The organism is Pluralibacter gergoviae ATCC 33028 = NBRC 105706, from assembly GCF_001598855.1.
Lineage (GTDB): Bacteria > Pseudomonadota > Gammaproteobacteria > Enterobacterales > Enterobacteriaceae > Pluralibacter > Pluralibacter gergoviae.
The window spans coordinates 1-54,979 of record NZ_BCZS01000022.1 but is presented as its reverse complement, the minus strand read 5'-3'; the positions used below and the strand labels follow the sequence as shown (position 1 = coordinate 54,979).

Here is a 54,979-nt window from a genome sequence, read left to right as displayed (position 1 = left end):
TTGACTGTGGTCCTGCGGACGAGCAGCGAAGGTTACGCCACCGGAACGCCAGATCGGGCTCTTGATAGAACCAGAACGCGCACGGCCGGTACCTTTCTGGCGCCACGGTTTTTTACCGGAACCAGTTACTTCAGCACGGGTCTTCTGAGCACGAGTACCCTGACGAGCACCTGCTGCATAAGCAACAACAACCTGGTGTACCAGCGCTTCGTTGAAATCACGACCGAAGGTAGTTTCGGAAACAGTCAGCGCGCTCTGCGCGTCTTTCAATACTAATTCCATTGCTATCCCCTTACGCCTTCACAGCTGGTTTAACGATCAGGTCGCTACCGGTTGCACCCGGGACCGCACCTTTAACCAGCAGCAGGTTGCGCTCAGCGTCAACACGTACTACGTCCAGGCTCTGAACGGTTACGCGTTCGTTACCCAGCTGACCTGCCATTTTCTTGCCTTTGAACACTTTGCCCGGAGTCTGGTTCTGACCGATAGAACCCGGAACGCGGTGAGACAAGGAGTTACCGTGAGTCGCGTCCTGGGTACGGAAGTTCCAGCGCTTAACGGTACCTGCGAAACCTTTACCTTTGGAGGTGCCAGTTACGTCAACTTTTTTAACTTCAGCAAACAGCTCAACGCTAATGTTCTGACCTACGGTGAACTCTTCGCCTTCTGCCAGGCGGAATTCCCACAGACCACGGCCAGCTTCTACGCCAGCTTTAGCGAAGTGACCCGCTTCCGGTTTGGTTACACGGTTAGCTTTTTTAGCACCGGTGGTAACCTGGATTGCGCGGTAGCCATCGTTAGCCAGATCTTTAACCTGAGTAACGCGGTTTGCTTCAACTTCGATTACGGTTACTGGGATTGAAACGCCTTCTTCAGTGAAGATGCGAGTCATGCCCACTTTTTTACCGACTAAACCAATCATTGTTTCAACCTCTCAATCGCTCGATGACCTGATTAACCCAGGCTGATCTGCACGTCTACACCGGCAGCCAGATCCAGACGCATCAGAGCATCAACGGTTTTTTCAGTTGGCTCAACGATGTCAACCAGACGCTTGTGAGTGCGGATTTCGTACTGGTCGCGCGCGTCTTTGTTAACGTGCGGAGAGATCAGAACGGTAAAGCGCTCTTTGCGGGTCGGCAGCGGGATCGGACCACGGACCTGCGCACCAGTGCGCTTGGCAGTCTCGACGATTTCCGCGGTTGATTGATCGATCAGGCGATGATCAAACGCTTTAAGACGGATACGGATTCTTTGGTTCTGCATGAGACCAGAGCTCCAATTATTTATAAACGAAATGATTACTCCTCAAACCCATTACGATTGATGGGAGAGTGTAACCGTTCTTACAGAGTTCCCCGATTGGGAACATTGTCGCAGCAAACTGCGCTGCCGGGTTCATATCGAACCGCTGTCAATTTTGACAAGCCCGCGCATTATACGCAAATCAGCCAGCGAAGCAAGTGATGTTTAGAAATGCAGCAGAATTGCGCGCCCGCTCGCAGCCTGTGGTGTAAAGCGGTAAGTCCGCCCTTTTGTCCGGGAAGCCGCTCGTAAACCGAACCTGTAGCCGGTTGTTCCGCCACGGCGCACGGCGCAAGCTGGGGTTTTACTGAACACGTCGAGCCGCATCATGACCTATATCGCCCTGCCCTTTGTTGCTCTGCACTGCCTGATGCTGGTTCTGCTCTGCCGGCAGGACCTTAAGCACGGCCTGCTACCCGACAGGCTGACCTGCCCGCTTCTGTGGTGTGGGCTGCTGTTTACTCTCTGCTGTATGCCGCACAGGCTCGCCAGCGCCGTCATCGGCGCTATCGCAGGGTACGCGGGGTTTGCCCTGCTGCTATGGCTCTACCGCTGGGTGCGCCGGCGCGAAGGACTTGGCTACGGAGATGTGAAGTTTCTGGCCGCGCTGGGCGCGTGGCACGGCTGGGAGCAGCTGCCGCTGCTGGTTGGCATGGCGAGCGGGCTTGCGCTCGCGTTCGTCGCGGCACAGCTGGTTGTCGAACGCAGCGGTAAGGCACTAAAAAACCCGCTGCCGTTTGGCCCGTTTCTGGCCGCAGCGGGTTTTATCATCGGCTGGCAGTCGTGGCTTACGCTTCTACCTTAATCTGCGACTGGAGATAGTTCTGTACGCCAATTTTGCCGATCAGTTCCAGTTCTGTTTCCAGCCAGTCAATATGGCCTTCTTCATCGGCCAGGATTTCGATCATCATATCGCGGCTGACGTAATCGTGAACGCTGTCAGCATAGGCTATCGCTTCGCGAAGGTCTTTGGCACCTTCCAGCTCAAGCCGCAGATCGGACTGCAGCATCTCTTCCACATCCTCGCCGATGCCGAGTTTGCCGAGATCCTGCAGGTTGGGAATGCCCTCAAGAAACAAAATCCGCTCGATATACTTATCGGCGTGCTTCATCTCATCGATGGACTCATGGTACTCAACGTCGTTGAGGCGCATCAGGCCCCAGTTTTTGAACATTCTCGCATGAAGAAAATACTGATTGATTGCGACAAGCTCATTTCCCAATAATTTATTGAGATAACTTATGATTTTGACATCACCTTTCATTATAGTCCCTCCGCTTCCACTCTTTAGAGAGTAGATCGGGCTATAAAGAAGTCAATGAAAAGAGTGGGCTTATGCGGTCTCTTTCAACTCCGGTATCAGAGTTAATTCATCCTGCATAATTTCGCGTGCGGCGCGGATACATTTACCGCATTGATTTCCAACGGGAATAAATTTGCGGAGCTGCTGAAAGGACTGTGGTTGAAATTGGCGAACAGCCTGACGAATTTTTTTATCGCTGACACCATTACACAAACACACGTACATAATCGCCCCCATTCAACCTGTATAAAAAGTGTAAATGAGAATGGTTATAATTACAATACCAGATATCAGGAGCAGCGCACAAAAGATGAAAAGAATTATCACTAAGCGTAAATGATAAAATACAAAAAGGGCGCCGAAGCGCCCTTTTTTAATTCCGGGGAATAAAATTAACCCAGAACTTTCGCTACAACGCCCGCGCCAACGGTACGGCCGCCTTCACGGATTGCGAAACGCAGACCGTCGTCCATCGCGATCGGGTGGATCAGGGTAACAACCATCTTGATGTTGTCGCCCGGCATTACCATCTCTACGCCTTCCGGCAGTTCGATGGTGCCAGTCACGTCAGTTGTACGGAAGTAGAACTGCGGACGGTAGCCTTTGAAGAACGGAGTGTGACGGCCGCCTTCGTCTTTGGACAGGATGTACACTTCAGATTCGAACTTGGTGTGCGGCTTGATGGAGCCCGGCTTAGCCAGTACCTGACCACGTTCGATTTCTTCACGCTTGATACCACGCAGCAGAACGCCGACGTTCTCACCAGCACGGCCTTCGTCCAGCAGTTTGCGGAACATTTCAACGCCAGTACAGGTGGTTTTCGCGGTGTCTTTGATACCAACGATTTCAACTTCTTCACCAACCTTGATGATACCGCGCTCTACACGACCGGTAACAACGGTACCACGACCGGAAATGGAGAATACGTCTTCGATCGGCAGCAGGAACGGCTTGTCAATCGCACGCTCTGGTTCCGGGATGTAGGTATCCAGGTGGCCAGCCAGTTCGATGATTTTCGCTTCCCACTCTGCGTCGCCTTCCAGCGCTTTCAGCGCAGAACCGCGAACGATCGGGGTGTCGTCGCCCGGGAAATCGTACTGAGACAGCAGTTCACGAACTTCCATCTCTACCAGTTCCAGCAGCTCTTCGTCATCAACCATGTCGCACTTGTTCAGGAACACGATGATGTACGGAACGCCTACCTGACGACCCAGCAGGATGTGCTCACGGGTCTGCGGCATCGGGCCGTCAGTCGCAGCAACAACCAGGATCGCGCCGTCCATCTGCGCAGCACCGGTGATCATGTTTTTAACATAGTCGGCGTGGCCCGGGCAGTCTACGTGCGCGTAGTGGCGAGTCGGGGTGTCATATTCAACGTGAGAAGTGTTGATGGTGATACCACGAGCTTTTTCTTCCGGCGCGTTATCGATCTGGTCGAATGCGCGGGCAGCACCGCCGTAGGTTTTAGCCAGTACGGTGGTGATGGCAGCGGTCAGGGTAGTTTTACCGTGGTCAACGTGGCCGATAGTACCAACGTTGACGTGCGGTTTTGTACGTTCAAATTTTTCTTTAGACACGGCTATATTCCTTACTATAGTGCTCTCCCCTTGAGGAGAGAGCACGGGACTTTGGTTTTAACCCTGTGGCTTATTTGCCGCGGGCTTCAATAACGGCCTGAGCAACGTTGTTCGGCGCATCATCATACTTCAGGAATTCCATGGTGTATGATGCACGACCTTTGGTCAGAGAACGCAGCTGAGTTGCATAACCGAACATTTCGGACAGCGGAACTTCAGCGTGGATCTTAACGCCAGTCACTTCAGATTCCTGACCGCGCAGCATACCGCGACGACGGCTCAGGTCACCGATAACGTCACCGGTATTCTCTTCCGGCGTTTCTACTTCAACCTTCATGATCGGCTCAAGCAGAACTGGTTTTGCTTTCTTAAAGCCATCTTTGAAGGCGATAGAAGCTGCCAGTTTAAACGCCAGTTCAGAGGAGTCAACGTCATGGTAAGAACCGAAGTGCAGACGCACACCCAGGTCAACTACCGGGTAACCCGCCAGCGGACCAGATTTCAGCTGCTCCTGGATGCCTTTATCAACGGCCGGGATGTATTCGCCAGGAATTACACCACCTTTAATGTCGTTGATGAACTCGTAACCTTTCGGGTTAGAGCCCGGCTCCAGCGGGTACATGTCGATAACAACATGACCGTACTGACCACGACCACCAGACTGCTTGGCGTGTTTACCTTCGATATCGGTAACTTTCGCGCGAATCGCTTCACGGTAAGCAACCTGAGGTTTACCGACGTTCGCTTCAACGTTGAATTCACGCTTCATGCGGTCAACGATGATGTCGAGGTGCAGCTCACCCATACCAGCGATGATGGTCTGGTTAGATTCTTCGTCAGTCCATACGCGGAATGACGGGTCTTCTTTCGCCAGACGGCCCAGAGCCAGACCCATTTTTTCCTGGTCAGCTTTGGTTTTCGGTTCTACGGCGATGGAGATTACCGGCTCAGGGAATTCCATACGCTCCAGAATGATCGGCGCATCCGGGTTACACAGGGTATCACCGGTGGTTACGTCTTTCAGACCGATTGCAGCCGCGATATCGCCCGCGCGAACTTCTTTGATCTCTTCACGTTTGTTAGCGTGCATCTGTACGATACGGCCAAAACGCTCACGCGCCGCTTTCACGGAGTTCAGTACGGTATCACCGGAGTTAACCACACCAGAGTACACGCGGAAGAAGGTCAGGTTACCTACGAACGGGTCGGTAGCGATTTTAAACGCCAGCGCCGCGAACGGCTCGTTGTCGTCAGCGTGACGCTCAGCCGGGGTATCTTTACCGTCGTCCAGGATGCCTTTGATCGCAGGTACGTCAGTCGGGGACGGCAGGTAATCAATTACCGCATCCAGCATCGCCTGAACACCCTTGTTCTTGAACGCAGAACCACAGGTTACCAGGATGATTTCGTTGTTCAGAACGCGCTGACGAAGAGCAGTTTTGATCTCTTCTTCAGTCAGTTCTTCACCACCCAGGTATTTCTCCATCAGCTCTTCTGAAGCTTCAGCAGCGGATTCGATCAGGTTCTGGTGCCATTCTTCAGCCAGGTCCTGCATGTCAGCCGGGATATCTTCGTATTCGAAGGTAACGCCCTGGTCTGCATCGTTCCAGTTGATGGCTTTCATTTTCACCAGGTCAACAACACCGGTGAAACCTTCTTCAGCACCAATTGCCAGCTGCAGCGGAACCGGGTTCGCGCCGAGACGGGTTTTGATCTGACCAACAACTTTCAGGAAGTTCGCGCCCATGCGGTCCATTTTGTTAACGAACGCAATACGCGGAACTTTGTATTTGTTTGCCTGACGCCATACGGTTTCAGACTGCGGCTGAACACCACCAACTGCGCAGTAAACCATTACCGCACCATCAAGCACACGCATGGAACGTTCTACTTCGATAGTGAAGTCAACGTGCCCCGGGGTGTCGATGATGTTTACGCGGTGCGGTTCATACTGTTTAGCCATACCTGACCAGAATGCAGTAGTCGCAGCGGAAGTGATGGTGATACCACGTTCCTGCTCCTGCTCCATCCAGTCCATGGTAGCGGCGCCGTCATGAACTTCACCGATCTTATGGTTTACACCGGTGTAGAACAGAATACGTTCGGTAGTAGTGGTTTTACCGGCGTCGATGTGCGCACTGATACCAATGTTACGGTAGCGTGCGATGGGTGTTGTACGAGCCATGTTATTCCTCGTTTGTTTCTTTAGACGTTCAGATTAAGTAACCCAGAGCGGGCGGCTTACCTGAAGCGCCCGCCTGGTGACTAACACACCGAAGGGATTACCAACGGTAGTGAGCGAACGCCTTGTTGGCTTCTGCCATGCGGTGAACGTCTTCACGTTTCTTCACTGCAGTACCTTTGTTGTCTGCAGCGTCAGTGAGTTCGTTCGCCAGACGCAGGGCCATAGATTTATCACCGCGTTTACGAGCAGCTTCAACGATCCAACGCATTGCCAGAGCATTACGACGAACCGGACGAACTTCAACTGGAACCTGGTAAGTAGAACCACCTACACGGCGGGACTTAACTTCCACGGTCGGACGGACGTTGTCCAGAGCGACTTCGAAAGCTTCCAGTTCAGTTTTACCAGAGCGCTGAGCCAGGGTCTCCAGCGCGCTGTATACGATTGCTTCAGCAGTAGATTTTTTACCATCTACCATCAGGATGTTCACAAATTTAGCCAGCAGTTCTGATCCGAACTTAGGATCCGGCAGGATTTTACGCTGACCAATGACGCGACGACGTGGCATGGAAATACTCCGTTGTTAATTCAGGATTGTCCAAAACTCTACGAGTTTAAAGTGACATTTAGTTAAAACAGTTTGGCCTTACTTAACGGAGAACCATTAAGCCTTAGGACGCTTCACGCCGTACTTGGAGCGAGCCTGCTTACGGTCTTTAACGCCGGAGCAGTCGAGCGCACCGCGAACGGTGTGGTAACGAACACCCGGGAGGTCTTTAACACGACCGCCACGGATCAGGATCACGGAGTGCTCCTGCAGGTTGTGACCTTCACCACCGATGTAGGAAGTCACTTCGAAACCGTTTGTCAGACGAACACGGCATACTTTACGCAGTGCGGAGTTCGGTTTTTTCGGGGTGGTAGTATATACACGAGTACATACGCCACGTTTTTGCGGGCATGCTTCCAGCGCCGGCACGTTGCTTTTAGCAACTTTGCGAGAGCGTGGTTTGCGTACCAGCTGGTTAACTGTTGCCATTAAATAGCTCCTGGTTTTTGCTTTTGCTTCGTAAACACGTAATAAATCGCCTCATATAATATGAGGACGCGAAATTTTAGGGCCACGCAGAAAGGGTGTCAAGAAATATACAACGATCCCGCATTTACCAGCTGTACTGAGCGTCGTGTTTCGCGGTGAGTCTGACGAAGTCAGTATAGCTAACCCTGACGACGCTGTCTGAAATTTGAGCAGCGAGCCCGCGGGCCTCGATATCCTCTGACAGCGCGTAGAGCATAATGGGGGCAGCGCGCAGAAGATCAAGGAACGGCCCACCCTGCAGCGCGGCGATCACGCCGTCCGACAGCAGCAGCAGATCGTCGCCGGGCTGGGCCAGGCGCAGCGGGGCACGAATGTCGCGGTGCCAGGGAGAGTAATTGAGGGTGTGCAGCATGAGGACCTCAGAAGCGCAGGATAACGTCGTAATCGTTGAGCTTCTGCCGCAGCGCCTCCGGCGGCAGGATCTCCGGCGCGATAACCATCGCCGCGCCTTCCAGCCCGCGCTCGCGCAGGGATGCGGCGCACAGCCAACAGTTCTCGATATCGTACAGGGCCATCAGCTTAAAGGCCGGGATATAGTCGCGGACCAGAATGCCCTGCGGCGCTTGCCCGGCGAGCAGCTGCATCACGCCGTCGCCGATGAAAAACACGCCGATCTCCTCGGTCAGGGCCGATGTCGCCAGCAGTGCGTCCAGCCCTTCCCGGCCTGCGGCGCTGCCGTGCGGCGCGGAGGTAAACAGATAGGCAATCCGCTTCATCAGAACTGCACCAGCCGGTCGCAGGTGAGAGAGGCCTCCGCCAGCGCGCCCAGGCCGCTCAGAGAAAAGCCGGGCTGCAGATTAAACCCGGGCAGGCCGAGCCTGGCGGCCTCGTTCTCATCGGTAATGCCGCGGCGCAGGGCCGCCGCCACGCAGATATGCAGAGCCACGCCGTGCTGCTGGTGCAGCCCCTGCCAGGCGCGCACCAGATCGAACTCGTCGCCGGCGGGCGCCGTCAGCTGATTGGCGTTATAGACGCCTTCACGATAGAAAAAGACGCTGATAAGCGTATGCCCTTCCGCCAGCAGCGCCTGCGCAAACTGCAGCGCGCTGCTGGCCTGCTGCGTACCGTAGGCCGGGCCGGTGACCAGCAGGGCGTAGCGCATTACTTATCCTGTCCCTGGAAATCGCCGTTTTTAAACTGGCGAATGTAGAGATAGACGGTGTGCTTGGAGATGTTCAGGCGCTCGGCCACCTGATTGATGGCGTCTTTAATATCGAAGATGCCCTTTTCATAGAGATTAAGCACGATCTGACGGTTCTTGGCGTTATTCGAAACGCCGCGATCGGCGTTCACCTCTTCGATAGTGAACTCCAGGGTCTGGGTAACCAGGTCCTCCACCGATGAGGCGAAGTTCACCTGCGAGTTCACCTCCGGGGTCTCCGGCGGGATGAAGGTGTTCATGATCTGCGAGAACGGCACGTCGAGATTCATGTTGATACACAGCAGGCCGATAACCCGCTGCTCGCGGTTGCGGATAGCGATGGTCACGGACTTCATCAGTACGCCGCTCTTGGCGCGGGTGAAGTAGCACTTCGACACGCTGCTGTCGGCGCCGGTCATATCGTGAAGCATACGCAGCGCCAGATCGGTGATCGGCGAACCGATTTTCCGCCCGGTGTGTTCACCGTTGGCAATGCGGATGGCCGAACACTTCAGATCCTGCAGGGAGTGCAGCACGATTTCGCAGTGGGAGCCTATGAGCATCGCTAACCCGTCCACAACCGCTTCGTAGGACTTCAGGATGTCGAAATCGGTCTGATCGAAGGGACGCTGATCCAGTAAATCAAGCTCACTGGTTTCGTTGGTTAAAAGCGACCTGGACATGAAGAAAGGCTCTCCTTTTCAGGAACCTGTCATTAGGTTGTAGGGGCAGGCTCATTATCATCATTAAAATTGAGGCATCTAAAGTAATACGCGCTTGCGACGCTTTCCAGTGTTAATTATATCGCGCCCATGAAAAAAGCCGCCGCCCTCTCGGGCGGCGGCTTTCTCAGCGCTTATTTTTTCGCGGCATCGGCGGCGGCTTTATCATCTGCCGCGGCGTCCGGCTTCGCCTCTTCTTTCGGCGCCGGCTTGATGTCCAGCAGCTCTACATCGAAGACCAGCGTGGAGTTAGCCGGGATACCCGGAACGCCGGTTTTACCGTAGGCCAGATCCGGCGGGATGACCAGCTTGATCTTGCCGCCTTTCTTGATGTTCTTCAGGCCTTCCGTCCAGCCCGGGATCACGCCGTCAAGGCGGAAGGAGAGCGGCTCACCGCGCTTGTAGGAGTTATCAAACTCTTTACCGTCGGTCAGGGTGCCTTTGTAGTTAACGACAACGGTATCGCTGTCTTTCGGCGCATCGCCGGTGCCCTCTTTCTCAACCTTGTACATCAGGCCGGTTTTCGAGGTCTTCACGCCCTTCTCTTTGGCGAAAGCATCGCGATAGGTTTTGCCTTTAGCTTCGTTTTCAGTAGCGTCTTTTTCCATTTTTTCCTGAGCCGCGGTCTTCACGCGGGTCTCGAACGCCTGCAGCGTCTGCTCGATCTCCTGATCGCTCAGCTTGCTCTTATCCGCAAATGCATCCTGAACGCCGGCAATCAGCTCGCTTTTATCCAGCTTAACGCCCAGCTTTTCCTGTTCTTTCAGAGAATTTTCCATGTAACGGCCCAGCGAAGCGCCCAGCGCATAGGCAGCTTTCTGGTCGTCGTTTTTGAATGCAGCTTTACTCTCTGCGGCAGCCGGAGCAGATTTTGCCGCAGCAGCGTCAGCAGCGAAGGTCAGCGGTGCATTCAGGGCAACGGCCATTGTTGTCGCCAGAAGCGTTACTTTAAACAGTGATTTCATCCATCTCTCCAGAGCCAGGGCATCTCGCCCCAGGGTTTTCGTAAATGAGTAGCGTACTATAAAACGTTGCAGAACAAATCTACATACGAATGCAGCCGAATGTTGAGTCTTTTCAGACTATTTTTGTGTAAATTAGTTTCGTTTTACCGCGCACCGGCTGCGTGATGAGCGAAAGTTGGATAGAATCCGCCGCGAAAAAGACAAAGAGGTGGGAAATGAGCGATACGGCATTAGAAACACGTCTTGCCGAGCTGGAAAGTCGGCTGGCGTTTCAGGAAATCACGATAGAAGACCTCAACCGCACGGTCACCGCCCACGAAATTGAAATGGCGAAGATGCGCGACAATATGCGCCTGATGGTCGAGAAGCTGAAGGCCTCCCAGCCGTCGCACATTGCAGCGCAGTCGGAAGAGACGCCGCCGCCCCACTACTGAGGCTACGGGATTCAGCAATAAAAAAAGCGTGCCAGGCACGCTTTTTTTGTCACCGCTGGCGGTGAGTTAGTGGCAACCGCAGCCGCCGTTGCCGCCGCAGCCGCCTTTACCGTGCTCGTGATCGTGGCCATGGCCGTGACCGCCGCAGCAGCCGTCGTGACCGTGGTCGTGATCGTGATGATGACCGTCAGCACCGTGAACGTGGCCGTGAGCCAGCTCTTCTTCGGTGGCTTCACGCAGCGCCACGACTTCAACGTGGAACTTCAGGTTCTGGCCAGCCAGCATGTGGTTACCGTCAACCACCACGTGATCGTCACCCACTTCGGTGATTTCAACCGGCACCGGACCCTGGTCGGTTTCGGCCAGGAAACGCATGCCAACCTGCAGCTCGTCAACGCCCATAAAGACGTCTTTCGGCACGCGCTGCACCAGATTTTCATCGTACTGGCCGTATGCGTCGTTAGACGCCACTTCGACATCGAACTTATCGCCAGCTTCGTGACCTTCCAGCGCCTTTTCAAGGCCAGAGATCAGGGAACCGTGACCATGCAGATAGTCGAGCGGTGCGCTAACCGGAGACTCATCAACCAATACACCGTCTTCTGTACGTACCTGATAGGCCAGGCTGACCACCAGGTCTTTTGCTACTTTCATGATATCTCCTGAGCATAGGAAAAATAGTGCCGCAGATTGTAGCGGAATTCTGCACGCCTGTACCCCTAAGCTTAAAAAAAGACGGCGCGGATCGCTACTCGGGATGAAAAATACCGATCACTTGCTCATCTTTACGCACATGTTCGCGGGCCTCTTTATCCGCCTCGCGCATCTGGTGGCCGCACTTTACGCACTCAACGATATCAACGTTGTTTTCCCGCCACATCGCCAGGGAATCCTGCGCCTGGCATGCCGGGCACTTTGCGCCAGCGATAAAACGTTTACGGACTGCCATATTTCACCTTCTATTCAAATTCGTCCCAGCCGTCCAGCTGGCGTCGCTCCTGCTGCATTTCGCGCTGGAAAATCTCCTCCAGCTCGCGCCGCGCCTCTCTCACCCGGGAAATCTGCTGGGTATCGGTGTGCACCGGCATCAGCTCCCGCAGCATCCGCATATCGAGCCGGCGAAAGTGCAGCTGCGCCCGCTGGGCCTGATGAGGATGCATCCCCAGCGTAATCAGCGCTTTGCGACCAAGCTCCAGCGCACTGGAGAAGGTCTCGCGCGAGAACATCTTCACCCCGGACTGCAGCAGTTCGTGAGCCTCAACGCGCCCCCGGGCGCGGGCCAGAATATGCAGATGGGGAAAATGCTGCTGGCAGATCTCCACCACCTTCATGGTGTTTTCCGGCGCGTTGCAGGTAATAACGATCGACTGCGCCTGTTCAGCGCCCGCCGAGCGCAGCAGCTCAATCTGGGTAGCGTCGCCGTAGTAGACTTTATACCCGTATTTGCGCATCAGGTTAACGACGCTGATATCGCGCTCCAGAACCGTGATCCGCATCTTGTTGGCCATCAGCAGACGGCCTATCACCTGGCCAAAGCGGCCGAAGCCCACCACGATCACCTGCGGCTTATCGTCCTCGACCCACGGCGCTTCGTCCTCTTCTTCCGGTCCGTTGAGGCGCCGGGCAATGATCCTGTCGATAAGCTTCATCAGCAGCGGCGTGGTCATCATGGATAGCGTGACGGTGACCAGCAGCAGCGCCATCTGATCGTGATGAAACAGGCGCTGCGAGGAGGCGCTTGAAAACAGCACGAAGGCAAACTCGCCGCCCTGGCTCAGTACCCCGGCGAACTGCATCCGCTCCGAGCTGCGCAGGCCGTAGATACGCGCCAGCGCGTACAGCACCAGGCTCTTCACCGCCACCAGAAGAAGGACGCTGGCAATCACCCACGGCAGGTGGGTATAGAGCACCCCGAGGTTGAGCGCCATGCCGACGGAGATAAAGAACAGCCCCAGCAGCAGCCCTTTAAACGGCTCAATGGCGATTTCAAGCTCGTGCCGGTACTCGCTCTCCGCCAGCAGCACTCCGGCGATAAAGGTACCCAGCGCCATCGACAGGCCGAGGGCGTCCATAAACAACGCCGAGCCGAGCACCAGCAGCAGCGTGGCGGCGGTAAACACCTCCCGCACGCCGGAGCCGGCGATAAAGCGAAACACCGGCCGCAGCAGATAGCGGCCGCCGATCAGCATCCCGGCAAAGGCCAGCACCTTAAGACCAATCTTCAGCCAGTCGGGATGATCATCGCCGTTGCCCGCCAGCAGCGGCACCATAGCCAGGGCGGGGATCACCGCCAGATCCTGAAACAGCAGTACCGAAAAGCCGAGCTGGCCCGCCTCGTTGCGGTTCATCCCTTTCTCACGCATCAGCTGCAGCGCCATTGCCGTGGAGGACATGGCAAGGCCAATACCGCCCACCACCGCCGCCTGCCACGCGAAGTCGGTCAGCATCAGCAGCCCGCCGAGGATCGCTGCGCTGAGCACCACCTGCGCGGCGCCGACGCCAAAAATGGAGCGCCGCAGCTGCCACAGCTTGGCCGGGTTCAGCTCCAGGCCGATGATGAACATCAGGAACACCACGCCCAGCTCGGAGAAGTGGAGGATCTCCTCAACGTCGCTGATAAAGCCCAGCCCCCAGGGCCCGATGGCGATCCCCGCCAGCAGATAGCCCAGCACCGGACCAATGCCCAGCCGCGCGGCCAGCGGCACGGCGACGACGGCGGCGAACAGGAACAGTACGCCCGCCAGCAGTAAATCAGAACCTTCCATCAGCGGCCCCCCGTCAGCACCGGATTGGCCAGCCAGTCGCCGTAGTCCCTGGCGTGGCTGGCAAGTTCGGCGGCCGGCTGGCGGCGCGCCCAGTAGACAATAATCGGGCTCATCCAGTGCATACGGCACATCGCCGCCGTCAGCTCAAAAGGGCGAAGAATATCGCTCATCGGATAGCGGTTGAGGGAGTCGTAGCGGTAGGCGCTCTCCGGCTCGCCGGTGGTGATCACGCTGCGCCAGTACTTTCCCGCCAGTTGGTTCCCTCCCGGCCCGCTGGAAAAGCCGCGGCTCAGCACCCGATCGAGCCACTCTTTAAGCAGCGCCGGGCAGCTGTAGGTATAGAGCGGATGCTGGAACACGATCACATCGTGCTCGCGCAGCAGCGCCTGCTCGTGAGGTATATCAATAAAGAAGTCGGGATAGTGGGCATAAAGATCGTGCACGGTGACGTTCTCAAGCTGACGGGCTGGCTTTAGCAATACCCGGTTCGCCACCGAATCCTGAGACTCCGGATGGGCATACAGCAGCAAAACTTTTGCTGGGTCTGACATCAATCCCCTCCCGGTAAGGGTCACTAAAAAATCTGCAGCAGGACGCCTGCCCGGATGCTTTGTGTATCACGGCGGTTTTGGGCTACTATTGCCGCCCGGTGCAGCGTCAGGCTCACCAAAATACATTACCATAATGACAATTTAACATAGTCTGAACATACGGCGCCTTATGATTGTTTTCTCCTCGTTACAAATTCGCCGCGGCGTGCGCGTCCTGCTGGACAACGCCACCGCCACCATCAACCCCGGCCAGAAGGTGGGGCTGGTGGGCAAAAACGGCTGCGGCAAATCCACCCTGCTGTCGCTGCTGAAAAACGAGATAGGCGCCGACGCCGGCAGCGTAACCTATCCCGGCAACTGGCAGCTGGCGTGGGTTAATCAGGAAACGCCCGCGCTCGCGGAACCGGCTCTTGACTATGTGATAGACGGCGACCGCGAGTACCGCCAGCTTGAGGCCGAACTCAACGCCGCCAACGAGCGCAATGACGGCAACGCTATTGCCACCGTACACGGCAAGCTCGACGCTATCGATGCGTGGACCATCCGCGCCCGCGCCGCCAGCCTGCTGCACGGCCTCGGCTTCAGCAATGAACAGCTGGAGCGCCCGGTGAGCGACTTTTCCGGCGGCTGGCGTATGCGCCTCAACCTCGCCCAGGCGCTGATCTGCCGCTCCGATCTGCTGCTGCTCGATGAACCGACCAACCACCTCGACCTCGACGCCGTGATCTGGCTGGAGAAGTGGCTGAAGAGCTACCAGGGCACCCTGATCCTGATTTCCCACGACCGCGACTTCCTCGACCCGGTGGTGGGCAAAATTATCCATATCGAACAGCAGAGCCTGTTCGAGTACACCGGCAACTACACCTCATTTGAACTGCAGCGGGCAACGCGCCTGGCGCAGCAGCAGTCGCTGTACGAAAGCCAGCAGCAGAAAGTGGCCCACCTGCAGAGCTTTATCGACCGCTTCAAGGCGAAGGCCTCCAAGGCCAAGCAGGCCCAGAGCCGCGTCAAGATGCTGGAGCGCATGGAGCTTATCGCCCCGGCGCACGTCGATAACCCGTTCCACTTCAACTTCCGCGCGCCGGAGAGCCTGCCCAATCCGCTGCTGAAAATGGAGAAGGTGAGCGCCGGCTACGGCGATCGCGTCATTCTCGACTCCATCAAGCTCAACCTGGTGCCCGGCTCGCGCATCGGCCTGCTGGGCCGCAACGGCGCCGGTAAATCGACGCTTATCAAAATGCTGGCGGGCGAACTGGCCCCGCTGCACGGCGAGATTGGCCTGGCAAAAGGCATCAAGCTCGGCTACTTCGCTCAGCATCAGCTGGAGTTCCTGCGCGCCGACGAATCTCCGCTCCAGCACCTGGCCCGCATGGCGCCGCAGGTGCTGGAACAGCAGCTGCGCGACTACCTCGGCGGCTTCGGCTTCCAGGGCGATAAGGTCACCGAAGAGACGAAGCGTTTTTCCGGCGGCGAAAAGGCCAGGCTGGTACTGGCGCTGATCGTCTGGCAGCGTCCGAACCTGCTGCTGCTCGATGAACCGACCAACCACCTCGACCTCGACATGCGCCAGGCGCTGACCGAGGCGCTGATTGAATTTGAGGGCGCGCTGGTCGTCGTTTCCCACGACCGCCACCTGCTGCGCTCCACCACCGACGATCTCTACCTGGTGCACGATGCCAAAGTGGAGCCGTTTGACGGCGATCTTGAGGACTATCAGCAGTGGCTCACCGACGTGCAAAAGCAGGAGAACCAGCCTGCCGAAGCGGCGAAAGAGAACGGCAACAGCGCCCAGGCCCGCAAGGACCAGAAGCGCCGCGACGCCGAGCTGCGCACCCAGACCCAGCCGCTGCGCAAAGAGATCGCCCGCCTGGAAAAAGAGATGGAAAAACTCAACGCGCAGCTTGCGGCGGCGGAAGAGAAGCTGGGAGACAGCGGCCTGTACGATCAGAGCCGCAAAGCCGAACTGACCGACTGTCTGCAGCAGCAGGCGAGCGCGAAATCGGGGCTGGAAGAGTGCGAAATGGCGTGGCTTGAGGCCCAGGAGCAGCTGGAACACATGCTGTCAGCGTAGGCCGGGCAAGACGCAGCCGCCGCCCGGCAAAAAGGCGGCGGCTGCGCTAACCGTCTACTGCTGCGCCGCAAGCCTTGCGCGGATCTGCTCCAGATGCTCGCGGCGGTATAGCTTGCCGTCGAGAAAGCGCGTCGTCAGCTCGCCCTGCTGCTCCTGTTCCGCCGTCTGCTCATCGAACAGCGCCAGTTCGCCCTGCGCATCGCGCGCTACCCGCAGCAGGCCGCGCGCCGAGCGCTTGAGGCCGCTGTCGGTTTTCGGCTCTTTAAAGATCATCCGCCCCTCCCCGTTGACCTCGCCCCAGGTCGCCTTCATCGCAAAACCGAAAGTGTCGCGGGTGTTGTACTGGTAGGTAAAAGAACCGACCCCGAACACGACGTTAGAACTGGCGAAGCCTTTAGCCTCCAGGCGCGTAAGGATCTCATCGGCGCGGGCCAGCGTAATCGAGTCGCCGTAAATCAGGCCGACGTGCGGATCGAGCACCTTGTAGCCCTTGTCGTTCACGGTGCCGCCGAAAATCTCCCACAGCACTTCAACGGAGCCCTTCTCTTCCGGCGTACGCTCCGCCCGGGTATCGCTATCCGCGCCGGTGCCGCAGAGTATAGCCACCGGATCGCCGCTGTCCGGGCGGAACACCACGCGCCCTTCGCGCTGCATAATGGTCGCCTTCAGCTCCCGCGTATACTCCGTCAGCACCCGCCAGTAGTCCCAGGTATCGGACACGATGGAGACAAAGCCCTGCGGGTAGAGATCGGCGATCAGCCGGCGGAAGGTCTCAATCTCGCTCTCGCGCTGGCCCATGCACATCACGCTGTGCTCGGTGGCCGGGATCGTCGCGCCGATGAAATAGGCTTCGCCGTCGGTGTAGTAGTCCCGGGCGTAGAGCAGCGACGGAATGCTGTCGGTGCCCTTAAAGCTCAGCAGGTGGCCGCAGCCCGCCTGGGCGGTATCCTGCAGGCCGGACATACCGCGAAACGAGAAGTCGTGGCACTGGAAGTCGAGGTGCGACAGGTCGCTGCAGGTTTTCTCCGCCCAGCGCGCGCAGATTTTGCGGTAGTGGTGGGCAATGGTGGCGTTGGTTGACGCCTTCCACAGCTCGGCGGACAGCACCGTTTCCAGATAATTAACCAGCCAGAAAAACTCCGGGCGGGTATTGGTGATGGTCAATACCGACACCTTCATCGGCACCTTTGAGCCTTCGTCCAGCGCCTTGATGTGCAGCGGCAGGTAGCCAAGCTGGTGCAGATCGCGAATGTGGTCCACCGTCACCGCGTCCGGGCCGAGGTAGCCGTCCATCACCTGCTTATACTCGCTGACCACCTCGTCCTGCGGGCGGGCGAAAAACGCCTCGTTGAACAGATCTACCAGGAACCACTGCAGAAAGCCCTGCAGGCCGAAGAACACCATTTTGCCGTCCGCCAGCGGCGACTGGAAAAAGCGGTCGCTGCGCGGGGTAAAGTTTGAGTAGACCTTCGTTGTCCCCTGCGGATACTGCACGCGGTGAGACACTTTATAGCCGTCGATAGCCAGAATCGGATTCATTTTCATGAGGTTATCTCCCGTATGCCTGATAGATAGCGTCGATATCGATAAGCGACAGCTGCGGATGCTGCAGATTAGCCGGCGCCAGCGAGGTGGTGGTGTAGACGGCATCAATGCCGTTATTGAGCAGGTTGTCGATCCCCTTCGAGAAGATACCGTGGGTGACGTACAGGCTGACGCTGCGGGCCCCCGCGTCGCGCAGCACCTGCGCCGAGCCGAGGAAGGTACCGCCCGCGTCGCACAGGTCGTCAACGATCAGCACATCTTTTCCCGCCACGTCCCCGGCCAGCAGGGCGAAGCCGGTCAGCGCGCCGCTGGCGACATCGCGCACTTTGCTGAGGATCGCGTACTCCGCCGCGCCGCTGGCTTTCACTACCGCGTCTATCTTCTTCAGCGCCCCGGCGTCGGGGGCTACCAGCATAAACTCACCGGCGGCCAGCGCCTCGCGCAGCCTGCGGCTCTGCAGCAGGCAGGTCTGCTGCGGAACGGCAACCATGTTGTTAATCGCCGCAGCGGCGGCGTCGCTGTGCGGATCGAGCACAATGACTTTGTCGAAGGCCAGCAGGTTAAGCTGCTGCGCAAACACTTTCAGCGCAAAACTGTCCCCCGGCACCATGTGCCTGTCCTGGCGGGCCCACGGCAGCCAGGGTAGCTCAAGATGGCTGAAGGTGACGTCGGTGACGTGGCGCACGGCTTCCACCAGCTGCGCCAGCAGCATAAAGTCGTTCATGTCGCGCAGGGCAACGGCCCGGATGCGCATCAGGGTCGCGCTGGCCGGTAACTCCCCGCTGACCTTCAGCCAGCCGGCGCCGTCGGGGAATGCGCCGCTGGACAGCGCAACGGGGTTGTCGTCCAGCCACAGCGTTAATTTTTCGCTCATGATACTCTCCTGTTTAATTGTGTCCCTAAGACAATTTAATAGTGTCCTAAAGACACTTATGGCGCAAGTGCAAATTCACATCAATTTAGCAGCACAAAAACAACACCATGATTTTCAACAACAAAAATTTAACCTTGCTGGTACAGAGCGGGCTGGTAAACTTGCCCGGTCATTTCTTTATCCGCCGCGAGTGCCTATGACTGCCGATGTCGACTACCTCAATCGCTACGATGCCAGCCGCTTTCCTTCGCCGCTGGTCACCGTCGACAGCGTGCTCTTCACCCTGCACCAGCAGTCGCTGTGCGTGCTGCTGGTTGAGCGCGCGGCGCCGCCCCAGCAGGGCCTGTGGGGCCTGCCCGGCGGCTTTATTGATATGCAGCAGGATGACGGCACCCGCGCCACAGCCCTGCGCAAGCTGACGGAGAAAACCGGTATTGTTCCCTCCTGGCTGGAGGAACTCGGCACCGTCTCCGGCCCCGGCCGCGATCCGCGCGGCTGGAGCCTGACGGTCGCGTGGTTCGCTCTGATCGCCTGGGAGGATTGTGAACCGCACATCGCCACGGTCAGCGACGCCCGCTGGGTGCCGGTGGAGCAACTCGGTGATTACGCCCTGGCCTTTGATCACGGCGATATCATTCAGATGGCGCTCTCGCGCCTGCGGCAAAAAACCATGTACTCTCTGCTGCCCGTCTACGCCCTGCCGGCGTGCTTTACCCACGGCCAGCTGCAGGAGGCCACCGAGATAATTCTCGGTCAGCCTATCCAGAGGAAGAGTCTTATCCGCCGCTTTGAGGCCTCGGGCATGTTCGAAGAGACCGGTGAAAGCGCGGCGACCGGCGCGCGAAAGGCGCGGCTGTGGCGACGAAAGCCCGGTGTCGATATCCACCTGTTTTCGCGCAACCTGTTGGCAGATTAGTTATAAAATCACATATTGACTAACTCTCACGCGCATTGCGCAGTAGTATACTTTCTCAACGTTTCTAAATAATTCTGGTGCTATGGTTGAAATTACTCCCGCTGACATGACTGCTTCTGACGCCGACTCCCGCGAGTTTCATCCCATGCGCGGCGTGTCCAATCGTCATTTGCAGACCATGCTGCCGCGCCTTATTCGCCGCCGCGTTCAGTTCGAACCGCACTGGCAGCGTCTGGACCTGCCCGACGGCGACTTTATCGATCTGGCGTGGAGTGAAGATCCGTACCAGGCCCGCCACAAGCCGCGGCTGGTGGTGTTTCACGGCCTGGAAGGCAGCCTGCACAGCCCCTACGCCCACGGTCTGGTACACGCCGCCATGCAGCAGGGCTGGCTGGGCGTAGTGATGCACTTTCGCGGCTGCAGCGGCGAGCCCAACCGCGCGCGGCGCATCTATCACTCCGGCGAAACGGAGGACGGCAGCTGGTTCCTCTCCTGGCTGCGCCGCGAGTTCGGCAACGCGCCGACCGCGGCGGTCGGCTATTCGCTGGGCGGCAATATGCTCGCCTGCCTGCTGGCAAAAGAGGGCGACAGCGTGCCGCTCGATGCCGCGGTGATTGTCTCGGCGCCGTTTATGCTGGAAGCCTGCTGCTACCACATGGACAAGGGCTTCTCCCGCGTCTACCAGCGCTATCTGCTCAATCTGCTGAAGGCCAACGCCTCCCGCAAGCTGAAGGCCTATCCCGGTACCCTGCCGGTGGATCTCAAGCGGCTGAAGAGCGTGCGGCGCATTCGCGAGTTTGACGATCTGATCACCTCGAAAATCCACGGCTTCGCCGACGCCATCGACTACTATCGCCAGTGCAGCGCCATGCCGGTGCTGAGCCAGATCACCCGGCCGACGCTGATTATTCACGCCAAAGACGACCCTTTCATGGATCACCACTCCATTCCTGCCCAGGAAGAGCTGCCGAACAATATTCACTATCAGCTGACCGAGCACGGCGGCCACGTCGGCTTTGTCGGCGGTACCCTGCGCCGCCCCGAGATGTGGCTGGAGAAGCGTATTCCCGACTGGCTGAAGCAGTTTCTGCGGAGTCCGGCATGATTATTCCCTGGCAGGATCTGGAATCTGAGACCCTCGACAACCTGATCGAGAGCTTTGTGTTGCGTGAAGGCACCGATTATGGTGAACATGAACGCTCGCTTCACGATAAAGTCGCCGACGTCAAAGAGCAGTTAAAAAGCGGGGAAGCAGTGCTGGTGTGGTCCGAACTGCACGAGACCGTGAATATCATGCCCCGCGCGCAGTTTCGCGGCTGACTATACTCAGAGATGATGATGAATTCAGGGAGTAGCCATGTCTGCCAAATACCCGGTGATTGCCGTAACCGGCTCCAGCGGAGCCGGAACCACCACCACCAGCCTCGCCTTCCGTAAAATCTTCGCCCAGCTCAACCTGCAGGCGGCGGAGGTCGAAGGCGACAGCTTTCACCGCTACACCCGCCCGGAAATGGATATGGCGATCCGCAAAGCGCGCGATCTGGGACGGCACATTAGCTATTTTGGCCCGGACGCCAACGACTTCGGTTTGCTGGAGCGCACCTTTGTCGAGTACGGCCAGCACGGCAGGGGCCAGTCGCGTAAATACCTGCACACCTACGACGAAGCGGTGCCGTGGAACCAGGTGCCGGGCACCTTTACGCCGTGGCAGCCGCTGCCGGAGCCTACCGACGTGCTGTTCTACGAGGGGCTGCACGGCGGCGTGGTCACGCCGCAGCACGATGTGGCGAAGCACGTCGACCTGCTGGTGGGCGTGGTGCCTATCGTCAACCTCGAATGGATCCAGAAGCTGATCCGCGATACCAGCGAGCGCGGGCACTCCCGCGAGGCGGTGATGGATTCGGTCGTGCGCTCGATGGACGACTACATCAACTACATCACCCCGCAGTTCTCGCGCACCCACATCAACTTTCAGCGCGTGCCGACGGTGGACACCTCGAACCCGTTCGCCGCGAAAGGCATTCCCTCCCTCGATGAGAGCTTCGTGGTTATCCACTTCCGCAACCTGAGCAATATCGATTTCCCCTGGCTGCTGGCGATGCTGCAGGGCTCGTTTATTTCGCACATGAACACCCTGGTCGTGCCGGGCGGCAAGATGGGGCTGGCGATGGAGCTGATCATGACGCCGCTGGTGGAGCGGCTGATGGAAGGCCGGAAAATTCAGTGATGGGGCGGGGGCGTTTGCCCCTCACTCCACCCAACGCCTGTACCTTAGCCCGCAACCACCTCAAACGAATGCGTCACATTGACCGCCTTCTCCAGCATCAGCGCCACGGAGCAGTACTTTTCCGCCGACAGCTCAACCGCGCGGGCCACGGCGGCCTCCTTCAGCTCTTTACCGGTGACGATAAAGTGCAGGTTGATATGGGTAAAGTAGCGCGGCGCCTCTTCCCGACGCTCGGAGGTCAGCTTGACTTCGCAGTCGGCCACGTCGTGGCGGCCCTTTTGCAGAATAGACACCACGTCAATCGCGCTGCAGCCTCCTGCTGCCATCAGCACCATCTCCATCGGGCTCGGCGCCTTGTCGCCTGAGTTGCCGTCCATCAGAACCTGGTGACCGGATGCGGACTCGCCCAGGAAGGTTAATCCCTCAATCCATTTCACGCGTGCTTGCATAATCGTTTACTCCAGCTGAACAATTTTCTTCACAGATTACGCGCACATAACAAATCCCGCAATGGAAGGCGATCCAGGTCATGCTGAAGCGAGACACCACGAGACACGCGCCGAAAGCTATGCTACAACAACCGGGATGATACGTAGATATTCTGCCCGTACGCAGAAGGTATTACAGGCTGCCGCCTGATATGACAGCCGACTTCCCGGACACAGGGAAGGATATGAATGCAACGCCAGCGGTGGTGTCGTTTCTGCCGTTGGATATAGCTTATAACAGAGGAAAACCGCGCATGGTGCTTGGCAAACCGCAAACAGACCCTACCCTCGAATGGTTCTTGTCTCATTGCCACATTCATAAGTACCCATCCAAAAGCACGCTGATTCACCAGGGTGAAAAAGCGGAAACGCTGTACTACATCGTGAAGGGTTCTGTTGCTGTACTCATTAAGGATGAAGAAGGGAAAGAGATGATCCTCTCCTACCTCAACCAGGGCGATTTCATTGGTGAGCTTGGCCTGTTTGAAGAAGGCCAGGAGCGTAGCGCATGGGTACGGGCGAAAACTGCCTGTGAAGTTGCTGAAATCTCTTATAAAAAATTCCGTCAGCTGATCCAGGTTAACCCGGACATTCTGATGCGTCTCTCCTCGCAGATGGCCCGCCGTCTGCAGGTCACCTCTGAGAAAGTGGGTAACCTCGCCTTCCTCGACGTGACCGGCCGCATCGCCCAGACCCTGCTGAACCTGGCAAAACAGCCTGACGCGATGACCCACCCTGACGGTATGCAAATTAAAATCACCCGTCAGGAGATCGGCCAGATCGTCGGCTGCTCCCGCGAAACCGTTGGCCGCATCCTGAAGATGCTCGAAGATCAGAACCTGATCTCCGCCCACGGTAAAACTATCGTGGTCTACGGCACCCGCTAAGACCGCACAGGCGGCGCACTGCCCCCCGCAGCGCGCCGTTTTTGTCTCTACGTCATGTGGCGCAGGCTCATCTACCACCCGGAAATCAACTACGCGCTGCGGCAAACCCTGGTGCTGTGTCTTCCCGTGGCCATCGGTCTGCTGCTGGGCCAGTTGCAGCACGGGCTACTCTTCTCGCTGGTACCCGCCTGCTGCAACATTGCCGGACTGGATACGCCGCACAAGCGCTTTTTTAAACGTCTGGTTATCGGCGGCAGCCTGTTCGCGGGCTGCAGCCTGGTCGTCCAGCTGCTGCTGGCGAAGGACGTGCCGCTGCCGCTGATCCTCAGCGGGCTGGCGCTGACGCTCGGCGTCACCGCCGAGATAAGCTCCCTGCACGCGCGCCTGCTGCCGGCGTCGCTTATCGCCGCCATCTTTACCCTGAGCCTCGCGGGCAATATGCCGGTCTGGCAGCCGCTGCTGATCTACGCTCTCGGCACGCTGTGGTACGGCCTGTTCAACTGGTTCTGGTTCTGGCTGTGGCGCGAACAGCCTCTGCGCGAATCCCTGAGCCTGCTCTATCGCCATCTCGCCGACTACTGCGAAGCAAAGTACAGCCTGCTGACCCAGCATACCGATCCGGAGACCGCCCTGCCGCCGCTGCTGGCGCGCCAGCAGAAGGCCGTGGATCTGATTACCCAGTGCTATCAGCAGCTGCACATGCTGTCTGCCAACCGCAACCGCGACTACAAGCGGCTGCTGCGCATCTTTCAGATGGGCCTCGATCTGCAGGAGCATATCTCGGTCAGCCTCCACCAGCCCGCCGAGGTGCAGAAGCTGGTGGAGCAGACCCACGCCGAAGCGGTGATCCGCTGGAACGCGCAGACCGTCTCCGCCCGCCTGCGGGTAATGGCAGACGATATCCTCTATCACCGCTTTCCGAAGCGCTTCAGCATGGAGAAGCAGACGGCGGCGCTGGATAAGATAGCCCGCCAGCATCCGGATAATCCCGTCGGTCAGTTCTGCGCCTGGCACTTCAGCCGCATCGGGCGGGTGCTGCAGTCAAACCGCCCGCTCTACGCCCGCAACCTGATGGCCAACGCCGAGCGGCGGCTGCCGCTGATCCCGGCCCTGAAGAGCTATCTCTCCCTCAAATCGCCGGCCCTGCGCAATGCCGCCCGTCTGGCGGTGATGCTGAGCATTGCCAGCCTGGCCGGGGCCGCGCTGCACCTGCAGAAGCCCTACTGGATCCTGATGACCCTGCTGCTGGTCACCCAGAACGGCTACGGCGCCACCCGGGTACGCATTTTTCACCGTACGGCGGGCACGCTGGCCGGGCTGTTCATTGCTGCGGCCACCCTGCACTTCCGCGTGCCCGAGAGCTACACCCTGAGCGCCATGCTGGTGATAACCCTCATCAGCTACCTCATCGTGCGGAAAAACTACGGCTGGGCGACCGTCGGCTTTACGGTTACCGCGGTGTATACCCTGCAGCTGCTGACCCTTAACGGCGACCAGTTCATTCTCGCCCGGCTGGTGGATACCCTGATTGGCTGCCTGATCGCCTTTGCCGGCATGGTCTGGCTGTGGCCCCAGTGGCAGAGCGGTCTGCTGCGCCAGAACGCCCACGACGCGCTGGAGCACGATCAGAACGCGATCCGCCTGCTGCTGAGCCCGGTACATGAAGCGCCCGCCATGGCCTATCAGCGGATGCAGGTCAACCAGGCGCACAATACGCTGTTCAATTCGCTCAATCAGGCGATGCAGGAGCCGGGATTCAATACGCAGTATCTGGCGGATATGAAGCTGTGGGTGACCCACAGCCAGTTCATTGTCGAGCACATCAACGCCATGACCATTCTGGCCAGGGAGCACACCATGCTGACGGAGAGATTAGCGGGACGCTACCTGGAATCATGCGAAATCGCGCTCCAGCGCTGCCAGCAGCGGCTGGAGTACGATGAACCCGGCAGCAGCGGCGAGGCCAACGTGATGGATGTCCTTGAGGGGCTTCCCCACGGCCCGCTGAGCCCGCTGGAGATCCACCTGCACCGCATTCTCGGCCACCTCAACTCGATGTACACCATCTCCTCGGTGGCGTGGCGCCAGAGGCCGCATCACGGCATCTGGCTTAACCGGCGGCTCAGGAAGCGCTGAGGACGGCGCCGACCGCCCGGGCGAAGCGGGTCATGCCCTCATCGATATCGTCACCGCTGACTACCAGCGCGGGCGCGAAGCGCATTACGTCCGGCCCGGCGTTGAGCACCATCACCCCTTCGCGGGCCGCGGCGTGCAGAAAATCGCGGGCGCGGCCCTTGTACTCCGCCTTCAGTTCGGCGCCGATCAGCAGGCCCATGCCGCGAATATCGCTGAAGATCCCGTACTGCTCGTTAATCTGCTGAAGATGGCTGACGAAGCGCTCGCGCTTCTCGCGCACGCCGTCCAGCACCTCAGGCGTGTTGATAATGTCAAAAGCCGCCTCCGCCACCGCGCAAGCCAGCGGGTTGCCGCCGTAGGTCGAACCGTGGGAGCCGGGATGGAAGGCGCTGGCGATCTCTTCCGTGGTCAGCACCGCGCTGATCGGGAAGCCGCCGCCCAGCGCCTTCGCGCTGGTGAGAATGTCCGGCGTCACGCCGTAGTGCATACAGGCGAACAGCGATCCGGTGCGGCCCATGCCGCACTGCACCTCGTCAAACACCAGCAGCGCCTGATGTTCGTCGCACAGCGCCCGCAGCCCCTGCAAAAATTCCGGCGTCGCGGCGGTCACGCCGCCTTCGCCCTGGATAGGCTCAACCACCACGGCGCAGGTGTGATCGTCCATCACCGCCTTCACCGCGTGCAGATCGTTGAACGGCACGTGGACAATATCTGCCGGCTTGGGACCGAAGCCGTCGGAGTATTTTGGCTGCCCGCCGACGGAGACGGTAAACAGCGACCGGCCGTGGAAAGCGTTGTGGAAGGCGATAATTTTACTTTTGTAGGGGCTGTGGCGGGTCGCCGCGTAGTGGCGCGCCAGCTTGAAGGCGGTTTCGTTGGCTTCGGTGCCGGAGTTCATAAACACCACCCGCTCGGCGAAGGTCGCGTTCACCAGCTTGCGCCCCAGGCGCAGGGCCGGTTCGTTAGTAAAGACGTTGCTGGTGTGCCACAGGGTCTCGCCCTGGCTTTTCAGCGCCGCCACCAGCGCCGGATGGCAGTGGCCCAGCGCCGTGACGGCAATGCCGCCGGCAAAATCTACGTACTCTTTACCCTGCTGGTCCCAGATCCGACTTCCCTGCCCCTTCACCGGAATAAACTCCGCCGGTGCATAAATGGGCAGGATCACTTCATCAAATGTGGCCCGGGTAATATCCGCCTGCTGCGTTGCCATAACCATCCTCTTGCGCCTATGAATATGATAAATTACTCACAAAATATGCATAAAAAATCACAGACTGGCAACAGACAATTTAACGATGCAGGAAATTATTCAGCAGGGCATGCCCCTGCTCGCTGAGAATGCTCTCCGGATGGAACTGCACGCCCTCCAGATCCCACTCGCGGTGGCGCAGGCCCATGATCTCGCCGCTGTCGCTGCGGGCGGTAACCTCCAGGACGTCCGGCAGCGTGTCGGGATCGACAATCAGGGAGTGGTAGCGCGTCACGGTCAGCGGGTTATTCAGTCCGCGAAATACGCCCTTCCCCGTATGGGTGATGGCCGACGTTTTGCCGTGCATCACCTTCGCCGCGCGCACCACCCGGCCGCCCAGCGCCTGAGCGATGGCCTGGTGGCCCAGGCAGACGCCGAGGATCGGCGTCTTCCCGCCCCAGCGGCGGATAACCTCAAGGGAGATCCCGGCCTCATCGGGCGTGCAGGGGCCGGGAGAGATAACGATCTTCGCCGGCGCCAGGTCGGCGATTTCCGCCAGGGTTATCTCGTCGTTGCGGCGCACCAGCACCTCTGCGCCCAGCTCGCAGAAGTACTGATAGAGATTCCAGGTAAACGAGTCATAGTTATCGATAAGCAGGATCATGACGGCTCCGTAGCGGCAAACCGGGCTAGTTTACCCAATTTCCGCCGCCGGGCTCACCACTTTAGTAAACAGCGCTTCCAGCGGTTCTAGGTCGCCCATCGCCCCGCTCTGATTGGCCTGGCTCCAGGCCTGCGGTTCGATGCCTTCCCAGCACAGCAGGTAGCCCGCGTGGATAGCCATCTGCTCGAAGAAGATCCGCTGCGCGATACCGCTGCCGACGCGAAAGGGGTGCAGGACGTTAATCTCGCAATAGTAGTGGGCCAGGCGGGCGATAAACTCGCCCATTTCCAGCCCCGCCAGCCACGCCTCTTCCTCCAGATCCTGCATCAGCGCATTGCCCTCCTGCTCGATGCGGGCAAAGTGGCAGAAGCGGGTATCACCCTGATAGAGGTCGACCTGGCGAAATTTTCCCGCCCAGTCGAAGATATCCTGATAGAGCGCGTGGTGAATCGCGCACAGGTACGGCAGGCCGCGCACCTTCGGCCCCAGCGGCAGCGTCGCCGCCCGCAGGGCGGTGATTTCGTAAGCCGCCTGTTCAAGGCGCTGCATCTGACGAATGGCGAGGCGATTTTTCAGCACGTTGATGCCGGGATAGAGGTACGGATCGCGATCGTTGCCGTATTTATCGCTCATAGTGCCTCCTCAGCGCCTCAAGGCGGGCCAGCGCCTGTTCCGGGTCAAGATCAACGCGCGGCGTATCAACCCCCTCCAGCCGTCGGCTGGCCTGAAAATTGCGATTGCGGGTACTCTCCCAGAGGCGGGATTTTTGCTTATCGGTGAGCTTTTTCATCTGGACTCCCTGCGGTTCCCTTATCAGCCCTCAGTATAAGCAGCAATTTCGGGTTACGCAGAGAGTACGCGGCGGTACGAGCAGGCGCCCGCACCGGAAGCGGTTACGGCAGGACCTTCGCGGAGAGGATAACCACCGGCTTGGACGGCACATTCTGGAACGGGCCGACGTCGTGGGTGGCGACCTGGGAGATCTTATCGGCAACGTCCATGCCTTTCACCACTTTCCCGAATACCGCGTAGCCGAAGTCGCGCTGGCCGTGGTCGAGGAAGGCGTTATCCGCCACGTTGATAAAGAACTGGCTGGTGGCGCTGTCTTTATCCGCCGTGCGCGCCATCGAGATGGTGCCGCGGGTGTTGCGCAGGCCGTTGTCGGCTTCGTTTTTAATCGGCGGATTCGGCTTCTTCTGCTGCATCTGCTCGGTAAAGCCGCCGCCCTGGATCATAAAGCCCGGGATCACGCGGTGAAAAGTGGTGTTGTTGTAGAAGCCGCTGTTGACGTAGCTAACGAAGTTTTCCACCGATACCGGGGCCTTCTGACTGTTCAGCTCCAGCTCAATGTTCCCGGCAGAGGTGGTAAGCAGCACGTGGGGATCGGCTTTGGCCGCCAGCGCTGCGGGTGAGAGTGCCGTGACGGCCAGGAGAGCCGCAACGGCAGCCAGAGTGGATTTGAGCATGTGAATTCCTTAACAGTGCGGAAGAGTTCGCGAATCGCCTGATTCTAAAAGGCGATTGTTTTTCAAACCAGCCTTTTACTAAAGTTTACTTACCAGAAACAGTTGTTACTTTTACAGATGACCGGCTGTTGCCATACGATTGTGATATGAATCACACTAAAAGATAATGAATTTCACAATTTTCACAATAAAGGATTGCCCGTATCACTTTAACGCATAAAATCTGCCCATCCGCGCAGGTCAATGCGTTTTACTCTTCTATACGCAGGTCAGTCATGACAAACAGCAATCGTATTAAGCTCACATGGATAAGCTTTTTCTCCTACGCGCTCACCGGCGCGCTGGTGATCGTTACCGGCATGGTGATGGGCAATATTGCCGATTACTTCCATATTCCGGTCTCCAGCATGAGCAACACCTTTACCTTCCTCAACGCCGGGATCCTGATCTCCATCTTCCTTAACGCCTGGCTGATGGAGATCGTGCATCTGAGAACGCAGCTGCGCTTCGGTTTTGTGCTGATGCTGCTGGCGCTGGCCGGGCTGTTCTTCGGCCACAGCCTCGCGATTTTCTCCGCCTCGATGTTCGTACTCGGGCTGGTGAGCGGCATTACCATGTCCATCGGCACTTTCCTTATTACCCACATGTATGAAGGCCGCCAGCGCGGCGCCCGCCTGCTGTTTACCGACTCCTTCTTCAGCATGGCGGGAATGGTCTTCCCGATGGTCGCGGCGTATCTGCTGGCCCGCAGCATTGAGTGGTACTGGGTTTACGCCTGTATCGGCCTGCTCTACCTGGCGATTTTCCTGCTGACGCTCGGCTGCGAGTTCCCGGTACTGGGCCAGAAAGCCGCCGACAGCGATCGGCCGCAGGTGAAAGAGAAGTGGGGCATCGGCGTGCTGTTTCTTTCCGTTGCCGCGCTGTGCTACATCCTCGGCCAGCTGGGCTTTATTTCGTGGGTGCCACAGTACGCGCAGGGGCTGGGCATGAGCCTCGGCGATGCGGGTAAGCTGGTGAGCGACTTCTGGATGTCCTATATGGTCGGCATGTGGATCTTCAGCTTTATCCTGCGCTTCTTCGATCTGCAGCGCATCCTGACCGTGCTGGCGGGGCTGGCCACCGTGCTGATGTACCTGTTTATCCACGGCGCCACGGAACATATGGCGTGGTTTATCCTGACCCTCGGCTTTTCGTCCAGCGCTATCTATACCTCGATTATTACCCTGGGTTCGCTGCAGACCCGCGTGGCGTCGCCGAAACTGGTTAACTTCGTGCTCACCTGCGGCACCATTGGCACCATGCTGACCTTCGTGGTCACCGCCCCTATCGTTGAGCACTACAGCATCAAAGCGGCGCTGATGACCGCTAACGGCCTCTACGCCGTGGTCTTCGCGATGTGCCTCGCGCTGGGCTTCGTCAGCCGCCACCGCCAGCATAACGCGGCGGCGGCTTCCCACTAGAACAACCTAGGCCCCTTTACCGCCGCTAAAGGGGCCACTCCGGCTAAAGAACACCTCTTCCCCGCCGCTGTCCGTCTGTACCCAGGTCTGGGCCAACTGGGTGGTGGCGATCACCCGGCCCTGGCGAATCGACCAGCGGACCGGCACCTGCCGGCGCACCGCCTCGAAGCCGCTCTCTGCGGGCAGAATAGCCAGGTTCGCGGTATTCCCCTCTTCAATGCCGTAATCGCTGACGCCGAAGGTGCGGGCACTATTATGGGTGATGAGCCGAAGGCCGTCGTCGATCTGCTGATAGCCCATCAGCTGGCAGACGTGCAGCCCCATGTGCAGCACCTGCAGCATGTTGCCGGTGCCCAGCGGATACCAGGGGTCGAAGACGTCATCGTGGCCGAAGCAGACGTTGATCCCGGCCCCCATCAGCTCCTTCACCCGGGTGATGCCGCGCCGCTTCGGATAATCATCGAAGCGCCCCTGCAGGTGAATATTGACCAGCGGATTGGCGACAAAATTGATGCCAGACAGCTTCAGCAGGCGGAACAGGCGGGACGTGTACGCCCCGTTGTAGGAGTGCATCGCGGTGGTGTGGCTGGCGGTCACCCGCGCCCCCATCTCCTCCTTCAGCGCCAGGGCGGCGACGGTTTCCACGAAGCGGGACTGCTCGTCGTCAATCTCGTCGCAGTGGATATCCAGCGGCCGGTTGTACTTCTTCGCCAGCGCAAAGGCGATGTGCAGCGACTCGACGCCGTACTCGCGGGTAAATTCGAAGTGCGGAATGGCGCCCACCACATCGGCCCCCAATTCCAGCGCCTTCTCCAGCAGCGCGGCGCCGTTGGGATAGGAGAGGATGCCCTCCTGCGGGAAGGCGACGATTTGCAGGTCAACCCACGGCGCCACCTCGGCCTTTACTTCCAGCATCGCCTTCAGGGCCGTCAGCGTCGGATCGGATACGTCGACGTGGGTACGTACGAACTGAATACCGTTGGCTATCTGCCACTTGAGGGTTTGCCACGCCCGCGCCTTAACGTCCTCATGGGTCAGCAGCGCCTTGCGCTCGGCCCAGCGCTCGATGCCTTCAAACAGAGTGCCGGACTGGTTCCAGTGCGGCTCGCCGGCGGTCTGGGTGGTATCCAGATGAATGTGCGGTTCAATAAACGGCGGCACGGCCAGCCCGCCCCGGGCATTGAGCACTTCCAGGCTCTCGCTGCGGGCTTCGCCCATCGGCGTGATGCTGCGAAAGCGTCCCTCGTCGATGCCGAGCTGCCATAATCCTTCCCGTCCCGGCAGGCGGACATTTTCAATCAGCCAAAGCGGTGTCGAACTCATCATCTCTCTCCAGTGTGCTTGCCGTTGGTGCTGATGCATTTTTAGCCCAATCCGGGCAAAAACAGTACATAAATGCATCAACGACAAAAGTCGAAATAATTCCGTAACTTATAAAAATCGAGCCAAATCAACAAAATACTCATTAAGGGGTAGGCAGGGCGCAAATTGATTCACGTCAATAATCCTCATGGCTGAATCGTTAAGGTAGGCAGTAATAGAAAAGAAATCGAGGCATAAATGAGCAAAGTCAGACTCGCTATTATCGGTAACGGCATGGTCGGCCACCGCTTTATTGAGGATCTTCTCGATAAAGCGCCCGCAGACCAGTTCGACATTACCGTTTTTTGTGAAGAGCCCCGCATCGCCTACGACCGCGTGCATCTGTCATCCTACTTCTCTCACCATACCGCAGAAGAGCTCTCGCTGGTACGGGAAGGTTTTTACGACAAGCACGGTATCAAGGTCCTGGTCGGCGAGCGCGCTATTACTATCAACCGCGAAGAGAAAGTCATCCACTCCAGCGCGGGCCGCTCGGTCTTTTACGACAAACTGATCATGGCCACCGGCTCCTATCCGTGGATCCCGCCGATAAAGGGTGCGGAAACCCAGGACTGCTTTGTTTACCGCACAATCGAAGACCTCAACGCGATTGAAGCCTGCGCCCGGCGCAGCAAGCGCGGCGCAGTGGTCGGCGGCGGCCTGCTCGGTCTTGAAGCCGCCGGCGCGCTGAAAAATCTCGGCGTTGAAACCCACGTTATCGAGTTTGCGCCGATGCTGATGGCCGAGCAGCTCGACCAGATGGGCGGCGAGCAGCTGAAGCGCAAAATTGAGAGCATGGGCGTGCGGGTGCACACCAGCAAAAACACCAAAGAGATCGTTCAGGAAGGCACTGAGGCGCGTAAAACCATGCGCTTTGCCGACGGCAGCGAGCTGGAGATCGACTTTATCGTCTTCTCCACCGGTATCCGCCCGCGCGACAAGCTGGCGACCCAGTGCGGTCTCGCCACCGGCCAGCGCGGCGGCATCATGGTTAACGACCGCTGCCAGACGTCCGATCCGGATATCTACGCTATCGGCGAATGCGCCAACTGGAATAACCACGTTTACGGTCTCGTTGCGCCGGGCTATAAAATGGCGCAGGTCGCCGTTGACCACATTCTCGGCGGCGAAAACGCGTTCGAAGGGGCCGACCTCAGCGCCAAGCTGAAGCTGCTGGGCGTGGACGTCGGCGGTATCGGCGACGCCCACGGCCGCACGCCGGGCGCGCGCAGCTACGTCTACCTGGACGAGAGCAAAGAGGTCTATAAGCGCCTGATCGTCAGCGCCGACAATAAAACCCTGCTCGGCGCGGTGCTGGTCGGCGATACCGCCGACTACGGCAACCTGCTGCAGCTGGTGCTGAACGCCATCGAGCTGCCGGAAAACCCGGATGCGCTGATCCTGCCGGCGCACGCCGCGGGCGGCAAGCCGGCCATCGGCGTCGACAAGCTGCCCGACAGCGCGCAGATTTGCTCCTGCTTCGACGTGACCAAAGGCGATTTAATCAGCGCCATCGGCCGCGGCTGCCATACCGTGGCGGCCCTGAAAGCCGAAACTAAAGCCGGTACCGGCTGCGGCGGCTGCATCCCGCTGGTCACCCAGGTGCTCAACGCCGAGCTGGCGAAGCAGGGGATCGAGGTTAACAACAACCTCTGCGAACACTTCGCCTACTCCCGCCAGGAGCTGTACCACCTCATTCGCGTCGAAGGCATTAAAACCTTTGACGCGCTGCTGGAAAAGCACGGCAAGGGCTACGGCTGCGAAGTGTGTAAACCGACGGTTGGCTCGCTGCTGGCCTCCTGCTGGAACGATTATGTACTCAGCCCCGAAAACGCCCCGCTGCAGGAGACCAACGACAGCTTCCTCGCCAACCTGCAAAAAGACGGCACCTACTCGGTGATCCCGCGCTCGGCGGGTGGCGAAATCACGCCGGAGGGCCTGATGGCGGTAGGCAGCATCGCCCGCCAGTACAATCTCTACACCAAAATCACCGGCTCCCAGCGCATCGGTCTGTTCGGCGCGCAGAAGGACGACCTGCCGGCAATCTGGCAGCAGCTGATCGACGCCGGATTTGAAACCGGCCACGCCTACGCCAAGGCGCTGCGCATGGCGAAAACCTGCGTGGGCAGCACCTGGTGCCGCTACGGCGTCGGCGACAGCGTCGGCTTCGGCGTCGAGCTGGAAAACCGCTACAAGGGCATCCGCACGCCGCATAAGATGAAGTTCGGCGTCTCCGGCTGCACCCGCGAATGTGCCGAAGCGCAGGGCAAGGACGTGGGCATCATCGCCACCGAGAAGGGCTGGAACCTGTACGTCTGCGGCAACGGCGGTATGAAGCCGCGCCACGCGGATCTGCTGGCGGCGGATCTCGATCGCGACACGCTGATCAAATACCTCGACCGCTTCATGATGTTCTACATCCGCACCGCCGATAAGCTGACCCGCACCGCCTCGTGGCTGGAAAGCCTTGAGGGCGGCATCGACTACCTGAAAGCGGTAATTATCGACGATAAGCTCGGCCTCAACGCCCAGCTGGAAGAGGAGATTGCCCGCCTGCGCGCCGCCTTCGCCTGCGAGTGGACCGAGACCGTCAACAATCCGGCGGCGCAGGTACGCTTCAGACACTTTATCAACAGCGACCAGCGCGACCCGAACGTGCAGATCGTGCCTGAACGTGAACAGCATCGTCCGGCCACGCCTTACGAGCGCATTCCGGTGACTCTGGTGGAGGAAAACGTATGAGCCAGTGGGTAAATATCTGCAACATCGAAGCGATTCTTCCCGCCACCGGCGTCTGCGCCCTGCTGGGCAACCGGCAGGTGGCGATTTTCCGTCCGTACCGCGACGAGCGGGTCTTTGCCATCAGCAATGTCGATCCGTTTTTTGAATCGAGCGTGCTGTCGCGCGGCCTGATTGCCGAGCACAACGGCGAGCTGTGGGTGGCAAGCCCGCTGAAAAAGCAGCGTTTTCGCCTGAGCGACGGCCTGTGCATGGAGGACGCCAGCCGATCCATTGCACATTTTGATGTCCGCGTTAAGGACGGTCAGGTACAATTAAAGGCCTGATACCCCATCCGGCGGCGTTCTGCCGCCGGTAGTGTTTTCCCCTGCTTTAGCGAGACGCCCATGGATCACTTACCCATCTTCTGCCAGCTGCGCAACCGCGACTGCCTGCTGATCGGCGGCGGCGATGTTGCCGAACGCAAGGCCCGGCTGCTGCTCGATGCCGGCGCCCGGCTGACCGTCAACGCGCTGGCGTTCGCCCCGCAGTTTCAGGCGTGGGCCGACGCGGGCGCGCTGACGCTGGCGGAGGGCGAGTTTGACGAATCCCTGCTCGACAACAGCTGGCTGGTGATTGCCGCCACTAACGACGACGCCGTCAATAGCCGGGTCAGCGCAGCGGCAGAGAAGCGGCGCATTTTCTGCAACGTGGTGGATGCCCCGCAGCAGGCGAGCTTTATCATGCCGTCGATTATCGACCGCTCGCCGCTGATGGTCGCCGTCTCCTCCGGCGGCACCTCGCCGGTGCTGGCGCGCCTGCTGCGCGAGAAGCTGGAGGCCATTCTGCCCCTCCACCTCGGCCAGGTCGCGGCCTACGCCGGCAAACTGCGCGGTCGGGTGAAGCAGACCTTCGCCAGCATCGGCGAACGCCGCCGCTTCTGGGAGAAGTTCTTCGGTAACGACAGGCTGGCGCAGTCGCTGGCCAACCGGGACGATCGCGCCGTGGCGGACACCACCGAACGGCTGCTGGGCGAGCCGCTGGACAACCGCGGCGAAGTGGTGCTGGTCGGCGCCGGGCCGGGGGATGCCGGACTGCTCACCCTCAAAGGGCTGCAGCAGATCCAGCAGGCGGACATTGTGGTTTACGACCGGCTGGTCTCCGACGACATCATGAACCTGGTGCGCCGCGACGCGGATCGGGTGTTCGTCGGCAAGCGGGCGGGCTACCACTGCGTGCCGCAGGAGGAGATCAACCAGATCCTGCTGCGGGAAGCGCAGAAGGGCAAGCGGGTGGTACGCCTCAAGGGCGGCGATCCGTTTATCTTTGGCCGCGGCGGCGAAGAGCTGGAGACCCTGAGCGGGGCGGGCATTCCCTTCTCCGTGGTGCCGGGCATTACCGCCGCCTCCGGCTGCTCCGCCTATGCGGGCATCCCGCTCACCCACCGCGACTATGCCCAGAGCGTGCGGCTGGTGACCGGCCACCTGAAGCACGGCGGCGCGCTGGAGTGGCGCAATCTCGCCGCCGACAGCCAGACGCTGGTGTTCTATATGGGGCTGAATCAGGCGCCAACGATTGCCGAAAAGTTGATGGAGCACGGCATGGCGGCAGAGATGCCGGTAGCGCTGGTGGAGAACGGTACGGCGGTTACGCAGCGGGTGGTGACGGGAACGTTACGCGAGCTGGGCACGCTGGCGCAGCAGGTAGAGAGTCCATCGCTGATTATTGTCGGCCCGGTAGTGGCCCTGCGCGATAAGCTGAACTGGTTTTCGAACCATTAAGATAGCTATTACCAGCATCAACCGGCCCCTCTCCCCTGCGGGGAGAGGGTTTTTTATTTAAGGACGACCCACGAAGCCGATAGCGTCGTACACCGCCTTAAGGGTTTTTGACGCCTGGGCGCTGGCTTTCTCCGCGCCCTCTTTCATCACCTTCTGCAGGAATGCTTCGTCGTTGCGGAAGCGGTTGTAGCGCTCCTGCAGCTCGCTCAGCATCCCGGAGACGGCTTCCGCCACTTCGCCTTTCAGGTGGCCGTACATCTTGCCTTCGAAGTGCTGCTCCAGCTCGGCAATACTCTGGCCGGTGACGCCGGAGAGGATGTCCAGCAGGTTGGAGACGCCCGCTTTATTCTGCACGTCGTAGCGCACCACCGGCGGCTCATCGGAGTCGGTAACCGCGCGCTTGATCTTCTTGACCACCGCTTTCGGATCTTCCAGCAGGCCGATAACGTTATTGCGGTTATCGTCGGACTTGGACATTTTTTTCGTCGGCTCCAGCAGAGACATCACGCGGGCGCCGGACTTGGGAATAAACGGCTCAGGCACTTTGAAGATCTCGCCGTAGATGGCGTTAAAGCGCTGGGCGATATCGCGGCTCAGTTCCAGGTGCTGCTTCTGGTCTTCACCCACCGGCACCTGCGTGGTCTGGTACAGCAGGATGTCCGCCGCCATCAGCACCGGATAGTCAAACAGACCGGCGTTGATGTTTTCCGCGTAGCGCGAGGACTTATCCTTGAACTGGGTCATGCGGCTCAGTTCGCCGAAGTAGGTGTAGCAGTTCAGCGCCCAGCTCAGCTGCGCGTGCTCGGGCACGTGCGACTGGACGAAGATGGTGCTCTTTTCTGGATCGATGCCGCAGGCCAGGTACAGCGCGAGCGTATCCAGCGTCGCCTTACGCAGCGCGGCCGGATCCTGGCGCACGGTGATGGCGTGCTGGTCGACGATGCAGTAAATGCAGTGGTAGTCATCCTGCATACCCACCCACTGACGCAGCGCACCCATGTAGTTACCAATGGTTAATTCACCGGACGGCTGTGCACCGCTGAAGACGATGGGCTTAGTCATGTTTCACTTCCTGAGTTTCACTGTTCGGTAGCCCAAGCGCGGGCAATAAGTCGTTAAAATGGTCAAAAACGGCGTCCGGGCGGCTGTCGGCAATCGGCTCGCCGTAGTTATAGCCGTAGGTCAGGCCAACGCTGCGGCAGCCTGCCGCCTGCGCCGCCTGAATATCGTTGCGGGAGTCGCCGACGAACAGCATCTGCGCAGGCGCAATGCCGAAGCGTTCGGCCACCCGCAGCAGCGGTTCCGGATGCGGTTTTTTATTCTGCACGTCATCGCCGCCGATGACCACGGAAAAATAGCGGTCAATATCCAGCGCCCGCAGAATTGGCGCCACGAACGGCGTCGGCTTGTTGGTAACCAGCCCCAGCGGCAGGCCCTTCTCATGCAGCGCCGCCAGCGTCTGCGCCACCGCAGGAAAGAGCTGGCTGCCCTCTTCGGCAACGTCGGCATAGTAGCGGTCAAACAGTTTGCGCAGCATGCGCTGCTGCTCTTCCTGCGGAATATCCGCACTGTCGATAGCCGGCTTGCCCTGCGCGGCACGCTGGCTGGCGCGCTCCTGCAGCGACCACGCTAGCGCCCGCTGCATCAGCAGGTCGGCGCCGTTGCCAATCCAGGTGATTACTCGCTCAATGCCCGCAGCAGGCAGCTCCAGCGCATACAGTGCATTGTCGACGGCCGCCGCCAGGCCGGGCGCGCTGTCAACCAGCGTGCCGTCGAGATCGAAGGCAACGCCGCGGATGGTATTGAATTCAGTCATGACGTACCTTTGCCAGTTCGCTGCGCATTTCGTCGATCACGTTCTTGTAGTCGGGCTGGTCGAAGATAGCCGAACCGGCGACGAACATATCGGCGCCCGCCGCAGCGATCTCGCGAATGTTGCTGGCCTTCACGCCGCCGTCCACTTCCAGGCGGATATCGTAGCCGGAAGCGTCGATGCGTCGGCGCACTTCGCGCAGCTTGTCGAGCGTGTGCGGGATAAAGGACTGGCCGCCGAAACCGGGGTTGACCGACATCAGCAGGATCACGTCAAGCCTATCCATCACGTAATCGAGATAGCTCAGCGGCGTCGCCGGGTTAAGGACCAGCCCGGCCTTGCAGCCGTGCTCTTTGATCAGCTGCAGGGAGCGGTCGACGTGCTCAGAGGCTTCAGGATGAAAGGTGATGATGCTCGCGCCCGCGGCCGCGAAGTCCGGAATAAGGCGATCCACCGGCTTCACCATCAGGTGAACGTCAATCGGCGCGGTAATGCCGTAGCTGCGCAGCGCCTTGAGCACCATCGGCCCCATGGTCAGGTTCGGCACATAATGGTTGTCCATCACGTCGAAGTGGACCACGTCGCCGCCTGCGGCCAGCGCTTTCGCGGTATCTTCACCCAGGCGGGCAAAGTCGGCCGACAGAATCGAAGGGGCAATCAAATACTGTTTCATCCGCATCTCCTTGAAGGGGTTATTTGGTGGCGGGGCGATAGAGCGCCAGCAGTTCGTCCACCTTTTTGCGCGTGCCGCCGTTGCTGCTGATGCTGCGGCGGACTTTCACTTTGACCTGCTTCGCCGCATTCTTGTACCACTCTCGGGTATCCGGCGTGTCGTGATTCGAAATTAACACCGGGATCTGCCGGCTGACCAGCTTTTCCGCCAGCTCAGCCAGGTGGGCCTGCTGCTGCGGACTGAAGCTGTTGGTATGGTAGGCGGTAAAATTCGCCGTCGCCGACAGCGGCGCGTAGGGCGGATCGCAGTAGACCACCGCGTTGTGCTCCGCCAGGGACATGCACTCCTCGTAGGACATGCAGAAAAACTCGGCATTCTGCGCCTTCACGGCAAAGTGCTGCAGCTCCGCTTCCGGAAAATAGGGCTTTTTATAACGGCCAAAGGGGACGTTGAACTCGCCCTTCAGGTTGTAGCGGCAAAGTCCGTTGTAGCCGTAGCGGTTGAGGTACAGAAAGAGCGCGGCGCGACGCAGCGGCTCCCGGCACTGGTTGAATTCGGCCCGCAGCCGGTAATAGACCTCAGGATCGTTGTTTTCCGCCGAAAATAGCGCCCGCGCGGCGGCAATGTACTCATCGGTGCGGGTTTTAACGATGTTATAGAGGTCAATCAGATCGCTATTGATATCCGCCAGAATGTAGCGCGAATAGCGGGTATTGAGGAATACAGAACCGGCCCCGACAAAGGGCTCAATAAGACATTCGCCCTGCGGCAGATGCTTTTCAATATCGTTAAGCAGGGGATACTTCCCCCCTGCCCATTTCAAAAAAGCGCGATTTTTTTTCATGCTGTCTGACTGCTTACACTTTCTCTGGCTGTGGAGAAATGCTCCGACAGCATCCTGCGCTTAAAAACACGCGGCCGCCCGGAGACCGGGCGGCGGTGTTAATTACTTAAGATCGGCCTGCACCTGGCGGACCGGTTTGGCCCACGGGTTCTTCGCCTGAACGTCTGCCGGCAGCGAAGAGACGGCGCGCTTAGCATCATCCTTGGTGGCGTAAACGCCGCTGACCAGGACATACCACGGCTGACCGTTGCGGGTGGTCTGATAGACCACGTAATTTTTCACGTTCTCTTTCTTCGCCCAGTTGTTCAGGTTGTCATAGTTTGACGAACTGCTGAGCTGCAGCGTGTAGTGGCTGGACGGCGCCGACTTCAGCGCGCCAACGTTGCCGGTGGTCTTGCTGCCGCCGGATGCCGCCGGAGCTGCCGCCGCGGCCGGTGCTTGCGCCGTGCTGCTGGCTGCCGGCTTCGCGGCTTCGACCGGTTTCGCCACTTCAGCCGGTTTTGCCGTTTCGGTTTTCACCGGCGTGCGGGCAACGGCTGCGGGTTCGCTGCGCTTAGGTGCTTCGCTGCGCTTAACCGGCTCGCTGCGCTGAACGGGTTCGCTGCGCTTCGGTTCACTTTTCACCGTCGCCTGCGGCCTGCTCTGTTGGACAGGCTCGCTATGCCGACGCTCGGTGCGCGGCGCTGCGGTAGCGGCCTCAGCGGCGTGCGTCGGCTGGCGCTGGGCGCTGCTGCCGCGGATCGGCGCTACGGTAGCGGGTTCGGTCGGCAGGGTGGAGTTCGCCACCGCGCTGTCCATCTGGCCCTGCTGCTGGGTCAGGGCGTTGTTCAGATCGCCCTGCACTTCCATGCGCTGCTGGCCCTGCGGCGCAGAGGCATTTTGGCCCTCGGTCGGCGTTGAGGAGATCGGCGGCAGCGAGACGTCCTGCGGCTGGTTGCCCGCCGCCTGCTGTCCGCTGGCGTCCTGATTAGCCGGCGCGCTGCCCGGCGCCGGCTGCGCGCCGTTCGCCTGGTTAGAGGTGGCGTCGCCGCCGCCGGAGAGATCGATATTGCGCTCGCCGCCCGCCGTCTGGCCATCGCCGGATGGTGACGACGGCGATTTCAGCGCCGAGCCGATGCCAATGATCAGCAGCAGCAGCACCAGAATGCCGAGGCCCATCATCAGGTACTGACGTGAAGCAGGCTTCGCCGCCGGCGCTTTTTTGCGTTTGCGCGGCCGACGCTCGACTGGCTCATCGCCGGCCTCGAAGTACTCTTCTTCCTGCTCATCGCTGACTTTGCGGCCCCGCGACGGACGGCGCTCGTCGCCGTCAACGTCCACATCGTCAAAATTAATCTGCGGCTCGCTGTCGCGGCCGGAAGATTGACGGGAACGACCAGCACGACGATCGCTGGGATCGGGTTTCAGCTCGTCTTCTGGTTTAAATTCATCCATTTAACACCCCACTAAAAGGCTTATGCCAACCACAATTGCACATCACCTGAATCAATGTTGCCGCATAAATGCGGCCTGACCTGTTTGCTCACCGCCGGGGCGATGCCCGTCGTTATTATGCCTGCTGACAATCGTTAATCGCGCCAAGCACCACGTCGTGTGCCACGCCGCCGCGTACCTCACTTTTGCCAATCGCTAACGGAAGCACCAGGCGCATCTCTCCGGCCAAAACCTTCTTGTCGCGCATCATGTGCGGAATATAAGCCTCAGCGGACATCTCGCGCGGCCCGGTAACCGGCAGCTTCGCGCGGTTCAGCAGGGCAATAATACGCCGGGTGTCCTGAGAGGAAAATTGCCCCAGCCGCTCGGCGGCGCGGGCAGCCATCACCATTCCGGCCGCCACGGCTTCGCCGTGTAGCCAGTTACCGTAGCCCATTTCGGCTTCGATCGCATGTCCGAAGGTGTGGCCAAGATTGAGTAAAGCACGCAGGCCGGTTTCCCGCTCGTCGGCGGCAACCACATCGGCCTTCAGTTCACAGCAGCGGCGGATGCAGTAAGCCATGGCTTTTTCATCCAGCGCCAGCAGCGCATCGATGTTGTTTTCAAGCCATTCGAAGAAGCGGGCGTCGAGGATGATGCCGTATTTAATCACCTCGGCAAGGCCAGAAGAGAGTTCGCGGGCGGGCAGCGTTTTCAGGCAGTCGAGATCGACCACCACCGAGACCGGCTGCCAGAAGGCGCCAATCATATTCTTACCCAGCGGATGGTTGACCGCCGTTTTGCCGCCGACAGAGGAGTCCACCTGCGAAAGCAGCGTGGTCGGCACCTGAATAAAGCGCACGCCGCGCTGATAGCTGGCGGCCGCAAAACCGGTCAGATCGCCGATAACGCCACCGCCCAGCGCAATCAGCGTGGTGTCACGGCCGTGGGGTTTTTTAAGCAGAGCGGTGAAGACGGTATCCATCACCGACAGCGTTTTATACTGCTCGCCGTCGGGCAGGATCACGCTATCAACGTTGACGCCCGCCTGCTCAAGCCGTGACGTCACCTTATCGAGATAAAGGGGAGCCAGCGTTTCATTGGTAACCAGCATCACCTGGTCACCGGACTTCAGGGGCTGAAAGGAAGCTGGGTCGTTAAACAGACCAGCGGCGATGGTAATCGGGTAACTACGTTCCCCGAGAGTGACTGTGATCCTCTCCATAACGCAACGTCCACCTTGGTTACTTGAATTCGCTGACGTATCCCGATGCTGCCAGAATCAGTTGCTTTCCAGCATATGAATAATCTGGTTCGCCACCACTTTTGCACTCTGATCGTCAGTACGGATAGTGACATCCGCAATCTCTTCATACAGAGGGTTACGCTCATCCGCCAGGGCTTCCAGCACCTCACGCGGTGGGGTCTCAACCTGCAGCAGCGGGCGCTTTTTATCGCGCTGGGTGCGTGCCAGCTGTTTTTCAATAGTGGTTTCCAGGTATACCACGACACCGCGCGCGGAGAGGCGGTTGCGGGTTTCGCGGGATTTCACTGAGCCGCCGCCGGTGGCCAGCACAATACCCTGTTTTTCCGTCAGCTCGTTGATGATTTTTTCTTCACGATCGCGAAAACCTTCTTCGCCTTCAACATCGAAGACCCAGCCCACGTCTGCACCAGTGCGTTTTTCTATCTCTTGATCTGAATCGAAGAATTCCATGTTGAGCTGCTGGGCTAACTGGCGCCCAATAGTGCTTTTGCCGGCACCCATAGGCCCAACCAGAAAGATATTGCGTTTCTCTGCCATTTTTTAGGTACTACTAAGACAATTTGTTAATAATAAATCCGCGCCGCGAACATTCTGGCGACGCCGGACATGAACTGAAACCTCATTTGCGATAGTGCGAGAGTCAGATCGAAAATTATCTCAGTAGTACGGCTGCTTTGGCAACTTTAATCATTACGAATCTACTGGAGCACCGACTCTCAAATCGGTACTCCTTGTATGCTAAATCCGCCGTCACGTCAAACTCCTGAAACGAGTTACGGCAGAAAAATCTCACCTGAAAAGTTATCCGGCGGGAATTATCCGCGGCGTAATGAATACCACCAGTTCCCGCCGCTCGTTCGCCTTGCCGCTGTAGCGAAACAGCCTGCCCAGCAGCGGGATCTCGCTCAGCAGCGGCACGCTGCCGTCGGCAAGTTTGCGCTTTTGCGAGAAAATACCGCCTAATGCCAGCGTTTCACCGCTGTTGAGCTCCACCTGGGTTTCAATTTCCTGCTTATCAATTGCCAGCACTTCGCCACCCGCCTGCTGCAGCACCTGTCCAGGCATGTCCTCGGTGATACGCAGCTTGAGCCGTACGCGGTCGCGCGGCAGCACGGTTGGCGTCACCTCCATGCCGAGCACGGCCTCCTTGAACTGTACCGAGGTCGCGCCGCTCTCGCCGCTGGAGACCTGATAGGGAATTTCGCTGCCCTGCTTAATGCTGGCAGGCTGCAGGTGAGAGGCAATCAGGCGCGGACTGGCGATAATCTCCAGCTGCTGCCTGCGCTCCAGCGCGCTCAGCTCAAGTTCCAGCAGACGGCCGCCTATCCTGCCGATATTAAATCCCGCCTGCGCGGTCGCGCCCGCCACGGCGAGATCGCTGCGCAGATTACCGGGCTGCCCGCGCCCGGACGGCCCCTCTGCCAGCGCCCACTTTACGCCCAGTTCGCGAAGACTTTTTTCATTAATGGTGACGATAAAGGCGCTGAGGGCCACCTGGCCGACGGGCAGATCCATCTCCGCCACCCACGCCAGCAGCCCGGGAAGGTGCTCAGGGTCATCGCGGATCAGCAGACGGTTAGTTCGCCGGTCGGCGGTCAGCGTGCCCCGCGGGCCCAGCAGTCTGTCGCCGGCTTTGGCAAGCTCCGCCGCCTCCGCGTGATGCAGATCGACGCTTTGCGTCTTCAGCGGGCGGGCCTGCCGCTTTTTCTGCCGCTCGGCCTCCAGCCGGGCCAGCTTCTGCGCCGCGCTGCTGCCGCTGGAGATATAGATAACGCCGTCCTGCTTCTCCTGCGCCAGCCCCGCGCCGGTTAACACCGCGCGCAGCGCCCGCCCCCACGCGAGTTCATGCAGCTGCAGCGAAATGCTCCCCTTCACCTCCGGGGCAATGATGATATTTTGCCGGGCCATATCGGCCAACGCCTGCAGGACCTGGGCAACGGGTACGTCATCCACCGCCAGGTTCACCGGCGTCTCTTTGGCTATCGTCCCGCTGCAGAACAGCATTGCCGCCAGCAGCGCTGTACGCCTCATGCTTCGCTCCTTCTTTTAACCAGCGCCAGCGCGAAGGCTCACACTGCGCGTCCAGCGCTATCTCCAGTTGATCGGGCGCGATGGCCAGCACCCGCCGACCGCTGCCGAGCGGCTCCCCCGTCTTTACGCGGTGCCACCTGCCGTCGGGAGCCTGCATAAAGCCGATGAGCTGCCCAGCCGCGCCCGCCGCGCCGCCGTAGCGCCAGCGGGCGAGCTCCGCCAGCCGACAGCGATCCTCCGGCGGGCGAAAGGGATCGCGCATCCCCGCCAGCGCCGGCAGCAGTACGACGATCAGCAGCGCAAGCCCCCTGTCAGCCTTCATCGTCCATCTCCAGCCGCAGCGAAACCGCCAGCGTGCCGTCCTGCGGCGCAATACTGAATGCCGGGATCGCCGCGCCACTGCGGGCCAGCAGGGCAAAGAGCGGCGGAATGCTGCGCCAGTCGCTCTCCAGCAGCAGTTCTCCGCCCTTACCGTCCGGCTGCCAGCTCACCAGCGTCACGCCCGCCGCCTGCAGGTTTAGCGCAGAAAACGGCGCGGCGTCAGGGAGCGCAAGCGGTTCACTTTGCCGCGAAAGGGCCAGCAGCCGCCGCCACTGCGGCGTGAAGTCTGCGCCGCCAACCGGCGGCGGCTCACCCCGGAACGGGCTTCCTGCGGCCAGCAGCGTCAGCAACAGCGCCGCGCACCAGCAGCCGGCGCGCCCGGCTGCGGGCAGGCGGCACCAGCCGTCAGCCGGATGCAGGTTCACGATCCGTCCTCTGCAAGCGGTAGCTGAACTGCCAGCGGCCCCGCGCATCTCTGCGGGTCGCTCCCGGCGTCACGCCGTCCCAGTGGGGGAGCGCCCGCAGGGCCGCGTCCAGCTCAGCGAGCGTGGCAAAACGGGCGGTCAGACCGCTGAGGCTGAGCGTCCCCTCCCGCCAGCCGATCGCCGTCAGCCATGCCCGCTCGGGCAGCTGCGCCGCCAGGGTGGTCAGAGCGGACTCCCAGCCGGCGGTCTGCCGCAGGCGTACCAGCCGCCGGCGCAGACGCGCCTCTTCGGCAAGGCGGGCCTCCAGCAGCGTCTCCCGCGCGGCCAGCGCCCGGCTAAGCGAGGCATCTGCATGCGTCCAGGCGGCGGTCAGCGCCTGCGTATGAATCTGCTCCGCCTGCTGACGCCCGTAAAGCGCTGCCGCCAGCAGCGGCAGCGCGGCAAACATCAGCCCCCAGAAGCGCAGCACGCGCCGGCGCCGGTTCTGCCGCCAGGGCAGCAGGTTAACCGGCCTGGACACGGCACCGTCCGGCAAGCGCCAGCGCCAGCGCAATCGTGAACCGATCGCCCGCCTCCGGCAGCGGCGGCTGCAGCTGGCTCAGGCAGCGCCAGGGATCGAAGCCGTCGGCGTCGCTGCCGCAGCGGATCGCGTCCGGGGCGGGCTCCGCACCGCAGCCCCAGTCCTCCCGGGTGGCCCACAGCCACTGCTCGCCGTCAAACCAGCTCAGGCCAGCGGCGCTATCGGTCAGCCACGGGAAATAGTGCTGCAGCGCGCTGGCGTCCGGCGTCACGGAGCCCACCCTCAGCCCGGCGTCCCTTGCCAGCCGGTAAAGCCTGACCACCTCCTGCTGGCGGGCCGCCGTCACGCGCAAGCCGCGCTGCGCGACATCGTGATAATCGCAGGCCAGCGCCCCGGCGGGCATCTCCAGCTGCTGCGCCATGCTGCTGGTAATCCACTGCGCCTGCTCGCTGTCGCGCAGCGTCAGACCAGGCGCCGGCAGGGTTCGCTTTATCGTCCCGGCGGCGGGGAAGGCAACCGCGACCCGGTGCTGGAGGGGCATTTCCCGCCGCCACTGCCGCAGGGTGACGATCCGCTGGACATCCGTGGCGTCCGGGGCGTTTTGCTGCCACCACCAGCGCCGCAGCCCCCAGCCGCTGCGCCCCTGCTGCAGGGCGACGCAAACCATTGCGTCCCGCTGTATATGTAATCCGGCCTGCCAGTACCTGTAAGCCATTCTTACGATCTCCTTATCCTTCAAACCATTCCGGCTATATCAATGCATCTGGCTTGCCTTTATACTACCGCCCGTTTGTTTATAAACTGCCCAATTGACGCGACGTGAGAAATCTCCGGTGAAGTTCGTAAAGTATTTATTCATCCTTGCAGTCTGTTGCATTCTGCTGGGAGCAGGCTCGATCTATGGCCTCTACAAATTTATTGAGCCGCAGCTGCCCGACGTAGCAACGCTCAGGGATGTTCGTCTGCAGATCCCGATGCAGGTCTACAGCGCCGACGGCGAGCTTATTGCCCAGTACGGCGAAAAGCGCCGCATCCCGGTCACGCTCAGCCAGATACCGCCGCAGATGGTGAAGGCTTTTATCGCTACCGAAGACAGCCGCTTCTATGAGCACCACGGCGTCGACCCGGTCGGCATTTTCCGCGCCGCCAGCATTGCGCTCTTCTCCGGCCACGCCTCCCAGGGGGCCAGTACCATTACCCAGCAGCTGGCGCGCAACTTCTTCCTCAGTCCGGAAAAAACGCTGACCCGTAAGATCAAAGAGGCCTTCCTGGCGATCCGCATTGAGCAGTTGCTGAATAAAGATGAAATTCTGGAGCTGTACCTCAACAAGATCTATCTCGGCTACCGCGCCTACGGCGTGGGCGCTGCGGCGCAGGTCTACTTTGGTAAACCGGTCGATCAGCTAACCCTGAGCGAAATGGCGGTGATTGCCGGTCTGCCGAAAGCGCCGTCCACCTTTAACCCGCTCTACTCGATGGACAGAGCTCTGGCCCGCCGCAACGTGGTGCTGTCGCGTATGCTGAGCGAGAACTACATCACCCAGGCCCAGTATGACGAGGCCAGCAGCCAGCCGATTGACGCCCGCTACCACGCGCCGGAGATCGCCTTCTCGGCGCCTTATCTCACGGAGATGGTGCGCCAGGAGATGGTCAAGCGCTACGGCGATAAGGCCTATGAAGACGGCTATCGGGTCTATACCACCGTGACCCGCAAAGACCAGCAGGCGGGTCAGGAAGCGGTGCGCAACAACGTGATGGACTACGATATGCGTCACGGCTACCGCGGGCCGACGAAGGTGCTGTGGAGAGTGGGCGAAACGCCGTGGGACAGCAAGAAAATTACCGATGCTCTGAAGCGTATGCCGGGCTACGGTCCGCTGAAGGCCGCCGTCGTCACCGCGGCCAGCTCGGAAGAAGCGACGGCGATGCTGGCCGACGGTTCGTCCGTCTCACTGAATATGGACGGCGTGCGCTGGGCGCGGCCCTACCGCTCCGATACCCTGCAGGGCGCGACGCCGCGTAAAGTCAGCGATGTCGTACAGGCCGGACAGCAGATCTGGGTCCGCCAGGTGAACGAGAGCTGGTGGCTCGGGCAGGTGCCGGACGTTAACTCCGCGCTGGTGTCCATCAATCCGCACAACGGCGCGATTATTGCGCTGGTCGGCGGCTTCGACTTCAACCAGAGCAAGTTCAACCGCGCCACTCAGGCGCTGCGCCAGCTCGGCTCCAACATCAAGCCGTTCCTCTACACGGCGGCGATGGACAAGGGTCTGACCCTGGCGAGCATCCTCAACGATGTGCCGATCTCCCGCTGGGACGCCGGCGCCGGCTCCGACTGGCGTCCGAAAAACTCGCCGCCGCAGTACGCCGGGCCGATCCGCCTGCGCCAGGGGCTGGGCCAGTCGAAAAACGTGGTGATGGTGCGCGCGATGCGCGCGATGGGCGTCGACTACGCGGCCGAGTATCTGCAGCGCTTTGGCTTTCCGGCCGAAAACATCGTTCATACCGAGTCGCTGGCGCTGGGCTCCGCCGCCTTTACGCCGCTGCAGGTAGCCCGCGGCTACTCGGTCATTGCCAACGGCGGCTTCCTGGTCGATCCCTATTTCATCAGCAAAATTGAAAATGACCAGGGCGGCGTCATCTTTGAAGCAAGGCCGAAAGTCGCCTGCGCCGATTGCGATATTCCGGTGATTTACGGCGATACGCCGAAGTCAAACGTACTGGAGAATAAAGACGTCGAGGAAGTCGCGACCTCCCAGGAGCCGCAAAATCCGTACGTACCGATGCCCAATCTGGAACAGGCCAACCAGGCGCTGGTGGCCCGCAGCGGCGGACAGGAGTATGCCCCGCACGTGATCTCCACCCCGCTGTCGTTCCTGATGAAAAGCGCGCTGAACACCAACATCTTTGGCGAGCCGGGCTGGATGGGTACCGGCTGGCGCGCGGGCCGCGATCTGCAGCGCCACGATATCGGCGGTAAAACCGGGACCACCAATAGCTCAAAAGATGCCTGGTTCTCTGGCTACGGCCCCGGCGTGGTGACATCCGTGTGGATTGGCTTTGACGATCACCGTCGCGATCTCGGACGCTCCACCGCGTCGGGCGCGATTAAGGATCAGATCTCCGGCTACGAGGGCGGCGCCAAGAGCGCGCAGCCGGCGTGGGATGCCTTCATGAAGATCGTCCTTCAGGGCGTGCCCGAACAACCGCTGACGCCGCCCCCGGGCATAGTGACGGTCACTATTGACCGCAGCACCGGCCAGCTGGCGAACGGCGGCAATAGCCGCCCGGAGTATTTCATCGAAGGCACGCAGCCGACCACGCAGGCGGTGCACGAGGTGGGGACGACCATCATCGACAACGGCGAGAGCCACGAGCTGTTCTGACGAAAAAGGCGCCTTGCGGCGCCTTTTTTATGACCTGAATCTACAGCCGGCCCTGCTCGCGTAGCCACTCCCGCACCAGAAACAGGGCGCTGACGTTGCGGGCCTCGTTAAAGTCCGACTCCTCAAGCAGATCCATCATGCGGGCCAGCGGCCAGCGCACCTGCGGTAAAGGCTCCGGTTCGTCGCCGGGCAGCGATTCCGGGTAAAGATCTTCGGCAACCAGGATGTTCATCTTGCTGGAGAAATAGGACGGCGCCATGCCGAGCTTTTTCAGGAAGGTGAGCCGCTTAGCGCCGAAGCCCACCTCCTCTTTTAGCTCGCGGTTGGCGGCCTCCAGCACGCTCTCGCCCGGGTCGATAAGGCCTTTTGAGAAACCCAGCTCGTAGCTCTCCGTTCCCACGGCGTATTCGCGAATGAGGATCAGGTGATCATCAACCACCGGCACGATCATCACCGCTTCCCGGTTCGACGGACGCATGCGCTCGTAAATCCGCCGTTCACCGTTGCTGAACTCGAGATCCACGCTCTCCACGGTGAAAAGCCGCGATTGAGCAACGGTTTCTACCTGATGAATAATGGGTTTTTTTAATGGTTTATTCATGGTGATGAGTCTTAGCAGTGATAATCGGATAATTGTGCGACATACGGCACAGTTTAGGCAATTGCTGTCGCCTGTCATTTACATTTCTGTAACCTATCGCCCGCTTCTGGTCAATTCCGCGCAGGTCAATACCCGTGGCCAAAATTGGGATTTTGCCGATATTCACTTGCAATACCCGCTGTTATGTTCAAAAGTTGCGTCCGGTAACGACGACTATTTTACTATTATCGGGTCATATGTGCCGATAGCTAATGACGGGCCCACGTTTTCTGTGAATGGGCAATCAACGCAACCTGTAATGATAAGTTTGATGGGAAAAGCATGGGCACCTTTATGATTCTCCTTGCTGTGCTGATCTGCGCACTGCTGGCCGGATGGTTCTGGCGCCAGCGCAGTCGGCATCGGGGACTCTCATGGCTGCAAACGACTTTTAGCGGCGCGACAACACGAAAACTCAGCGATGATGAGCTGTCTGCGGTGGAGCGCTACCTTGAGGCCGTCAATCAGACGCTCGTTGTTCCCGTCACTGGCTCTACCGTTGCGCCCGAGCCGCTTAAACTTAACGCCCACAGCAATACCGTCTACGCGCTGACCCGCGCCATTACCCGCTATGGTATTACCACCGACGATCTTAATAAATGGCGCTACTTTCTCGACTCCGTTGAAGTGCATCTTCCGCCCGCCTGGGAGCAGTACATCAATGACGAGAACGAAGTCGAGCTTATCTATACCGATTCGCTGCCGCTGGTGATCGCCCTTAACGGCCACTCCCTGCGCGACGGCGGGCAGCATGCTCAGAGCTACGCGCTGGAGCAGCGCGCGGTGCCTCAGGCCTCTATCCGCGGCGAAGAGAGCGAGCAGATAGAGCTGCTGAGTATTCGTCAGGAAACGCCGCAGGAGCACGCGCTTAGCCGCCCTGATGGCCTGCGCGAAGCCCTGCTTATCGTGACCGCTTTCCTGCTGTTTTACTTCGGCCTGATGGTGCCTGATGTCTTTGTCCCCTGGGCGCTCGGCGGCGGCGCGCTGCTGCTGGCCCTGGGGCTTTGGTGCTGGTTTGGTAAACCGTCAAAAGGCGCGCTGCGCGAGATCCACTGCCTGCGCGGTACGCCGAAACACTGGGGGCTGTTCGGCGAGAATGACCACGAGCAGATCAACAATATTTCGCTGGGAATTATCGATCTCATCTATCCCCGCCACTGGCAGCCGTGGATAGCCCAGGATCTCGGGCAGAAGACCGATATTGATATCTATCTCGACCGGCGCGTCGCGCGCCAGGGCCGCTTTCTGTCGCTGCACGATGAAGAACTTAATTTTCCGCTCCAGCACTGGCTGCGCAGCGCGGTTATCGCCGGCGGCGCGCTGATCATTGCGGTGATGCTGTGGATAAGCGTGCCGCTGGGCATGCCGATTAAATTCACCCTCTCCTGGCTGAAGGGCGCCCAGACCATTGAGGCCACAACGGTCACCCAGCTTGAGCATACCGGCGTACGTGTCGGCGATACGCTGAGCATTAAGGGCAGCGGAATGTGCAACATCCACTCGCCGGGAACCTGGACTGCCCAGAACAGCTCACCGTTTATGCCTTTCGACTGCTCGCAGATTATCTGGAACGATGCCCCGCCGCTGCCGCTGCCCGAGTCCGAAGTGGTCACCAAAGCCACCGCGCTGATGCAGGCGGTTAACCGCCAGCTGCACCCCAGCGAAGACGACGACTCCCGGGTAAGCCCTGCCCTGCGTTCGGCGATACAAAAATCGGGCATGGTGCTGCTGGATGATTTTGCCGATATCGTGCTGAAAACCCGCGATCTGTGCGCCGCCGGCAGCGACTGCGTGCGGCTGAAGAATGCGCTGGTCAATCTTGGCAACACCGGCGACTGGGAGACGCTGACCAAGCGCGCCAGTACCGGCAAGCTCGACGGCGTTAATGTGCTGCTGCGCCCGGTCAGCGCCGAGTCGCTGGATAATCTGGTGACCACCTCAACGGCGCCGTTTATGATGCGCGAAACGGCGCGGGCCGCGCAGGCGCTGAACAGCCCGGCGCCGGGCGGGTTCCTGCTTGCCAGCGATGAAGGCAGCGACATGGTCTCTCAGCCCTGGCCTGCGGTGTCGCTCTATGACTATCCGGCCCACGAGCAGTGGGCCGAGTTCCAGCGGCTGGCGGGGATGCTAATGCATACGCCGTTTGTGGCGGAGGGGATCGTCACCAACGTCTATGTCGACGCTAACGGCACCACGCACGTTAATCTGCACCGCATTCCGGACAACGCCGGCCTGTGGCGCTATATTGCGACAACGCTGCTGATGCTGGCGATGGTCATCTGTACGCTGTGGAACGGCTTCCAGGCGCTGCGACGCTACCATCTGCACCGGGTGCGGATGGACGGCATTCACAAATATTACGAGAACTGCATGAATCCGGTACTCATTCCCTCGCCGGATGCCATGCAGCAGGATCGTCACCGCCGCTAGGCCCTGTCTGCAAGCGCGGCGGGGTGTGATAACCTGTCGCGCACTCTTCTGGCTGGAGGCTCATCATGCATTTTGATATCAACTGGCAGGCGGTCGATACCGTCCTGCTGGATATGGACGGCACGCTTCTCGATCTCGCCTTCGACAACTATTTCTGGCAGCAGCTGGTGCCAGAAACCTGGGGCGCGCAGAACGGCCTTACGCTTGATGAGGCGCACAGCGCCATGGGCCAGGCATACAGCGCCGTGCAGCATACGCTAAACTGGTACTGTCTGGACTACTGGAGCGAGCGCCTTGGCCTGGATATCCGCGCGATGACCACCGCCGAAGGGCCCCGGGCTTCGCTGCGGGCGGATACGGTGCCGTTTCTTGATGCGCTGAAGGCCTGCGGCAAGCGGCGCATCCTGCTGACCAACGCGCATCCGCACAACCTGGCGGTGAAGCTTGAGCACACCGGCCTCGGCGCGCACCTTGATTTATTACTTTCCACCCACACATTTGGTTATCCCAAAGAGGACAGGCGCCTGTGGCAGGCGGTCGTGGAAGAGACCGGCCTTAATGTTAACAGAACGCTGTTTATTGACGACAGCGAGCCTATCCTCGATGCGGCGGCGCGGTTTGGCATACGCTACTGCCTCGGCGTGACGAACCCCGATTCCGGTCTGCCGGAGAAGCGCTATCAGCGCCATCCGGGTCTGAACGACTATCGCCGCCTGATCCCGGCCATCAAATAGAGGAGGCGTGATGAAAGAGAAGCCTGCAGAGGCGGTCCGGCTCGATAAGTGGCTGTGGGCAGCCCGCTTCTATAAAACCCGCGCCCTGGCGCGGGAGATGATTGAGGGCGGCAAGGTTCACTACAACGGCCAGCGCAGCAAGCCGAGCAAAATCGTGGAGATGAGCGCCACCCTTACCCTGCGTCAGGGCAACGACGAGCGCACGGTGATCGTCAGAGCCATCACCGAACAGCGGCGGCCTGCGGCAGAGGCGGTGCTGCTGTATGAAGAGACGGCAGAGAGCATTGAGAAACGCGAAAAAACGGCCCTGGCCCGCAAGATGAATGCGCTGACCATGCCGCACCCGGACCGTCGCCCTGATAAAAAAGAGCGCCGCGATCTGATGAGATTTAAATACGGCGACGGCGAATGACCGGCGCCCCAAGAGAGAAAACTATGATTCAACACGATCAACTACACCGCTACCTGTTTGAAAACGCTGCCGTGCGCGGCGAACTGGTCACCGTTTCTGAAACACTGGATCAGGTGCTGGCCGGCCACGACTATCCGCTGCCGGTGCAGAAAGTGCTCAGTGAACTGCTGGTGGCCACCAGCCTGCTGACGGCCACGCTCAAGTTTGACGGCGACATTACCGTTCAGCTGCAGGGCGACGGCCCGATGACGCTGGCGGTGATCAACGGCAACAATCACCAGCAGCTGCGCGGCGTGGCCCGCCTGCAGGGCGATGTGCCTGCCGATGCCTCCCTGAAGGCCCTGGTCGGCAACGGCTACCTGGTTATCACCATCACGCCGGAAGAGGGCGAGCGCTATCAGGGCGTCGTCGGTCTTGAGGGCGAGACCCTGGCGGAGTGCCTTGAAGATTACTTTATGCGCTCCGAACAGCTGCCGACCCGCCTGTTTATCCGCACCGGCGAGCACGACGGGAAGCCCGCCGCGGCCGGGATGCTGCTGCAGGTGATGCCTGCTCAGGATGCCCGCACCGAAGACTTTGAGCATCTGGCCACTCTGACAGAAACCATTAAATCGGACGAGCTGTTCTCGCTGCCGGCAACCGACGTGCTGTGGCGCCTCTATCACGAAGAGGAAGTGACCGTTTACGACCCGCAGCCGGTCGAGTTCAAGTGTACCTGCTCGCGCGAGCGCTGCGCCGGTGCGCTGAAAACGCTGCCGGATGAAGAGGTTGACAGCATTCTGGCTGAAGAAGGCGAGATCGATATGCACTGCGACTACTGCGGCAGCCACTACCTGTTTAACGCGATGGATATCGCGGAGATCCGCAACAACGCTTCACCGGCGGATCCGCAGGTACACTGAGGGCGCTGCCCACTCCCCGCCAGGGAGTGAGGAAAGCGCCATCCGTCCCCTCTCCCCGCCAGGGAGAGGGCCTACCCTACTCACGACACCGAATGTAACTCTTTCGTAATTTTCTTTCATGAATGCGATTACATTCACATTCCATCAGTTTGTTAAACCAACAATTAACCAAATAAGAACATTTTCCTTAACTCAGAATCAATTCCTGCCATAATCGCAGTCGCCTCGTGACAGGAGTCACCACATTTCGTAAGTACGACATAATCCGGATATACGTAAATCTATGAGCCTCGTCGCGGTCAAAAACCCTCAGAACCCCCTACAATCTCTGATAGTAAAATTGGCTAAGGAGCAGTGACATGCGCGTTAATGGTATAACCCCGCAAGATCTCAAAGCTTATGGTATCAACGACGTTCAGGATATCGTTTACAACCCGGATTACAACACGCTGTTTGAAGAAGAACTGAACCCCGCTCTGGAAGGATATGAGCGCGGCGTCCTGACCGAACTCGGCGCCGTCAATGTTGATACCGGTATCTTTACCGGCCGTTCACCGAAAGATAAGTACATCGTGCGTGACGACACCACCCGCGACACCGTCTGGTGGTCCGATAAGGGCAAGGGCAAGAACGACAACAAACCGCTCTCCCAGGAGACCTGGCAGCACCTTAAGGGCCTCGTCACCCACCAGCTTTCCGGCAAGCGCCTGTTTATCATTGACGCCTACTGCGGCGCTAACGCCGATACCCGCCTCTCCGTACGCTTTATCACCGAAGTGGCCTGGCAGGCCCACTTCGTGAAAAACATGTTTATTCGCCCGACCGAGGAAGAGCTGGCAACCTTCAAGCCTGACTTCGTGGTGATGAACGGCGCCAAGTGCACCAATCCCAACTGGAAAGAGCAGGGCCTCAACTCTGAAAACTTTATTGCCTTTAACCTGACCGAGCGCATACAGCTGATCGGCGGCACCTGGTACGGCGGCGAGATGAAGAAAGGGATGTTCTCGATCATGAACTACCTGCTGCCGCTGAAGGGCATCGCTTCTATGCACTGCTCTGCCAACGTCGGTGAAAAAGGCGATGTTGCGGTGTTCTTCGGCCTCTCCGGTACCGGGAAAACCACGCTCTCCACCGATCCGAAGCGCCGCCTGATTGGCGACGATGAGCACGGCTGGGACGATGACGGCGTGTTTAACTTTGAGGGCGGCTGCTACGCCAAGACGATTCGCCTGTCGAAAGAGGCAGAGCCCGAAATCTATCAGGCAATCCGCCGCGATGCGCTGCTGGAAAACGTCACCGTGCGCCCGGACGGCAGCATCGACTTTGACGACGCCTC

At 59.6% G+C, this 54,979-nt stretch carries 58 protein-coding genes and 1 pseudogene (1 of these 59 cut by a window edge); 19 read left to right on the top strand and 40 right to left on the bottom strand.

Translation table 11 applies throughout. The features are described from left to right. The 3 genes in view from rplD to rpsJ are tightly spaced (at most 32 nt apart) and all read right to left on the bottom strand, a layout consistent with a single transcriptional unit that may run on beyond the window. Nucleotides 1-282: the beginning of a 50S ribosomal protein L4 gene (rplD, locus tag ENGE1_RS19170; RefSeq protein WP_000424395.1), read on the bottom strand. It extends 324 nt beyond the left edge of the window; the window shows 282 of its 606 coding nt (coding positions 1-282); the start codon lies at nt 280-282; its stop codon lies beyond the left edge, outside the window. Between the two features lie 10 nt (nt 283-292). Beyond that, the gene (rplC, locus tag ENGE1_RS19165) at nt 293-922 is read right to left on the bottom strand and encodes a 50S ribosomal protein L3 (protein ID WP_043081137.1); all 630 of its coding nucleotides are present in this window, start codon (nt 920-922) and stop codon (nt 293-295) included. Between the two features lie 32 nt (nt 923-954). Next, a complete protein-coding gene (gene rpsJ, locus ENGE1_RS19160) occupies nt 955-1,266 on the bottom strand; it encodes a 30S ribosomal protein S10 (RefSeq protein WP_001181005.1) in 312 nt (103 codons plus the stop codon). Between the two features lie 367 nt (nt 1,267-1,633). Between rpsJ and ENGE1_RS19155 the strand changes: the two genes are divergently transcribed. After that, entirely contained in the window at nt 1,634-2,110 is a 477-nt protein-coding gene (locus tag ENGE1_RS19155; RefSeq protein WP_043081138.1) for a prepilin peptidase, read from the top strand. Here the strand turns inward: ENGE1_RS19155 and bfr are convergent. The 11 genes from bfr to fkpA all read right to left on the bottom strand — a co-directional run bounded on the left by bfr (nt 2,094) and on the right by fkpA (nt 10,298). Continuing rightward, complete coding sequence (gene bfr / locus ENGE1_RS19150; protein ID WP_048255262.1) at nt 2,094-2,570, bottom strand: bacterioferritin; 477 nt, start codon at nt 2,568-2,570, stop codon at nt 2,094-2,096. The two genes, ENGE1_RS19155 and bfr, sit on opposite strands and share 17 nt — an antisense overlap. Before the next feature lie 69 nt (nt 2,571-2,639). Continuing rightward, nucleotides 2,640-2,834, bottom strand: a complete 195-nt coding sequence (gene bfd / locus ENGE1_RS27185; RefSeq protein ID WP_071883282.1) for a bacterioferritin-associated ferredoxin — start codon at nt 2,832-2,834, stop codon at nt 2,640-2,642. A 167-nt stretch (nt 2,835-3,001) separates the two neighbouring features. Further along, nucleotides 3,002-4,186, bottom strand: a complete 1,185-nt coding sequence (gene tuf, locus ENGE1_RS19145) for an elongation factor Tu (RefSeq protein WP_043081015.1) — start codon at nt 4,184-4,186, stop codon at nt 3,002-3,004. Between the two features lie 70 nt (nt 4,187-4,256). Further along, the gene (gene fusA, locus ENGE1_RS19140) at nt 4,257-6,371 is read right to left on the bottom strand and encodes an elongation factor G (protein WP_043081140.1); all 2,115 of its coding nucleotides are present in this window, start codon (nt 6,369-6,371) and stop codon (nt 4,257-4,259) included. Between the two features lie 97 nt (nt 6,372-6,468). Continuing rightward, nucleotides 6,469-6,939, bottom strand: a complete 471-nt coding sequence (rpsG, locus tag ENGE1_RS19135; RefSeq protein WP_043081141.1) for a 30S ribosomal protein S7 — start codon at nt 6,937-6,939, stop codon at nt 6,469-6,471. Nucleotides 6,940-7,035: 96 nt separating this feature from the next. Then, on the bottom strand, nt 7,036-7,410 hold the full coding sequence (rpsL, locus tag ENGE1_RS19130) for a 30S ribosomal protein S12 (protein WP_002436309.1): 375 nt from the start codon (nt 7,408-7,410) through the stop codon (nt 7,036-7,038). 124 nt (nt 7,411-7,534) lie between these two features. Further along, the gene (gene tusB / locus ENGE1_RS19125; RefSeq protein WP_043081142.1) at nt 7,535-7,822 is read right to left on the bottom strand and encodes a sulfurtransferase complex subunit TusB; all 288 of its coding nucleotides are present in this window, start codon (nt 7,820-7,822) and stop codon (nt 7,535-7,537) included. Nucleotides 7,823-7,829: 7 nt separating this feature from the next. Further along, nucleotides 7,830-8,186, bottom strand: a complete 357-nt coding sequence (tusC, locus tag ENGE1_RS19120) for a sulfurtransferase complex subunit TusC (RefSeq protein ID WP_043081143.1) — start codon at nt 8,184-8,186, stop codon at nt 7,830-7,832. Next, nucleotides 8,186-8,572 (bottom strand): sulfurtransferase complex subunit TusD, encoded by a 387-nt coding sequence (gene tusD / locus ENGE1_RS19115; RefSeq protein WP_043081144.1) that lies wholly within the window; start codon nt 8,570-8,572, stop codon nt 8,186-8,188. The genes tusC and tusD overlap by 1 nt, the downstream gene beginning before the upstream one ends. After that, entirely contained in the window at nt 8,572-9,294 is a 723-nt protein-coding gene (locus ENGE1_RS19110) for a helix-turn-helix transcriptional regulator (RefSeq protein ID WP_043081146.1), read from the bottom strand. The genes tusD and ENGE1_RS19110 overlap by 1 nt, the downstream gene beginning before the upstream one ends. 173 nt (nt 9,295-9,467) lie before the next feature. Next, entirely contained in the window at nt 9,468-10,298 is an 831-nt protein-coding gene (gene fkpA / locus ENGE1_RS19105) for an FKBP-type peptidyl-prolyl cis-trans isomerase (RefSeq protein ID WP_043081147.1), read from the bottom strand. Nucleotides 10,299-10,513: 215 nt separating this feature from the next. On the opposite strand from fkpA, the gene ENGE1_RS19100 reads away from it, so the two are divergent. Continuing rightward, a complete protein-coding gene (locus ENGE1_RS19100) occupies nt 10,514-10,732 on the top strand; it encodes a protein SlyX (protein WP_043081148.1) in 219 nt (72 codons plus the stop codon). Nucleotides 10,733-10,798: 66 nt separating this feature from the next. Here ENGE1_RS19100 and slyD read toward each other — a convergent pair whose 3' ends face one another. The 4 genes from slyD to kefG form a co-directional block, all read right to left on the bottom strand. Continuing rightward, complete coding sequence (slyD, locus tag ENGE1_RS19095) at nt 10,799-11,386, bottom strand: peptidylprolyl isomerase (RefSeq protein ID WP_043081149.1); 588 nt, start codon at nt 11,384-11,386, stop codon at nt 10,799-10,801. Nucleotides 11,387-11,480: 94 nt separating this feature from the next. Continuing rightward, complete coding sequence (locus ENGE1_RS19090) at nt 11,481-11,681, bottom strand: YheV family putative zinc ribbon protein (RefSeq protein ID WP_043081150.1); 201 nt, start codon at nt 11,679-11,681, stop codon at nt 11,481-11,483. Nucleotides 11,682-11,691: 10 nt separating this feature from the next. Further along, on the bottom strand, nt 11,692-13,497 hold the full coding sequence (gene kefB, locus ENGE1_RS19085) for a glutathione-regulated potassium-efflux system protein KefB (protein ID WP_043081151.1): 1,806 nt from the start codon (nt 13,495-13,497) through the stop codon (nt 11,692-11,694). Beyond that, nucleotides 13,497-14,048, bottom strand: a complete 552-nt coding sequence (kefG, locus tag ENGE1_RS19080; RefSeq protein ID WP_045288285.1) for a glutathione-regulated potassium-efflux system ancillary protein KefG — start codon at nt 14,046-14,048, stop codon at nt 13,497-13,499. Before kefG ends, kefB begins: the two co-directional genes overlap by 1 nt. Before the next feature lie 169 nt (nt 14,049-14,217). Between kefG and ENGE1_RS19075 the strand changes: the two genes are divergently transcribed. Continuing rightward, nucleotides 14,218-16,119, top strand: a complete 1,902-nt coding sequence (locus tag ENGE1_RS19075) for an ABC transporter ATP-binding protein (protein ID WP_048254497.1) — start codon at nt 14,218-14,220, stop codon at nt 16,117-16,119. A gap of 54 nt (nt 16,120-16,173) precedes the next feature. Here the strand turns inward: ENGE1_RS19075 and ENGE1_RS19070 are convergent, their stop codons facing one another. After that, on the bottom strand, nt 16,174-17,664 hold the full coding sequence (locus ENGE1_RS19070) for a nicotinate phosphoribosyltransferase (protein WP_048254499.1): 1,491 nt from the start codon (nt 17,662-17,664) through the stop codon (nt 16,174-16,176). A 4-nt stretch (nt 17,665-17,668) separates the two neighbouring features. After that, a complete protein-coding gene (prs, locus tag ENGE1_RS19065; RefSeq protein ID WP_043081155.1) occupies nt 17,669-18,538 on the bottom strand; it encodes a ribose-phosphate diphosphokinase in 870 nt (289 codons plus the stop codon). 196 nt (nt 18,539-18,734) lie between these two features. On the opposite strand from prs, the gene ENGE1_RS19060 reads away from it, so the two are divergent. From ENGE1_RS19060 to ENGE1_RS19045, 4 genes are all read left to right on the top strand, one after another. Further along, the gene (locus ENGE1_RS19060; protein WP_048254500.1) at nt 18,735-19,454 is read left to right on the top strand and encodes an NUDIX hydrolase; all 720 of its coding nucleotides are present in this window, start codon (nt 18,735-18,737) and stop codon (nt 19,452-19,454) included. An 82-nt stretch (nt 19,455-19,536) separates the two neighbouring features. Then, a complete protein-coding gene (locus ENGE1_RS19055) occupies nt 19,537-20,559 on the top strand; it encodes a hydrolase (RefSeq protein ID WP_045288288.1) in 1,023 nt (340 codons plus the stop codon). Continuing rightward, nucleotides 20,556-20,774, top strand: coding sequence for a YheU family protein (locus ENGE1_RS19050; protein WP_045288289.1), 219 nt, complete (start codon nt 20,556-20,558; stop codon nt 20,772-20,774). The genes ENGE1_RS19055 and ENGE1_RS19050 overlap by 4 nt, the downstream gene beginning before the upstream one ends. 37 nt (nt 20,775-20,811) lie before the next feature. After that, complete coding sequence (locus ENGE1_RS19045; RefSeq protein ID WP_043081159.1) at nt 20,812-21,681, top strand: phosphoribulokinase; 870 nt, start codon at nt 20,812-20,814, stop codon at nt 21,679-21,681. A gap of 44 nt (nt 21,682-21,725) precedes the next feature. Here the strand turns inward: ENGE1_RS19045 and ENGE1_RS19040 are convergent, their stop codons facing one another. After that, a complete protein-coding gene (locus ENGE1_RS19040; protein ID WP_043081160.1) occupies nt 21,726-22,130 on the bottom strand; it encodes an OsmC family protein in 405 nt (134 codons plus the stop codon). A 293-nt stretch (nt 22,131-22,423) separates the two neighbouring features. On the opposite strand from ENGE1_RS19040, the gene crp reads away from it, so the two are divergent. Together crp and ENGE1_RS19030 are read left to right on the top strand one after the other, a co-directional pair. Beyond that, entirely contained in the window at nt 22,424-23,056 is a 633-nt protein-coding gene (gene crp, locus ENGE1_RS19035) for a cAMP-activated global transcriptional regulator CRP (protein ID WP_000242758.1), read from the top strand. A gap of 54 nt (nt 23,057-23,110) precedes the next feature. Then, the gene (locus ENGE1_RS19030) at nt 23,111-25,192 is read left to right on the top strand and encodes a YccS/YhfK family putative transporter (protein ID WP_048254503.1); all 2,082 of its coding nucleotides are present in this window, start codon (nt 23,111-23,113) and stop codon (nt 25,190-25,192) included. On the opposite strand, the gene argD is transcribed toward ENGE1_RS19030, so the two are convergent. From argD to ppiA, 5 genes are all read right to left on the bottom strand, one after another. Next, nucleotides 25,179-26,402, bottom strand: coding sequence for a bifunctional acetylornithine/succinyldiaminopimelate transaminase (gene argD / locus ENGE1_RS19025; RefSeq protein ID WP_043081162.1), 1,224 nt, complete (start codon nt 26,400-26,402; stop codon nt 25,179-25,181). The two genes, ENGE1_RS19030 and argD, sit on opposite strands and share 14 nt — an antisense overlap. Nucleotides 26,403-26,481: 79 nt before the next feature. After that, nucleotides 26,482-27,045 (bottom strand): aminodeoxychorismate synthase component 2, encoded by a 564-nt coding sequence (gene pabA, locus ENGE1_RS19020; RefSeq protein WP_043081163.1) that lies wholly within the window; start codon nt 27,043-27,045, stop codon nt 26,482-26,484. 30 nt (nt 27,046-27,075) lie between these two features. Then, nucleotides 27,076-27,678, bottom strand: a complete 603-nt coding sequence (locus ENGE1_RS19015; protein WP_048254505.1) for a putative adenosine monophosphate-protein transferase Fic — start codon at nt 27,676-27,678, stop codon at nt 27,076-27,078. Next, nucleotides 27,668-27,835 (bottom strand): YhfG family protein, encoded by a 168-nt coding sequence (locus tag ENGE1_RS27175; protein WP_071199947.1) that lies wholly within the window; start codon nt 27,833-27,835, stop codon nt 27,668-27,670. The genes ENGE1_RS19015 and ENGE1_RS27175 overlap by 11 nt, the downstream gene beginning before the upstream one ends. Nucleotides 27,836-27,938: 103 nt before the next feature. After that, nucleotides 27,939-28,511, bottom strand: coding sequence for a peptidylprolyl isomerase A (gene ppiA / locus ENGE1_RS19010; protein WP_043081165.1), 573 nt, complete (start codon nt 28,509-28,511; stop codon nt 27,939-27,941). Between the two features lie 275 nt (nt 28,512-28,786). Here ppiA and tsgA point away from each other — a divergent pair, with 275 nt between their 5' ends. Beyond that, the gene (tsgA, locus tag ENGE1_RS19005) at nt 28,787-29,971 is read left to right on the top strand and encodes an MFS transporter TsgA (protein ID WP_048254507.1); all 1,185 of its coding nucleotides are present in this window, start codon (nt 28,787-28,789) and stop codon (nt 29,969-29,971) included. Between the two features lie 6 nt (nt 29,972-29,977). Here tsgA and ENGE1_RS19000 read toward each other — a convergent pair whose 3' ends face one another. After that, complete coding sequence (locus ENGE1_RS19000; protein WP_048254508.1) at nt 29,978-31,294, bottom strand: cytosine deaminase; 1,317 nt, start codon at nt 31,292-31,294, stop codon at nt 29,978-29,980. A gap of 237 nt (nt 31,295-31,531) precedes the next feature. Here ENGE1_RS19000 and nirB point away from each other — a divergent pair, with 237 nt between their 5' ends. The 3 genes from nirB to cysG are packed head-to-tail and all read left to right on the top strand — an operon-like array spanning nt 31,532 to nt 35,832. Next, nucleotides 31,532-34,075, top strand: a complete 2,544-nt coding sequence (gene nirB / locus ENGE1_RS18995; RefSeq protein ID WP_043081168.1) for a nitrite reductase large subunit NirB — start codon at nt 31,532-31,534, stop codon at nt 34,073-34,075. After that, nucleotides 34,072-34,398, top strand: coding sequence for a nitrite reductase small subunit NirD (gene nirD, locus ENGE1_RS18990; RefSeq protein ID WP_043081169.1), 327 nt, complete (start codon nt 34,072-34,074; stop codon nt 34,396-34,398). Before nirB ends, nirD begins: the two co-directional genes overlap by 4 nt. A gap of 60 nt (nt 34,399-34,458) precedes the next feature. Next, complete coding sequence (gene cysG / locus ENGE1_RS18985; RefSeq protein ID WP_048254509.1) at nt 34,459-35,832, top strand: siroheme synthase CysG; 1,374 nt, start codon at nt 34,459-34,461, stop codon at nt 35,830-35,832. 57 nt (nt 35,833-35,889) lie between these two features. Here cysG and trpS read toward each other — a convergent pair whose 3' ends face one another. The 12 genes and pseudogenes from trpS to ENGE1_RS18925 all read right to left on the bottom strand — a co-directional run bounded on the left by trpS (nt 35,890) and on the right by ENGE1_RS18925 (nt 45,854). After that, nucleotides 35,890-36,894, bottom strand: coding sequence for a tryptophan--tRNA ligase (trpS, locus tag ENGE1_RS18980; RefSeq protein WP_048254510.1), 1,005 nt, complete (start codon nt 36,892-36,894; stop codon nt 35,890-35,892). Next, entirely contained in the window at nt 36,887-37,648 is a 762-nt protein-coding gene (gene gph / locus ENGE1_RS18975; RefSeq protein WP_043081172.1) for a phosphoglycolate phosphatase, read from the bottom strand. Before gph ends, trpS begins: the two co-directional genes overlap by 8 nt. Further along, complete coding sequence (rpe, locus tag ENGE1_RS18970) at nt 37,641-38,318, bottom strand: ribulose-phosphate 3-epimerase (RefSeq protein WP_043081173.1); 678 nt, start codon at nt 38,316-38,318, stop codon at nt 37,641-37,643. Before rpe ends, gph begins: the two co-directional genes overlap by 8 nt. After that, a pseudogene (dam, locus tag ENGE1_RS18965) lies at nt 38,315-39,162 on the bottom strand (adenine-specific DNA-methyltransferase). The gene rpe and the pseudogene dam overlap by 4 nt, the downstream one beginning before the upstream one ends. Nucleotides 39,163-39,264: 102 nt before the next feature. After that, nucleotides 39,265-40,596 carry a cell division protein DamX gene (gene damX, locus ENGE1_RS18960; protein ID WP_048254511.1) on the bottom strand — a complete coding sequence of 444 codons (1,332 nt, stop codon included), beginning with the start codon at nt 40,594-40,596 and terminating at the stop codon, nt 39,265-39,267. Between the two features lie 115 nt (nt 40,597-40,711). Beyond that, the gene (gene aroB / locus ENGE1_RS18955; protein WP_043081176.1) at nt 40,712-41,800 is read right to left on the bottom strand and encodes a 3-dehydroquinate synthase; all 1,089 of its coding nucleotides are present in this window, start codon (nt 41,798-41,800) and stop codon (nt 40,712-40,714) included. Between the two features lie 57 nt (nt 41,801-41,857). Further along, complete coding sequence (gene aroK / locus ENGE1_RS18950) at nt 41,858-42,379, bottom strand: shikimate kinase AroK (protein ID WP_043081178.1); 522 nt, start codon at nt 42,377-42,379, stop codon at nt 41,858-41,860. A 264-nt stretch (nt 42,380-42,643) separates the two neighbouring features. Further along, on the bottom strand, nt 42,644-43,873 hold the full coding sequence (gene hofQ, locus ENGE1_RS18945; protein ID WP_048254513.1) for a DNA uptake porin HofQ: 1,230 nt from the start codon (nt 43,871-43,873) through the stop codon (nt 42,644-42,646). After that, nucleotides 43,788-44,195 carry a HofP DNA utilization family protein gene (locus ENGE1_RS18940; protein WP_053075250.1) on the bottom strand — a complete coding sequence of 136 codons (408 nt, stop codon included), beginning with the start codon at nt 44,193-44,195 and terminating at the stop codon, nt 43,788-43,790. Before ENGE1_RS18940 ends, hofQ begins: the two co-directional genes overlap by 86 nt. Continuing rightward, nucleotides 44,185-44,619 (bottom strand): HofO family protein, encoded by a 435-nt coding sequence (locus ENGE1_RS28075; protein WP_053075251.1) that lies wholly within the window; start codon nt 44,617-44,619, stop codon nt 44,185-44,187. The genes ENGE1_RS18940 and ENGE1_RS28075 overlap by 11 nt, the downstream gene beginning before the upstream one ends. Beyond that, entirely contained in the window at nt 44,600-45,139 is a 540-nt protein-coding gene (locus ENGE1_RS18930) for a PilN domain-containing protein (protein ID WP_048254514.1), read from the bottom strand. Before ENGE1_RS18930 ends, ENGE1_RS28075 begins: the two co-directional genes overlap by 20 nt. Beyond that, nucleotides 45,123-45,854: a type IV pilus biogenesis protein PilM gene (locus tag ENGE1_RS18925; protein WP_048254516.1), complete on the bottom strand. Its 732-nt coding sequence runs from the start codon at nt 45,852-45,854 to the stop codon at nt 45,123-45,125. The genes ENGE1_RS18930 and ENGE1_RS18925 overlap by 17 nt, the downstream gene beginning before the upstream one ends. 118 nt (nt 45,855-45,972) lie before the next feature. Between ENGE1_RS18925 and mrcA the strand changes: the two genes are divergently transcribed. Further along, the gene (gene mrcA, locus ENGE1_RS18920) at nt 45,973-48,525 is read left to right on the top strand and encodes a peptidoglycan glycosyltransferase/peptidoglycan DD-transpeptidase MrcA (protein ID WP_048254517.1); all 2,553 of its coding nucleotides are present in this window, start codon (nt 45,973-45,975) and stop codon (nt 48,523-48,525) included. Between the two features lie 40 nt (nt 48,526-48,565). Here the strand turns inward: mrcA and nudE are convergent, their stop codons facing one another. Continuing rightward, complete coding sequence (gene nudE, locus ENGE1_RS18915; RefSeq protein WP_048254519.1) at nt 48,566-49,126, bottom strand: ADP compounds hydrolase NudE; 561 nt, start codon at nt 49,124-49,126, stop codon at nt 48,566-48,568. Between the two features lie 321 nt (nt 49,127-49,447). Between nudE and ENGE1_RS18910 the strand changes: the two genes are divergently transcribed. From ENGE1_RS18910 to ENGE1_RS18890, 5 genes are all read left to right on the top strand, one after another. Continuing rightward, nucleotides 49,448-51,595 carry an intracellular growth attenuator family protein gene (locus ENGE1_RS18910; protein WP_048254520.1) on the top strand — a complete coding sequence of 716 codons (2,148 nt, stop codon included), beginning with the start codon at nt 49,448-49,450 and terminating at the stop codon, nt 51,593-51,595. Between the two features lie 65 nt (nt 51,596-51,660). Beyond that, nucleotides 51,661-52,329 (top strand): GMP/IMP nucleotidase, encoded by a 669-nt coding sequence (gene yrfG, locus ENGE1_RS18905; RefSeq protein ID WP_043081185.1) that lies wholly within the window; start codon nt 51,661-51,663, stop codon nt 52,327-52,329. A 10-nt stretch (nt 52,330-52,339) separates the two neighbouring features. Next, nucleotides 52,340-52,741, top strand: coding sequence for a ribosome-associated heat shock protein Hsp15 (hslR, locus tag ENGE1_RS18900; protein WP_043081186.1), 402 nt, complete (start codon nt 52,340-52,342; stop codon nt 52,739-52,741). Between the two features lie 23 nt (nt 52,742-52,764). Next, entirely contained in the window at nt 52,765-53,643 is an 879-nt protein-coding gene (gene hslO / locus ENGE1_RS18895; RefSeq protein WP_043086323.1) for an Hsp33 family molecular chaperone HslO, read from the top strand. Between the two features lie 359 nt (nt 53,644-54,002). Beyond that, a partial coding sequence (locus ENGE1_RS18890) for a phosphoenolpyruvate carboxykinase (ATP) (protein ID WP_155731560.1) occupies nt 54,003-54,979 on the top strand: 977 nt, incomplete at its 3' end.

Excerpts from the sequence above, each read along its gene's own strand:
- ENGE1_RS19045 (WP_043081159.1), top strand. The coding sequence starts at position 20,812 with ATGTCTGCCAAATACCCGGTGATTGCCGTAACCGGCTCCAGCGGAGCC.
- ENGE1_RS19000 (WP_048254508.1), bottom strand. The coding sequence starts at position 31,294 with ATGAGTTCGACACCGCTTTGGCTGATTGAAAATGTCCGCCTGCCGGGA.
- ENGE1_RS19060 (WP_048254500.1), top strand. The coding sequence starts at position 18,735 with ATGACTGCCGATGTCGACTACCTCAATCGCTACGATGCCAGCCGCTTT.
- tusD (WP_043081144.1), bottom strand. The coding sequence starts at position 8,572 with ATGCGCTACGCCCTGCTGGTCACCGGCCCGGCCTACGGTACGCAGCAG.
- rpsL (WP_002436309.1), bottom strand. The coding sequence starts at position 7,410 with ATGGCAACAGTTAACCAGCTGGTACGCAAACCACGCTCTCGCAAAGTT.
- rpsJ (WP_001181005.1), bottom strand. The coding sequence starts at position 1,266 with ATGCAGAACCAAAGAATCCGTATCCGTCTTAAAGCGTTTGATCATCGC.
- yrfG (WP_043081185.1), top strand. The coding sequence starts at position 51,661 with ATGCATTTTGATATCAACTGGCAGGCGGTCGATACCGTCCTGCTGGAT.
- tusB (WP_043081142.1), bottom strand. The coding sequence starts at position 7,822 with ATGCTGCACACCCTCAATTACTCTCCCTGGCACCGCGACATTCGTGCC.
- nudE (WP_048254519.1), bottom strand. The coding sequence starts at position 49,126 with ATGAATAAACCATTAAAAAAACCCATTATTCATCAGGTAGAAACCGTT.
- argD (WP_043081162.1), bottom strand. The coding sequence starts at position 26,402 with ATGGCAACGCAGCAGGCGGATATTACCCGGGCCACATTTGATGAAGTG.
- ENGE1_RS19015 (WP_048254505.1), bottom strand. The coding sequence starts at position 27,678 with ATGAGCGATAAATACGGCAACGATCGCGATCCGTACCTCTATCCCGGC.
- ENGE1_RS18910 (WP_048254520.1), top strand. The coding sequence starts at position 49,448 with ATGGGCACCTTTATGATTCTCCTTGCTGTGCTGATCTGCGCACTGCTG.
- ENGE1_RS19110 (WP_043081146.1), bottom strand. The coding sequence starts at position 9,294 with ATGTCCAGGTCGCTTTTAACCAACGAAACCAGTGAGCTTGATTTACTG.
- rplC (WP_043081137.1), bottom strand. The coding sequence starts at position 922 with ATGATTGGTTTAGTCGGTAAAAAAGTGGGCATGACTCGCATCTTCACT.
- tusC (WP_043081143.1), bottom strand. The coding sequence starts at position 8,186 with ATGAAGCGGATTGCCTATCTGTTTACCTCCGCGCCGCACGGCAGCGCC.
- cysG (WP_048254509.1), top strand. The coding sequence starts at position 34,459 with ATGGATCACTTACCCATCTTCTGCCAGCTGCGCAACCGCGACTGCCTG.
- ENGE1_RS18925 (WP_048254516.1), bottom strand. The coding sequence starts at position 45,854 with ATGGCTTACAGGTACTGGCAGGCCGGATTACATATACAGCGGGACGCA.
- ENGE1_RS19090 (WP_043081150.1), bottom strand. The coding sequence starts at position 11,681 with ATGGCAGTCCGTAAACGTTTTATCGCTGGCGCAAAGTGCCCGGCATGC.
- bfr (WP_048255262.1), bottom strand. The coding sequence starts at position 2,570 with ATGAAAGGTGATGTCAAAATCATAAGTTATCTCAATAAATTATTGGGA.
- ppiA (WP_043081165.1), bottom strand. The coding sequence starts at position 28,511 with ATGCTCAAATCCACTCTGGCTGCCGTTGCGGCTCTCCTGGCCGTCACG.
- gph (WP_043081172.1), bottom strand. The coding sequence starts at position 37,648 with ATGACTGAATTCAATACCATCCGCGGCGTTGCCTTCGATCTCGACGGC.
- damX (WP_048254511.1), bottom strand. The coding sequence starts at position 40,596 with ATGGATGAATTTAAACCAGAAGACGAGCTGAAACCCGATCCCAGCGAT.
- pabA (WP_043081163.1), bottom strand. The coding sequence starts at position 27,045 with ATGATCCTGCTTATCGATAACTATGACTCGTTTACCTGGAATCTCTAT.
- nirD (WP_043081169.1), top strand. The coding sequence starts at position 34,072 with ATGAGCCAGTGGGTAAATATCTGCAACATCGAAGCGATTCTTCCCGCC.
- hofQ (WP_048254513.1), bottom strand. The coding sequence starts at position 43,873 with ATGAGGCGTACAGCGCTGCTGGCGGCAATGCTGTTCTGCAGCGGGACG.
- ENGE1_RS19070 (WP_048254499.1), bottom strand. The coding sequence starts at position 17,664 with ATGAAAATGAATCCGATTCTGGCTATCGACGGCTATAAAGTGTCTCAC.
- kefB (WP_043081151.1), bottom strand. The coding sequence starts at position 13,497 with ATGGAAGGTTCTGATTTACTGCTGGCGGGCGTACTGTTCCTGTTCGCC.
- nirB (WP_043081168.1), top strand. The coding sequence starts at position 31,532 with ATGAGCAAAGTCAGACTCGCTATTATCGGTAACGGCATGGTCGGCCAC.
- kefG (WP_045288285.1), bottom strand. The coding sequence starts at position 14,048 with ATGTCAGACCCAGCAAAAGTTTTGCTGCTGTATGCCCATCCGGAGTCT.
- ENGE1_RS19030 (WP_048254503.1), top strand. The coding sequence starts at position 23,111 with ATGTGGCGCAGGCTCATCTACCACCCGGAAATCAACTACGCGCTGCGG.
- ENGE1_RS19075 (WP_048254497.1), top strand. The coding sequence starts at position 14,218 with ATGATTGTTTTCTCCTCGTTACAAATTCGCCGCGGCGTGCGCGTCCTG.
- ENGE1_RS19050 (WP_045288289.1), top strand. The coding sequence starts at position 20,556 with ATGATTATTCCCTGGCAGGATCTGGAATCTGAGACCCTCGACAACCTG.
- ENGE1_RS19040 (WP_043081160.1), bottom strand. The coding sequence starts at position 22,130 with ATGCAAGCACGCGTGAAATGGATTGAGGGATTAACCTTCCTGGGCGAG.
- fusA (WP_043081140.1), bottom strand. The coding sequence starts at position 6,371 with ATGGCTCGTACAACACCCATCGCACGCTACCGTAACATTGGTATCAGT.
- prs (WP_043081155.1), bottom strand. The coding sequence starts at position 18,538 with ATGAGCGAAAAATTAACGCTGTGGCTGGACGACAACCCCGTTGCGCTG.
- ENGE1_RS19055 (WP_045288288.1), top strand. The coding sequence starts at position 19,537 with ATGGTTGAAATTACTCCCGCTGACATGACTGCTTCTGACGCCGACTCC.
- ENGE1_RS19100 (WP_043081148.1), top strand. The coding sequence starts at position 10,514 with ATGAGCGATACGGCATTAGAAACACGTCTTGCCGAGCTGGAAAGTCGG.
- hslO (WP_043086323.1), top strand. The coding sequence starts at position 52,765 with ATGATTCAACACGATCAACTACACCGCTACCTGTTTGAAAACGCTGCC.
- rpe (WP_043081173.1), bottom strand. The coding sequence starts at position 38,318 with ATGAAACAGTATTTGATTGCCCCTTCGATTCTGTCGGCCGACTTTGCC.
- aroK (WP_043081178.1), bottom strand. The coding sequence starts at position 42,379 with ATGGCAGAGAAACGCAATATCTTTCTGGTTGGGCCTATGGGTGCCGGC.
- aroB (WP_043081176.1), bottom strand. The coding sequence starts at position 41,800 with ATGGAGAGGATCACAGTCACTCTCGGGGAACGTAGTTACCCGATTACC.
- hslR (WP_043081186.1), top strand. The coding sequence starts at position 52,340 with ATGAAAGAGAAGCCTGCAGAGGCGGTCCGGCTCGATAAGTGGCTGTGG.
- ENGE1_RS19155 (WP_043081138.1), top strand. The coding sequence starts at position 1,634 with ATGACCTATATCGCCCTGCCCTTTGTTGCTCTGCACTGCCTGATGCTG.
- crp (WP_000242758.1), top strand. The coding sequence starts at position 22,424 with ATGGTGCTTGGCAAACCGCAAACAGACCCTACCCTCGAATGGTTCTTG.
- tsgA (WP_048254507.1), top strand. The coding sequence starts at position 28,787 with ATGACAAACAGCAATCGTATTAAGCTCACATGGATAAGCTTTTTCTCC.
- bfd (WP_071883282.1), bottom strand. The coding sequence starts at position 2,834 with ATGTACGTGTGTTTGTGTAATGGTGTCAGCGATAAAAAAATTCGTCAG.
- trpS (WP_048254510.1), bottom strand. The coding sequence starts at position 36,894 with ATGACTAAGCCCATCGTCTTCAGCGGTGCACAGCCGTCCGGTGAATTA.
- ENGE1_RS27175 (WP_071199947.1), bottom strand. The coding sequence starts at position 27,835 with ATGAAAAAGCTCACCGATAAGCAAAAATCCCGCCTCTGGGAGAGTACC.
- ENGE1_RS18940 (WP_053075250.1), bottom strand. The coding sequence starts at position 44,195 with ATGAAGGCTGACAGGGGGCTTGCGCTGCTGATCGTCGTACTGCTGCCG.
- slyD (WP_043081149.1), bottom strand. The coding sequence starts at position 11,386 with ATGAAAGTAGCAAAAGACCTGGTGGTCAGCCTGGCCTATCAGGTACGT.
- fkpA (WP_043081147.1), bottom strand. The coding sequence starts at position 10,298 with ATGAAATCACTGTTTAAAGTAACGCTTCTGGCGACAACAATGGCCGTT.
- rpsG (WP_043081141.1), bottom strand. The coding sequence starts at position 6,939 with ATGCCACGTCGTCGCGTCATTGGTCAGCGTAAAATCCTGCCGGATCCT.